This window comes from Zobellia sp. 1_MG-2023 (assembly GCF_030549125.1).
Lineage (GTDB): Bacteria > Bacteroidota > Bacteroidia > Flavobacteriales > Flavobacteriaceae > Zobellia > Zobellia russellii.
Genome location: NZ_JAUOSY010000010.1, coordinates 57672 through 115342, shown reverse-complemented (window position 1 = coordinate 115342; position 57671 = coordinate 57672). Strand labels below are relative to the sequence as shown.

General features: G+C 40.1%; 43 protein-coding genes, 1 tRNA gene and 1 other RNA gene (2 of these 45 cut by a window edge). 21 read left to right on the top strand and 24 right to left on the bottom strand.

What is annotated here, in order from left to right:
• Positions 1-422 carry the 3' portion of a cysteine desulfurase family protein gene (locus tag Q4597_RS17335; RefSeq protein ID WP_303407375.1) on the top strand. The gene continues 727 nt to the left of window position 1, outside the view, so 422 of the gene's 1149 nt are visible here — the last part of the coding sequence; its start codon lies off the left edge, out of view; its stop codon occupies positions 420-422.
• A gap of 27 nt (positions 423-449) precedes the next feature.
• On the opposite strand, the gene Q4597_RS17330 is transcribed toward Q4597_RS17335, so the two are convergent.
• Genes Q4597_RS17330 through Q4597_RS17320 form a run of 3 tightly spaced genes read right to left on the bottom strand, consistent with a single transcriptional unit; the run spans position 450 to position 5282 of the window.
• Positions 450-1103: a hypothetical protein gene (locus Q4597_RS17330; protein ID WP_215441694.1), complete on the bottom strand. Its 654-nt coding sequence runs from the start codon at positions 1101-1103 to the stop codon at positions 450-452.
• Between the two features lie 11 nt (positions 1104-1114).
• Entirely contained in the window at positions 1115-3583 is a 2469-nt protein-coding gene (locus Q4597_RS17325) for a TonB-dependent receptor plug domain-containing protein (protein ID WP_408065844.1), read from the bottom strand.
• Between the two features lie 7 nt (positions 3584-3590).
• The gene (locus Q4597_RS17320) at positions 3591-5282 is read right to left on the bottom strand and encodes a M23 family metallopeptidase (protein WP_303407374.1); all 1692 of its coding nucleotides are present in this window, start codon (positions 5280-5282) and stop codon (positions 3591-3593) included.
• A gap of 193 nt (positions 5283-5475) precedes the next feature.
• Between Q4597_RS17320 and Q4597_RS17315 the strand changes: the two genes are divergently transcribed.
• The 4 genes from Q4597_RS17315 (at position 5476) to rny (ending at position 7933) form a co-directional block, all read left to right on the top strand.
• Positions 5476-5766, top strand: coding sequence for a hypothetical protein (locus Q4597_RS17315; RefSeq protein ID WP_215441690.1), 291 nt, complete (start codon positions 5476-5478; stop codon positions 5764-5766).
• Positions 5767-5781: 15 nt separating this feature from the next.
• Positions 5782-6078, top strand: a complete 297-nt coding sequence (locus tag Q4597_RS17310) for a cell division protein ZapA (protein WP_215441688.1) — start codon at positions 5782-5784, stop codon at positions 6076-6078.
• Positions 6079-6133: 55 nt separating this feature from the next.
• Positions 6134-6244: non-coding RNA, 6S RNA (ssrS, locus tag Q4597_RS17305), on the top strand.
• 120 nt (positions 6245-6364) lie between these two features.
• Positions 6365-7933, top strand: a complete 1569-nt coding sequence (gene rny / locus Q4597_RS17300; RefSeq protein ID WP_303407373.1) for a ribonuclease Y — start codon at positions 6365-6367, stop codon at positions 7931-7933.
• Positions 7934-8000: 67 nt separating this feature from the next.
• On the opposite strand, the gene Q4597_RS17295 is transcribed toward rny, so the two are convergent.
• The 13 genes from Q4597_RS17295 to Q4597_RS17235 all read right to left on the bottom strand — a co-directional run bounded on the left by Q4597_RS17295 (position 8001) and on the right by Q4597_RS17235 (position 27314).
• Positions 8001-9428 (bottom strand): sulfatase-like hydrolase/transferase, encoded by a 1428-nt coding sequence (locus Q4597_RS17295; RefSeq protein WP_303407372.1) that lies wholly within the window; start codon positions 9426-9428, stop codon positions 8001-8003.
• A 329-nt stretch (positions 9429-9757) separates the two neighbouring features.
• Complete coding sequence (locus tag Q4597_RS17290) at positions 9758-11728, bottom strand: glycoside hydrolase family 127 protein (RefSeq protein ID WP_303407371.1); 1971 nt, start codon at positions 11726-11728, stop codon at positions 9758-9760.
• A 6-nt stretch (positions 11729-11734) separates the two neighbouring features.
• Complete coding sequence (locus tag Q4597_RS17285) at positions 11735-13309, bottom strand: MFS transporter (RefSeq protein WP_303407370.1); 1575 nt, start codon at positions 13307-13309, stop codon at positions 11735-11737.
• 41 nt (positions 13310-13350) lie between these two features.
• Entirely contained in the window at positions 13351-15432 is a 2082-nt protein-coding gene (locus tag Q4597_RS17280; protein WP_303407369.1) for a glycoside hydrolase family 127 protein, read from the bottom strand.
• Between the two features lie 236 nt (positions 15433-15668).
• Positions 15669-17444: an arylsulfatase gene (locus Q4597_RS17275; RefSeq protein ID WP_303407368.1), complete on the bottom strand. Its 1776-nt coding sequence runs from the start codon at positions 17442-17444 to the stop codon at positions 15669-15671.
• Between the two features lie 38 nt (positions 17445-17482).
• Entirely contained in the window at positions 17483-19558 is a 2076-nt protein-coding gene (locus tag Q4597_RS17270) for a DUF5696 domain-containing protein (RefSeq protein ID WP_303407367.1), read from the bottom strand.
• Between the two features lie 62 nt (positions 19559-19620).
• The gene (locus Q4597_RS17265; RefSeq protein ID WP_303407366.1) at positions 19621-20268 is read right to left on the bottom strand and encodes a bifunctional 4-hydroxy-2-oxoglutarate aldolase/2-dehydro-3-deoxy-phosphogluconate aldolase; all 648 of its coding nucleotides are present in this window, start codon (positions 20266-20268) and stop codon (positions 19621-19623) included.
• The gene (locus Q4597_RS17260) at positions 20258-21211 is read right to left on the bottom strand and encodes a 2-dehydro-3-deoxygalactonokinase (protein WP_303407365.1); all 954 of its coding nucleotides are present in this window, start codon (positions 21209-21211) and stop codon (positions 20258-20260) included. Before Q4597_RS17260 ends, Q4597_RS17265 begins: the two co-directional genes overlap by 11 nt.
• The gene (locus Q4597_RS17255; RefSeq protein ID WP_303407364.1) at positions 21211-22659 is read right to left on the bottom strand and encodes an aldehyde dehydrogenase family protein; all 1449 of its coding nucleotides are present in this window, start codon (positions 22657-22659) and stop codon (positions 21211-21213) included. Before Q4597_RS17255 ends, Q4597_RS17260 begins: the two co-directional genes overlap by 1 nt.
• Positions 22634-23800, bottom strand: coding sequence for a mandelate racemase/muconate lactonizing enzyme family protein (locus tag Q4597_RS17250; RefSeq protein WP_215441666.1), 1167 nt, complete (start codon positions 23798-23800; stop codon positions 22634-22636). The genes Q4597_RS17255 and Q4597_RS17250 overlap by 26 nt, the downstream gene beginning before the upstream one ends.
• 37 nt (positions 23801-23837) lie before the next feature.
• Positions 23838-24845, bottom strand: a complete 1008-nt coding sequence (locus tag Q4597_RS17245; protein ID WP_215914798.1) for an L-rhamnose/proton symporter RhaT — start codon at positions 24843-24845, stop codon at positions 23838-23840.
• 149 nt (positions 24846-24994) lie between these two features.
• On the bottom strand, positions 24995-26296 hold the full coding sequence (locus tag Q4597_RS17240; protein ID WP_215441662.1) for a GntP family permease: 1302 nt from the start codon (positions 26294-26296) through the stop codon (positions 24995-24997).
• A 133-nt stretch (positions 26297-26429) separates the two neighbouring features.
• Entirely contained in the window at positions 26430-27314 is an 885-nt protein-coding gene (locus tag Q4597_RS17235) for an AraC family transcriptional regulator (RefSeq protein ID WP_215441660.1), read from the bottom strand.
• A gap of 485 nt (positions 27315-27799) precedes the next feature.
• On the opposite strand from Q4597_RS17235, the gene Q4597_RS17230 reads away from it, so the two are divergent.
• The 7 genes from Q4597_RS17230 to Q4597_RS17200 all read left to right on the top strand — a co-directional run bounded on the left by Q4597_RS17230 (position 27800) and on the right by Q4597_RS17200 (position 36858).
• Entirely contained in the window at positions 27800-30490 is a 2691-nt protein-coding gene (locus tag Q4597_RS17230) for a c-type cytochrome (protein WP_303407363.1), read from the top strand.
• 30 nt (positions 30491-30520) lie between these two features.
• Positions 30521-31591 carry an aldose 1-epimerase family protein gene (locus Q4597_RS17225; RefSeq protein WP_303407362.1) on the top strand — a complete coding sequence of 357 codons (1071 nt, stop codon included), beginning with the start codon at positions 30521-30523 and terminating at the stop codon, positions 31589-31591.
• Positions 31592-31608: 17 nt separating this feature from the next.
• Positions 31609-32820, top strand: a complete 1212-nt coding sequence (locus tag Q4597_RS17220; protein ID WP_215914793.1) for a class I mannose-6-phosphate isomerase — start codon at positions 31609-31611, stop codon at positions 32818-32820.
• Positions 32821-32911: 91 nt separating this feature from the next.
• On the top strand, positions 32912-33940 hold the full coding sequence (locus Q4597_RS17215; RefSeq protein WP_303407361.1) for a sugar phosphate isomerase/epimerase: 1029 nt from the start codon (positions 32912-32914) through the stop codon (positions 33938-33940).
• Between the two features lie 24 nt (positions 33941-33964).
• Positions 33965-34771, top strand: a complete 807-nt coding sequence (locus tag Q4597_RS17210; RefSeq protein ID WP_303407360.1) for an alpha/beta fold hydrolase — start codon at positions 33965-33967, stop codon at positions 34769-34771.
• 84 nt (positions 34772-34855) lie between these two features.
• On the top strand, positions 34856-35668 hold the full coding sequence (locus tag Q4597_RS17205) for a sugar phosphate isomerase/epimerase (protein WP_303407359.1): 813 nt from the start codon (positions 34856-34858) through the stop codon (positions 35666-35668).
• Between the two features lie 38 nt (positions 35669-35706).
• On the top strand, positions 35707-36858 hold the full coding sequence (locus Q4597_RS17200) for a Gfo/Idh/MocA family protein (protein WP_303407358.1): 1152 nt from the start codon (positions 35707-35709) through the stop codon (positions 36856-36858).
• 87 nt (positions 36859-36945) lie between these two features.
• On the opposite strand, the gene Q4597_RS17195 is transcribed toward Q4597_RS17200, so the two are convergent.
• From Q4597_RS17195 to Q4597_RS17185, 3 genes are all read right to left on the bottom strand, one after another.
• Positions 36946-38031 carry a GDP-L-fucose synthase gene (locus tag Q4597_RS17195; protein WP_303407357.1) on the bottom strand — a complete coding sequence of 362 codons (1086 nt, stop codon included), beginning with the start codon at positions 38029-38031 and terminating at the stop codon, positions 36946-36948.
• Position 38032: 1 nt separating this feature from the next.
• A complete protein-coding gene (gmd, locus tag Q4597_RS17190) occupies positions 38033-39145 on the bottom strand; it encodes a GDP-mannose 4,6-dehydratase (protein ID WP_215441641.1) in 1113 nt (370 codons plus the stop codon).
• 203 nt (positions 39146-39348) lie between these two features.
• The gene (locus tag Q4597_RS17185; protein ID WP_303407356.1) at positions 39349-40722 is read right to left on the bottom strand and encodes a Gfo/Idh/MocA family protein; all 1374 of its coding nucleotides are present in this window, start codon (positions 40720-40722) and stop codon (positions 39349-39351) included.
• 126 nt (positions 40723-40848) lie between these two features.
• On the opposite strand from Q4597_RS17185, the gene Q4597_RS17180 reads away from it, so the two are divergent.
• The 5 genes from Q4597_RS17180 to Q4597_RS17160 all read left to right on the top strand — a co-directional run bounded on the left by Q4597_RS17180 (position 40849) and on the right by Q4597_RS17160 (position 47854).
• Positions 40849-42237, top strand: coding sequence for a sialate O-acetylesterase (locus Q4597_RS17180; protein WP_303407355.1), 1389 nt, complete (start codon positions 40849-40851; stop codon positions 42235-42237).
• A 71-nt stretch (positions 42238-42308) separates the two neighbouring features.
• Entirely contained in the window at positions 42309-44420 is a 2112-nt protein-coding gene (locus tag Q4597_RS17175; RefSeq protein ID WP_303407354.1) for a thioredoxin domain-containing protein, read from the top strand.
• A 94-nt stretch (positions 44421-44514) separates the two neighbouring features.
• Positions 44515-46233 carry a GMC family oxidoreductase gene (locus Q4597_RS17170; RefSeq protein WP_303407353.1) on the top strand — a complete coding sequence of 573 codons (1719 nt, stop codon included), beginning with the start codon at positions 44515-44517 and terminating at the stop codon, positions 46231-46233.
• A gap of 2 nt (positions 46234-46235) precedes the next feature.
• On the top strand, positions 46236-46955 hold the full coding sequence (locus Q4597_RS17165; RefSeq protein ID WP_303407392.1) for a gluconate 2-dehydrogenase subunit 3 family protein: 720 nt from the start codon (positions 46236-46238) through the stop codon (positions 46953-46955).
• A gap of 77 nt (positions 46956-47032) precedes the next feature.
• A complete protein-coding gene (locus Q4597_RS17160) occupies positions 47033-47854 on the top strand; it encodes a sugar phosphate isomerase/epimerase (RefSeq protein WP_303407352.1) in 822 nt (273 codons plus the stop codon).
• Positions 47855-47962: 108 nt separating this feature from the next.
• Here Q4597_RS17160 and Q4597_RS17155 read toward each other — a convergent pair whose 3' ends face one another.
• On the bottom strand, positions 47963-49696 hold the full coding sequence (locus Q4597_RS17155; protein ID WP_303407351.1) for an arylsulfatase: 1734 nt from the start codon (positions 49694-49696) through the stop codon (positions 47963-47965).
• 245 nt (positions 49697-49941) lie between these two features.
• On the opposite strand from Q4597_RS17155, the gene Q4597_RS17150 reads away from it, so the two are divergent.
• From Q4597_RS17150 to Q4597_RS17135, 4 genes are all read left to right on the top strand, one after another.
• Positions 49942-51798: a DUF5060 domain-containing protein gene (locus Q4597_RS17150; RefSeq protein ID WP_303407350.1), complete on the top strand. Its 1857-nt coding sequence runs from the start codon at positions 49942-49944 to the stop codon at positions 51796-51798.
• A gap of 87 nt (positions 51799-51885) precedes the next feature.
• Positions 51886-52608 carry a M15 family metallopeptidase gene (locus Q4597_RS17145; protein WP_303407349.1) on the top strand — a complete coding sequence of 241 codons (723 nt, stop codon included), beginning with the start codon at positions 51886-51888 and terminating at the stop codon, positions 52606-52608.
• 14 nt (positions 52609-52622) lie between these two features.
• Positions 52623-53537, top strand: coding sequence for an alpha/beta hydrolase (locus Q4597_RS17140; RefSeq protein WP_303407348.1), 915 nt, complete (start codon positions 52623-52625; stop codon positions 53535-53537).
• Between the two features lie 66 nt (positions 53538-53603).
• Positions 53604-53677, top strand: a tRNA-Pro gene (locus tag Q4597_RS17135).
• A 361-nt stretch (positions 53678-54038) separates the two neighbouring features.
• On the opposite strand, the gene dsrP is transcribed toward Q4597_RS17135, so the two are convergent.
• The 4 genes from dsrP to Q4597_RS17115 all read right to left on the bottom strand — a co-directional run.
• The gene (dsrP, locus tag Q4597_RS17130) at positions 54039-55265 is read right to left on the bottom strand and encodes a sulfate reduction electron transfer complex DsrMKJOP subunit DsrP (RefSeq protein WP_303407347.1); all 1227 of its coding nucleotides are present in this window, start codon (positions 55263-55265) and stop codon (positions 54039-54041) included.
• Positions 55266-55346: 81 nt separating this feature from the next.
• Positions 55347-56477, bottom strand: coding sequence for a 4Fe-4S dicluster domain-containing protein (locus Q4597_RS17125; protein WP_303407346.1), 1131 nt, complete (start codon positions 56475-56477; stop codon positions 55347-55349).
• A 10-nt stretch (positions 56478-56487) separates the two neighbouring features.
• Positions 56488-57117, bottom strand: coding sequence for a cytochrome c3 family protein (locus tag Q4597_RS17120; RefSeq protein WP_303407345.1), 630 nt, complete (start codon positions 57115-57117; stop codon positions 56488-56490).
• Positions 57107-57671, bottom strand: partial view of a cytochrome C gene (locus Q4597_RS17115; RefSeq protein ID WP_303407344.1) — the 3' portion only. Its footprint extends 158 nt past the window's final position; only the last 565 of its 723 coding nucleotides appear in the window; the start codon falls outside the window, past its right edge; the stop codon is at positions 57107-57109. Before Q4597_RS17115 ends, Q4597_RS17120 begins: the two co-directional genes overlap by 11 nt.

Here is a 57671-nt window from a genome sequence, read left to right as displayed (position 1 = left end):
ATATTGTTGGATTGGAAATGGCCTTTACGGAAGCCTATGATAATTTAGAAGAAGAGACAGCTTATGTTAGCGAGCTAAAGTCTTATTTTATTGATAGGATGAAAAAGGAAATTCCCGGAGCCAAGTTCAACGGGCATTCTGGCACTATGGATAAAAGCACGTTTACATTGGTGAACGTTTGTTTGCCCATTGATCCGCAAAAAGCGTTAATGCTCTTGTTTCATTTGGATATTAAAGGAATAGCTTGTTCCAAAGGAAGCGCATGCCAATCCGGTAGCGATTTGGGATCCCATGTTCTAACGGAAATTTTATCGGAGGAGGATCTTAAAAAACCTTCGGTGCGGTTTTCTTTTTCAAAGTATAACACCAAAGAGGAGTTGGAATACACCATTCAGGCATTAAAGGAGTTTGTAGAAAAATAAAACTCCCTTTAAGGGGAGTTTTCAGTTTTACTTTTGTTTCCTGTCTTTTCGTTTTTCGCGGTCGTAAGGAAACTTACGTGCCGCCAGTTTCATCATGCGGTCAATAAGGTCTGTTGTGTTCTTTCCCGACTTTTTATTGATTTTCTTTTCGTATTTCCAAAGAAGTTTTCCACTGGTACCATCACTTATTTTTACACCTATTCTCCCATAATTGGCATCGCCGGAAAAGTAATCCATAAAGCTGAACTCGGTAGGTATGCCTTTGGACAGAAGTACGTTTAAATCCATGTTTCCACTTATAATACCATCTACTCCCAGAATTTCACTCAACTGTTTGGTCGTGTAGACATCAATATTATTGTAGTCAATTTTATTCTGGGCCAATATGGCGTTGGTATTTTTTACATCTTGAAAATCTACCGAAAATTTCTTCTTCTTTTTCCTTTTTGAAAAATAGGTTTCAAGGGCGTTTTGCACCGCATAGCCTTCTTTTTGTTCAAGATCGTTCAATTCTTCTTTTGAAATATCGTCCTTAAGTTCAAGATTAGCCAAAAAAGGAATAATTGCCAACACTTCGTGCGAATCGCTCAGGGCATCAAATTTATCACTTTCGTAAATATTCTTCTGTGCGTTAGCTAAAACGGATGTTAGTAAGAGTGCGGCAAAAAAAATCTTCTTCATTAGTTAGTTTTCTATAAGCGCATGCGTAGCCTAAGGTTGAACACACGGCTTGTCATGAAATTGGGAACGGCAAATTGTTGCTTGCTATCAACATCCCTCACCCACGTATTTGTTATTGAATTTTGATTGTTGAACAGATTAAATATCTCAAATCCTGCACTTAGCTCTTTAAATCTGTGAAGCCAGTGGTTTTTGGGATAGGTTCTGTTTCCGCCAACAAAAATATGCGAAATTCCTAAATCCGCCCGTTTATAATCAGGTAATCTGTTATTGTAATTATATGGATCGGCATAATTTGGGGAACCGCCGGGTACTCCCGTATTATAAACTAGGTTCAGATACATTTTAAAATTGGGGAATTCAGGTATGTAATCTTGAAAAAGAACACCAAATTTTAACCTTTGGTCAGAAGGTCTGGCAATGTACCCACGGTTGTTGCTATTTTCTTCGGTCTTTAGATATCCAACACTTACCCAAGATTCAGTACCCGGCACGAATGCTCCGTTCAGCCTTAAATCAAGCCCCTGTGCATAGGCTTTGGCATTGTTATTGGCTACGTAGCGTATACGTACATCCTCTAAAGTGTAGGTGTTTACATGGTTCAATCTTTTATAGTAGACTTCGCTCATCAAGGTAAATGGGCGTTCCCAGAGGTTAAATGAGTATTCGTTTCCAAAAACAAAATGAATGGATTCTTGAGCCTTTACATTGGGGTTTGTCGTTCCGTTTTGGTCTCTTAATTCCCTATAGAACGGAGGTTGGTGGTAGAGGCCGCCGGAAAGACGAAAAACCATATCGCTTTTCCAATTGGGTTTAAAGGAAAGTTGTCCGCGAGGGCTTATAACCGCCTGTGATACCGATTTGTTTTTCTTGTCGTTAATGGCCCAATAATGGGCACGTAGCCCAAGATTGTAATAAAAATCATGTACTCCCAAGTTCATGCGGTTGCTGAATTGTATGTAACCTGAAAATCTATCGGTCTTTACAAAATTTCTTGCGTTTACTCCGTCATAGGCAGCAAGAGGAGAATCAAAAGGTTCTTCGGGCTGATTATTGCTGAATTCAGTTAAGGGTGGCCGAACAAAAAAACCAACGGAATCAATAAATTCCGACTCGCGTAATTGGTCGCGAATGTCTTCGTGTGTATATTTTGCGCCCCATTCCAATACTTTGTTTTCTTTGGTGTGGCTTCCCTTGTGGGAGAGATTGAAAATTAGGGCATCCAATTCATTTCTGGCGCGGTTAAATTGGGTACCTATTCCGCGTAAGTTAGTCGCGTTACCTAATGAGTTTCCGGAAAGGTCATTGTCTATATTCCCAAGGGTGTATTGGGCAATTACATCTGAATATTCTTCTTCAGTAGTGTGGTAAAGGGATGCAATGAGCTTCAAGACCGTATTGTCATTCAGGTAATAATTACCTTTTAGCGCTCCTAAGACGGTATTGTAGCGATTGTTTTCTTCACCTTGATAATAGACTATCAAAGTTTTTGGTTCGGTTATTGTCCCAAAATTAGTTTGCCTGTTTAGAGGTTCGTTCTGGTAATCGTTTATGGAAATAGTTCCCAAAAAGTCCAAATGAAACTTTTTGGAGAACTTGTAGCTTGCATAGGTTTGGGCATCTGCAAAGGTTGGGTTGAAATTGGTGTTGGTTTCTTGGCTATTGACCAATAAGCTATTGTTTCTATAACGAATACCGCTAATAGTGCTTAGCTTTTTGGTTTTGGAAACAGTTTCTATAGATGCACTTGCTCCTAAAAAACTAAGGTCTAACTGTACACCGGTTTCCGAAGGCTTTTTATAGGTGATGTCCAAAACAGAGGAAAGTTTATCTCCATATTTGGCCTGGAACCCTCCCGAAGAAAAACGCACATTCTGTACCATATCACTATTTACAAAGCTCATTCCTTCTTGTTGTGCGGATCGAACCAAAAAAGGACGATAGACTTCAATCTCGTTCACATATACCAAGTTTTCATCATAATTGCCGCCTCTAACATTATATTGTGTACTGAGCTCATTGCTAGAGGAAACACCTGGCAGCAATTTTAAAATATTCTCTACACCTGCATTGGCACCGGGTATATTCCTAACAATTTCAGGGCTGACGGTAGTAATGCCTTCCACTATTTTTTTTCCTGTGGGGCTAACGGTAACTCCAGCAATTTGAATGGCATCTGTACTTAAAACCGGATTGAACTCAAAAATTTCGTTTGTGTTCAGAACCAAGTTTTCTAGCACGGCGTTTTTATGGCCTAAATGAGAAAAGGTAACGGTTATAACCCTATCTGCGGGAACCTGAAGGGTGTAAAATCCATTTGTATCGGAAGAGGTGCCAATTGTACCAGAGGTAATGTTTACTTCTTTTAAAGGCTCGTTGGCACTGTTCATAACAAGGCCGGTAAGTGTAGCGGTCTGTGCACTCGTATAAAGTGTAAAACCGAATATCAAAAAAAGAATAACAAGTTTAGAGCACTTCAAAAAGGTGTTATTTTCTGTAAAAAGTACTGGTCATGGTGTTAGTATTACCAACATTGTCCGTTACCGTAACTTCAAGTTTGCATTCTTTCTTGTCTAAGATAACATCATCAAAATTATAGGTAAGCGTAGCCGTTTTAGGCTCATACTCCATTAGGATCCATTCTCCGTTAATGGTAGCGGAATAGGTGTCTATACCACTAAGGTCATCGGTAATACGAACACTAAGATAGTGGTAATTGTTCAGCCATTGTTTTTCCTTAAAATTCTTGGGCCTAATTTTTGGGGCTACGGTATCTTTTGCCAAAGTGTAGGTGCCCAAGTTCCTAGTGCGCGTTGTAAAAGTATTCCCTCGTTTATAGGTAGAAGCGTGAGACGGTCTCAATTTACTGTCAAGTCTTGCAATGAACATTTGCTTTCGCTCTGCTTCAGGATATTTAGAAACATCAAAAGTAATGGTAAAGTTACGGTGTGCAGGAACACTGGCGTTGTGTATCTTAACCGTGTCATCGTCTTTCTTTAAATCAATGTAGAAATTGTCGTAAAATGTGTTTGCCGGGAAATATACTTTGGCCGCACCTAAATCATAGTTATTAGGCTTTTTAGCAATGACATAATTTTCTGTCTTCTCTTCTTTTTTATCAACTTTTACAGGTTCTTTTTTGCCTTCAACAGGTATTATAGCCTTTGTTAAGTTGCCTTCAAAATCTTTTATCAACAGCTCTACTTTGTAGCTTAGTCCTTCACGAACATCAATTTTACCATCATTTTCTAATGTGTTGTAAATGCTAAGTTTGTTTCCGGGGGCCTTGTACAATAGTTGAATACGTTGGCGGTATTTACTGTAGTGATAATAATCAATAAGAGTATTGATGTATCTGGTTTCGCCAAAAGAGAAGGACTCCAGGTCGTAATCTGTGTAGACTTTTCCGTTTACCACTTGCTGAACGGAATATACGCCGTTGTGGTTGGCCGCAAGGTCTTGACGGTCGTAACCTACAAATCCAAGCCCTATGGTGCCAACGGCATAAATAGGGTCTGCCAGGAAAGTACCGTCTTTTTGCCTTTTGAAATTAAGGGGTGTTGTGTTTTTATTTTGATTGATTTGAGCATCATCGGATAATGGGAAGCCATATAACCTCTGTAAAATTGGATTGGTAGCATCCCGAACATCAAAGCCGTAAAGCAAAGGGTTGGTGGGCTTTTCGGAAATACTGCTTCTAATTTCAAAATGAAGGTGGGGGCCGGATGATCCTCCGGTATTTCCGCCGTAGGCGATAACTTCTCCCTTTTCAACCTTTATCTCGGAGTACCCGGGAAAATCTTCCACTTCGTATGATTTTTTCTTGTACTGCAGCTTCTTTATGAATTCTTGGATTTTGGGAGAAAATTTTTGAAGGTGTCCGTAAACGGATGTATAACCGTTGGGATGTGCTATGTAGAGCACTTTTCCATAACCCCAATGAGAGACTTTAATGCGGGTTACGCTTCCGTCGGCAATGGCGTAAATGGGTAAACCTTCACGTTGCTCGGTTTTAATATCTATACCCGAATGAAAATGGTTGGAGCGTAATTCACCAAATGTTCCCGCTAGAATCAAAGGGATATCAACAGGTGATCTAAAGGCATCTTGTGGGTATTTTTCTTGGGAGATGCCAACAGCGCTGATAAATGCAAAAAGGCCTATAAAAAGTTTTCTCATAATTCTTTGGACAGAGATACGAAATTAGCCAAACGGTTTCAATTCTTGAAAATATAGAGCATCAAAAATGATATATCTTATGTAACCAACGTTATTTAAAGGGTTAAAGTATTACTTGAAGAATAATTCAAAAAAGTATTGCTAAGTAGGGGCAGGTATGTTAACTTTGTGTAAAATGCATTGCGTTTGATTTATGAGTGAATTAGTCAAAGTCGTAGACTCTTTAGAAAATAAAATAAGCAAGCTTTTGCATAAGTTGGAGGTGCTTCACCAATCCAACACTAAATTGCAAGAGGAGCTTAACGCTCTAAAAGAAGACAAAGACAAGGTGTTGGATTCCGTTTCTATGTGGGAAGAGAAATACAACTCGTTGAAGCTTGCAAACTCAATGCTTGGCAGTAATACGAATAAAACAGAAGCTAAGCTTAAAATAAATACATTGATCAGGGAGTTGGACTATTGCATAGCGCAACTTTCGGAATAATGTTCAAACAATAACATGTCAGAAAAGCTAAAAATTAAGCTTTCCATAGCAGATAGGGTGTATCCTTTGACCATTGATCCAAGCCAAGAAGAAGGCTTGCGAAAGGCGGCGAAGAACATTGAGCAGTTGGCAAAAAAGTTTGAACAGAGTTACGCGGTACGGGACAAGCAAGATGTTTTGGCTATGTGTGCCTTACAATTTGCCTCTAAAATAGAGCAACGCGGTATTGATCAGTCCGAGGGAACCCTTAACGCAACCGAGCGTCTAAAAGCGCTAGATGAACTGGTGACCTCAAAGCTTGGATTAAAATAAATACGTTCTTTAAAATACATAAGTTACTGCCCACATTGGTAATACCTTTTGACAAACTCAACATTAATTTTGTTTAAAAAGGGTGAGTTTAGATTGTAAAAGCAGGCCCTACTCGTATAGGGATCCTTGATCAGTCTTGTAGCCCTAAACCTGTTTATTGGAGTTTGTACAAAACTTCTCTGATGTGGGCTTTTTTTATGGATTTGTTTGAGTAACTGCGGCGGTACAACTTTTTTATGTACGGTTCTGGTCTCTCAAGCACGTTCAAACCTAAATTTATAGTTATATGGATAGTGCAACACTTATAATAGCCGCGATTGTCGGCCTTGCGATTGGATTTGCCATCGCAAAATTTTTGGAAAAGGGTAAAGCCTCTAAAACCCTTTCCAATGCCAAAAACGAGGCAAAGACCATAATTAATGCCGCTAAGACGGAAGGTGAAAACATTAAGAAAGACAAAATTTTTCAGGCTAAAGAAAGGTTTTTAGAGTTAAAGGCCGAGCATGAAAAAGTAATCATTAGCAAGGATAAGAAAATTGGTGAGGCTGAAAAGCGTACCCGTGATAAGGAGTCTCAGGTAAGTAACGAATTGGCGAAAAGCAAAAAACTTAACAGTCAGCTAGATGCTAAGTTAAAGGAGGTAGCCCATAAAGAAGAATTCCTTGAAAAGAAGCAGAGCGAACTTGAAAAGCTTCATAAGAACCAAGTGCAGCAATTGGAAGTTATTTCCGGACTTTCCGCAGATGATGCAAAAGGGCAGTTGATGGAGTCCTTAAAGGAAACGGCAAAAACAGATGCCATGGCCTACATTCAAACCACTGTAGAAGAGGCAAAACTTACGGCCCAACAGGAGGCGAAGAAAATTGTTATCAACACCATACAACGTATAGGAACGGAAGAGGCAGTAGAGAACTGTGTATCTGTTTTTAACTTGGAATCCGATGATGTTAAAGGTAGGATTATTGGTAGGGAAGGTAGAAACATACGTGCTTTGGAATCTGCTACGGGAGTAGAAATAATTGTTGATGATACTCCGGAAGCAATTATTCTTTCTTGCTTTGATTCGGTGCGTCGTGAGGTAGCTAGGTTGTCTTTGCACAAGTTGGTAACGGATGGTAGAATTCACCCTGCACGTATTGAGGAAATCGTTAAGAAAACGGAGAAGCAGATAGAGCAAGAAATTGTTGAGGTAGGTAAACGTACCGTAATAGATTTGGGTATTCATGGATTGCACCCGGAATTGGTTCGTGCAGTTGGTAGAATGAAGTACCGTTCTTCTTATGGACAGAACCTGTTGCAGCACTCCAGAGAGGTTGCCAAGTTATGTGGCGTGATGGCCGCCGAACTAGGACTAAATCCAAAATTGGCAAAACGTGCCGGACTTTTACATGATATAGGTAAAGTTCCTAATACCGAGGCGGAGGTAGAAACCCCACATGCTATTTTGGGTATGCAATGGGCGGAGAAATATGGTGAAAAACCAGATGTTTGTAACGCTATTGGGGCTCACCATGATGAAATTGAGATGAAGACGCTTATATCGCCAATAGTTCAGGTTTGTGATGCTATTAGCGGCGCAAGACCAGGAGCACGTAGACAAGTATTGGATTCGTACATACAGCGTTTAAAAGACCTAGAAGAGATTGCTTTTGGTTTTGGAGGTGTTCAAAAAGCGTACGCCATTCAAGCGGGTAGAGAACTTAGGGTTATTGTTGAAAGTGAAAAAGTGAACGATGAAAAGGCGGCACAGCTGTCTTTTGAGATTTCACAGAAAATTCAAACGGATATGACGTATCCAGGACAAGTGAAAGTAACTGTAATCAGGGAAACACGTTCCGTGAACGTAGCAAAATAACCACTGATGAGTATATAAAAAAAGAGCCGCATTATGCGGCTCTTTTTGTTTTTCTAAATGATAAGTCTTATTTCTCGTATGGAGACTCTACCAGCTTATCTACTTCAAACGTTTCATCGTATTGAGGCATACGGCCACTTTCCCATAGTTCTAGGTCTTTTTTGGAATACACCCACAATGGTTTTACAAACGTATCTGTCCATGCTTTAGTCTTGGCTATCATTTCCTTTAAGCGTTCAGGATATCTACCGGATAGGTTCTTTTCTTCGCCTATGTCTTCGGTAATATTATGGAGTCTCCATGGTTCGTTGCCCATTCTCGTAATCTTCCAATCTCCTTGGCGCGCACCTACATCGTTATAACCTTCACGATAGCGTAACGAGTAAATCATCTCATCTTTGTATGGCTCCGTTTTGTTTATGACATGGTCTATAATGTTTTTCCCGTCTAATTTTTTATCCTGTGGAATTTTTGCATTGGCCAAGTGAGCAAAAGTAGGGTAGAAGTCCAATGCAGAAACAGGATGGTCAAATGTTTGGTTTTCTGCCAGTTTTTTTGGCCAATGGAAAAACATGGGTACACGATATCCGCCTTCCCAAGTATCTCCTTTTGTTCCTTTAAGCGGGTAGTTGTTGGCACCATAATCAAAATTACCTCCGTTATCACTTAAAAATACGATAAGGGTATTGTCCAGTTGATTCGTTTCTTTTAGGGTTTTGACAATGGAACCAATGCCTCTGTCCACTGCATAGACCATTGCGGCGTAGGTTTGTCTGTCCTTATCCTCTATATGGGCAAACTTTGCCATATCCTCGGTCTTGGCCTGTAACGGAACATGTGGGGCGTTGTAGGCAAGATAAATGAAAAATGGCTGTTTTTTCTTTGCTGCTGTTTTGATACTGTTATTTGCTTCCCTAGAAAAACCGTCGGTAATATACTCGGTTTCGTTTGCTGGTTTTCCGTTGTGTTCCATGGGGAAAACATAATCACGAATATTCTTGTTACCGGCTTTTACCTGTTCTGTATAGGTTTTCATGTATGTTTTGGGAAAGTAGTCATGCCCTCCACCTAAAAAGCCATAGAAATTATCAAAACCTCTTTTGTTAGGGTGAAATTTTGGAGCGGAACCTAAATGCCATTTACCTATGGCACTGGTATAATAACCTGCCTGTTGAAGCACTTTGGACATATAGGTTTCCTCTAACGGAACCCCCATATTGTCTTCGTCTTTGTCACTACTATTATGGAACAGGTTATATGGTGTACCGGTAAGATGTGGGTAACGACCTGTTAGTAATGCGGAACGGCTAGGACCACAAAACGGGTGTGCCACATAGGCCGATGAAAAAATTACTCCTGCCTTGGCCAATTTGTCCATTTCTGGTGTTACAATATCGGTAGAACCGTTAAAGCCAACATCGGCATAGCCAAGGTCATCACAGAGAACAACAAGGATGTTGGGGCGAGTTTCTTGGGCTAATCCGATGGTCGTCATAGACAGGATTGTAGCGAATAGAAATAGTTTGAAATGATTTAAGTGAGTTATCATAGCTATAAATTTAATCTATGTTTTTGTAAAATGATATTTTTTAATCTATTGAGTGTCGACTTGCCTTTTTCTGAATTGCTAAAGAGATATGATATAGGCCATGGAGTTCTGGGAGAAAAGTTCATTCTTTTAACAGAATTTTTATAGGGTTCCATGAATTACAAATAAAGCACTAAAACAAATGTTTCTATTTACACGGGTTAACTGCCATTAGCATTATTTTATCTATTTGGTCTGGTCTAGTCTGTTTTTATGTGTTTTTTTGAATTGTCTAATTAATCTTCCCATACCACAGGCATGAATACGGTCATTTCGGCCTGCCCGCGATTACTCCACGCAAAATAGGGTACAAGTTGGGTTTTGTAAGGTGTCCATTCGGGCTTTTGAACGGTTCTATAGATACCTTCGCCTTTATCTTTTCGGATTAAGACTTCTCCTTCAAGAGTGGTAATTCCACCTAAAAAATCGGGTTGATAAGTAGGTTCCAGCTTTTTATTTCCGTTAAAGTAAATATCCAGAATGTCTGTATTCTCAGGTAAATCTGGCGATTCAATGCAGTATACTATTGGACCACGTTTTATGGCTATTTGGTTGCGTACTTCTTCAATTCTTGGATGACCTTCTACAAATTCAACTTCCATTGGCATATCAAGAACAAGTACGTCCCCGTTTTTCCAATTGCGTTCAATTTGGGCGAAGCTTCCGGGAGTTAATGAGTTTGTTAGTTTTTCTCCGTTGAGTGTGAGTGTTGTGTTTTTGGCCCATTTTGGAATTCGTAGACCAATGGTAAAAGCATCTGCTTTACATTCTTCGACATTCAATTTTACCGTTCCTTGCCAAGGATATGCCGTTTCTTGCGAAATTTTAATGGGAGAACCATCCTGTAGCTGCGATACTAAATTATTGGCACCATAAAGATTTACGGTTACCCCGTTTTCAGAAAGACTATAGGCCCATTCCGAAACCGTGGCAATGGTACGTACCAGGTTTGGCGGGCAGCAGAAACAGCTTAGATAGGGTTCTCGGTTAGGGGTTTCCGTTACGTTTTCATGCGCATGGTAATCTCTAGTGTTGTTTAGCATCCGTAAGGGATTTGCATAAAAATATTCCTTTCCTGTTACGCTAATTCCGGATAGGGCACTATTGTAAAGGACCAGCTCAACAATATCTGCATATTTTGCTTCGCCTTTTAAATTTAGCATGCGGTAACTGAACATGGCGTTACATAAATTGGCACAGGTTTCATTATAGGCGGTCATATTGGGCATCATGTATGCATCTATGAAACCCTCTTCTATCATATCACGATTTACCGAAGCGCCATAATGAGCTTGACCCACGGCACCCGTTACATACATTTTTTTGGTCGTAACGTTTTCCCAAAGGCGATCTAAGGCATCAATAAGGGCTTTTTCTCCTGTCTCGGCATAAACATCTGCAGCTCCTGCATAGTAATATAGGGCAAGCACAGCGTGGCCCACGGCTTCATTAGATTCCCGTAAAGGTGTACGTTCCTGTACCATATCGCCAATAGGATAGCCCTCAGTAGTTGGGTGATGTTTTACTTCATATTTCCCACGGTTATCAATAAATTTTTCGGCAAGAGCCAAATACTTTTTATCACCTACTGTACGATACAGTTCTACCAAGCCCATTATCTGCGTCTGGTTGAAGCCAAAACGACCATAATGTTTGGTGTCCGGCATAAAAATGGTGTACAGTAAATCTGCATGTTTTATAGCGATATCCAAAAAATTACGTTGACCGGTAACCCTGTAGTGAATGCAGGCGCTAATGAGCAAATGACCGGTATTGTACATTTCATGGTACTTGCGGTTTTCGTAGCGGTCTACGCCTTCTCTCAATTGAATTTGGGTCTGTAGGTACCCATCTGTTTCTTGTGCCTTGGAAATGATTTCTATGTATTCATCCAACTCCTTTAAAAGTTCATTATTTTGGGTTTGGGCGTATACATAGGTCTTGGCCTCCATGAATTTGTAGAAATCCCCGTCATGCCAAAACATGCCTTGGTGGTCCCCTTGTTTTTCGCCAGCGGCTATTTTAAAATTGTTGAGCGCATGGCCTACATCTCCACATAATACATCGCCCATATAAGGTACCATGGCATTGGCACAAAGCTTAAATTTATCGGCCCAAAAACCATCTGTCCATTGGCAATCTCCAATATTCAGACTTTTTAGTTGGGTATACGGGCTATTTATATTTGAGGGTGTGGCTTGTTTCATTTCTGTTTATTTTTTTCGTCTGGTGGCCAGTGCCAATTGTACTTCTTCTATAGTCATGTTTTTGGTCTCCTTTAAATAGATATAAAGAATGACCAAGCCAATGCTTACCACAATGGCATAGAATAATAGGGTAGAGCTTATGCCCATGGTAGCTAATTGCCATGGGAAAAATTTCTGCACCAAATAACTTACAAAACTGGTGATTAAGGTGAAAAATGGGATGGCTATACCTCTCAAAGAAATAGGGAAAATTTCAGAAAATAACACCCACATCACCGGACCTACGGAAAAATGGAAGGCTCCTATAAAACTTAGAATACCCAATAAAATAAGAAGGGCATTTATATCTGCCGCTTTTTGCAACAATAGGCCCGAGTAGTCTCTGGCATCTGTTTCTCCCAATGTTTCTATGAGTGCCGCTTTAAAGCTTATATCACTATCATAAGGTATGTCTATTAAAGGGTTTAACCTATCTGCATTAGGTATAGAAGACATATCTGAAATAGCACTTTCCGTAATGGTGTAGTTGGCGGTTTTGAATCCGTAGAAACAAACCCCAAGACTTAACACGATCCAAAGCATGCCCCAAATAATCATTGGTCTACGGCCTATTCTATCTACCAAGAGTAGCCCTAAAACTGTAAATACGATACTGGTAAGTCCAATATAGATGGCTTGGGCAAAAGCTGCATCCGTTCCTATTCCCAATTGTTCAAATACGGTAGGGGCATAAAAAAGAATGGCATTTATTCCGGTGGCTTGCTGGGCAATGGCAATGGTCATTGCAATAATCATGGTAACCCGCATTGGTTTGCCAAAAATTTCTTTAATCTGAGTGCCTACGGAGCGGTCTTGGTTACTACTCTCAAGACTGGAGTGCATTTGTGTTATTTTGGCTTGAATTTCATTTTCCGGGGTTACTTTTTGTAGTGTTCTTATGGCTTCCGGGTCACGTCCTTTGTACAATAACCAAGCTGGACTTTTAGGAACAAAAAACAAAAGTATGAACCATAACAGGGCAAAAATAACCTCTGTGCCCAGCATCCAACGCCATGTATTTGTATCCAATCCCCATTCTTGTACCCATGGAGCTTCCGAGTTTGCCCAACCCAAGATGAGGTAATTGATAAAGTAAGCAGCGGAAAGACCTACAACAATATTTATTTGCGTCATAGATACCAATTTTCCACGCCATTTTGGAGGGGCTATTTCACCAATGTACATAGATGCCAAAGAAATAGAACTAAAAGCCAAACCGCCCATAAAACGGGCTACTAATAGTGATGCGTATGTGGGTGCCAATGCAGAAGCTACTGCCGAACCAAGGTAGAGGGCAGCGGCAATCATTAAAGTGGTTCTCCGGCCATATTTGTTACAGGCATAACCCACAAAAACGAGTGCCAAGAGCACTCCCATTGCGGGGGCTCCCACTACCGATCCCAATTCTAAATCGGTAAGCGAGAATTCCTGTGTAATAAATTTTATAGTTCCGGATATTAAAGCGGCGTCCAACCCAAAGACAAAACCGCCCATAGCTACTATAGTTGCGTACGTAAAAGCATTCTTTTTATAAGAACCCATAAGAAAAGTTTAAGTTAAGATGTTATGAGCCATTATAGATGCTAATTCCAGATTACAGGAAGGAAAACCGTCATCTCTCCTTGACCTCTATTGCTCCAAGCATAGTAAGGTATAAAATTGGTTTTAAAAGATTGAAATTTAGGAGAGCTTACTTCTTGGTACATTTCACCAGGTTTGTCTTTTCTAATTAAAATTTCACCTTCCAAAGTGGTAACACCTCCCAAGAAATCCGGTCTGGAAGTAGGATTCAGTTTTTTATCGGACGAAAGATAAACATTGGTGATATCTGTTTTTTCGGGTAAATCTGCTGATTCTATACAGTACACAACCGGGCCTCTTTTTAGAGCTACTTGGTTTCGAACTTCTTCAATGCGAGGGTGACCTTCTATGAACTTGGTCTCCATGGGCATATCAATGGTAATTTCGTCACCAGCAGTCCATTTTCTTTCAATTTTGGCGAATGTACCCGGAGCGGCATCGGCTACTTTTGTTCCATTTACCTTAATTTGGGTTCCTTTTGCCCAGCTAGGTATACGAAGGAGGACATCAAAAGCATCGGCTTTACATTCATCAACTGTAATCTTTACGGCACCGTCCCAAGGGTAATCTGTCTTTTGCGTAAGTTTTATTGTTGAACCGTCCAATAGGGTCGTGTTCAATTCGTTTCCTCCGTATAAGTTAACCGCAATTCCGTTTTGGGATTTGCTATAGGCCCATCCCGGAGATTTTGCAATGGTACGTACTAAGTTTGGAGGACAACAAAAACATTTAAGATAAGGTTGTCTTTCGGGAAACTCAACGTTCATTTTTTCATAGTCTAGCGCACCTTCAATTTTCCGCAGAGGATTGGAGTAGTAATAATTCTTTCCGTCCAAACTAATGCCTGATAGTCCGCTATTATGCAACACAAGTTCCATAATATCGCCGTGCTTAGCATCACCGGTAAGGGTAAGCATACGGTAATTGAACATAGAGTTACAAATGTTGGCACAAGTTTCGTTATAGGCAGTCATGTTAGGCATCATATACTCATCAATAAAACCTTCTTCAATTTTATCTAGACGGGAAGAACGCCCATAATGCGTTTGGCCAATGGCTCCCGTGATGTACATTTTTTTGTTGGTAACATTGTCCCACAACCGCTCCAATGCATCTATTAATGCTTTTTCCCCTGTTTCGGCATATACATCGGCAGCACCGGCATAGAAATAAAGCGCGAGTACGGCATGACCTACGGCCTCGGTTTCCTTACGGAGGGGAACACGTTCTTGTACCATATCGCCAATGGGATACCCTTTTGTGGTCTCATCATCTTCAATTTTATAAGTACCTCGCATATTTATGAATTGCTCGGCCAGCTCTAAGTAGCGTTTGTCTTTGGTAGTACGGTACAATTCTACCAAGCCCATTATCTGTGTCTGGTTAAAGCCAAAGCGTTTTAAGTGGTCCGGTTTTGGAGAAAATAATTTATACAGATAATCGGCATGCTTTACCGCAATATCCAGAAAGTTGGTCTTACCCGTTAAGCGGTAATGAATACAGGCACTAGTAAGCAAATGCCCGCTATTGTATAGTTCGTGATATCTTCTGTTGGTGAAGGGGTCTATGTCATCCCTAATAATTGCTGGGGTAGAGAGGTAACCATCTGCTTGTTGTGCTTGCGCAATGACATCTATAATTTCATCTAATTCTTCAACAATTTTTTCGTCTTTATTTACACCGTAGATGTACATTTTGGCTTCCATCCATTTGTAAAAATCGCCATCGTGCCACCAGAAACCCTTATGTTCGCCTTCTTTGAGTCCCGCTGCTATTTTAAAGTTATTATAACCGTGACCAATATCGCCTTTAAGGATTTCACCCATGTGAGGAATCATGGTTTCTTCGGCCACTTTCCATTTATCGGCCCAAAAACCTTCGGTCCACCTACAGTCGCCTATATCAATACTTTTTAATTGAACGTGCGGACTGTTGGTATTATTTATAATACCTTTTCCTGTATCAAGGTTGGCAGCATAGTCTCTAGTTGCTATGGTTTCTGTGTCAAGGTTTTTGTCCGGCCCGTTTTGCTTGCAAGAAAGCAGGGACAAAAAGACGCAAATGGAGAGGGTTATTTTTTTCATATTCAGATGGTTTAAATGGAACGCTGCTCGTTATTTTTATAGTGATCCGTAACTATATGGACAAAACTGTAGCGCAGCGTAGCATACAAATAAAAGCTAATAGGCTAGAAGTAGATTTGTAGATTTTATCCGCTTGCAGCACTATTTTAACCTTATTTGTTAATAAACTGATTAAAATATGGTACTTGAGTATAATATAATATTGTGTATGAAGCAGCAGCGAAGTTCTTTAAAGGCTAGTCAACCCGCTCAACATCCACGAATAATGGGCCTTTAGCAAGTCTGGCGGTTTTGATAAAGGCATGAAAGTTTCCTGTTCCCTCAGGAAGTGTAACATTTGAGAAAGAGACCTTTGCTTGGTTCTTGCTCACAGGAAGCTCTATATGAACGTCTTTGTATTTTAAGTGTGCAATTCCATCTTTATCAAGTTTTGGAAGGTCTAAGCTTACGTTGTATGTGCCGGCTTCTGTTTTTACGCGCCAGTGGCCAAGGTCATTTTTTGAGATTACCCTAGGGCCGCCCCAATCAAACTGGGATAAGTTGGTTGAGCGCTGCATTGAGCTGCCAAGATAAATACGTTGAATGCCTTTGGAGTCTCTTTCTTCAGTAACCTCGTCAAACCAATTTTCATAACGGGCTAGAAGTTTTTCTACAATATCTGGGTGGTTATTGGCTAGATTGATACGCTCACTTGGGTCATTTTCTACATCGTATAATTCTAGGTTTGCCAGAACTTCTTTTAATTCTTCGTCTTTAGGTTGATACAGGATGTGGTGTGGGTCATCATGTGGACTTACCAGTTTATATTTTTGGGTACGAACGGCAAAATGCATGTACTTGAACACGGTTGGCCCGTAATGCATTTGGGTGATGAATTCCCTGTCCCCAAAGTTGGTTTTCTCACCTTTCCATAGCGGAAGTAATGATGTGCCGTCTAATTTAATACCTTGTGGAGCGTCAATATTACAAACGTCCAGGATTGTGGGCAATACATCTATTACCGCACCCATTGTGCTGTTCTGTTGTGCCTTTTTGATGTTTTTTGGCCACCTAACAAAGAAAGGTACACGTGTGCCACATTCGTATACACTTGTTTTGGTTCCTCGTAAATTTGAAACCCATCTTCCTGGGTAAACGTCGTTTTTGGTGCGTCTGTTCCTTGGCCCGTTATCCGAGAGGAAAATAACTATTGTATTATCTTCAATGCCCAACTGTTTTAATTGTTTTAGGACCCTGCCTACGTTGGCGTCAATATTATCTATCATGCCGTAAGTTTTGGCATTGTCTTCATGAAGCCCCAATTTTCTATAAGGTTCCGCTTTTTCATCCGGTACTTCTAGCGGAAAATGAGGGAGATTGGTAGCTAGATACGTAAAAAATGGCTTATCACTTTTCGCGCTCATAAAATCCAGAGCGGCATCGGTAAAAATATCATCGCAATACCCTTTATACTTTTTAGGCTGATTGTTATGCTCAAGAATGGGGTCAAAATAGGTGTTGCCGGCAGGCCCTGCAGCTTGACCTATTCCGCCGCCTTTATGAACCAAAGCTTCTTGAAATCCTTGGTCAGTAGGACGCATGGGAGCATTGTCTCCCAAATGCCATTTTCCGAAAATACCCGTGCGATAACCATTTTCAACTAAAATCTCGGCTAGTGTTTCCTCGGAGGTATTCATAAAGTGATCCACTTGCGTAACTCCTGTAACCCCAGTCCGGTAAGGATAGCGGCCCGTTAAAATTGCAGCTCTAGTGGCGGAACAATTTGGATAGGAGAAGAAATGGGTCATTTCAAGACCTTGTTCACCTATTTTCTCAATGTTTGGTGTTTTTAAATAAGGGTTACCATGAGCGCCAAGATCGCCATAACCTTGGTCATCGGTAAGCATAATGAGAACGTTTGGACGATTTTGAGCCCGTAAAAAAGTGTTGCTAAAAAGTAGTGTAACCAACAAAAACGGGAATAAAACGGTGTTCAATTTGGTCTGTTTTAATGTTATTGTACCATTTTTCATATCTGTTACCATTTTATTTCCGTTCTTAAAAACACTTTTTAGTCCATATGCAGGCTCACCTGAAAATGACCGGTCTTAACACTGCCATCTTTCATCTTTATTCTATAGCCGTATCCAGGAACGGAAGTACCATCTTCTATCTTTTGGGCTACGGGGCCTAAGTTGGCAACTACTTCGGTACCACTGGAAAAGCGACTTCTCTGTACTTTATAATCGGCACTTAGGTATTCGTGGCTTTTTAATTCTGAATAGAACGTTTCCTTATGAACAGGGCTTACCAAATCTCTGGCCATTTCTATCATTGGGCGCATGCCTTCAAATTCGTAAGGTGCAAAGAATATGGTGGTGCCTCGGCCAAATAGCATACTTCTTAAGGCTTTGATTCTAAAATCGCCATTAGCGGTAACCTCATTGTCCGGGTCTTGAATTTTTCCAAAATTGGCTATAGCTTCATGATATACCAAATTGAAAAGCGGAGCAGGGTGGGAGATGACCGAAAGTGGGCGGTTTTCAAGATAGGTCATTCCTTCAAACATATCAAAGTAAGGAATCCACTGTTCTTGACCATGCTCGGTTCCGTTTACTAGATTAAAGCTGTCAATGTATTTGGCCAGCTCAATACGGCCTTCCTTACCGTTTTCGCGATAAGCGGCAAAAGTAATATCCGTAATATCGGCCTCTAGGCCTAAATATGAGATTTCGTTTTCAATATTTTCTTGCGCCAGTCCTTTTTGAAATTTTGGGTCTACACGTGCCCAACGACTTCCGGTATTCATCAATTTTCCTTCGGCATCACGTTGCATAAGGTCCGTTGTAAAGTTAGGGTCGTTCTCCAGCATTGGTGAGTAGGCGTGGTATGATGAGTACAAGTATCCATAAGATTTGGCTAAATCTACTGCGGCCTTTAATTTTTTGGGTCCGCCCAGAGCTTCGCTTATTGGGTGGTTGTGCGGAACAAAGTTAGAAAAGGTTCCCCAAGCATGCACAAAAGCTTCATTTACTTTTAAATCATCATGAATAGTCTGGATCGTATTTTTTAACTCATCAAAAGTAAAGGCCATACCTGGCATGTTTACATAATGTGGGTAACCTCCGTAAATTCCAAAATATATTGCTCCCGGTAGCTTATCTACATTGGGATTTCTTTTTAATTTATCTTTTAAGGAAACAAAGTGCCCACGGGCCTTGGCCTCCTTCTGATATTCTTTGGCCATATCTACGTAATCGCCACCGGGAATAAAATGGTAGCTCATGCGCATCTTACCTTTTTCCTCGTTCAATTTCCAGATAGGGTCAAGAAAAACAATACGTTGGTATGTAGACATTTCTCCTTTAAAAAGGTATTGTCCGTTATTATTGATATTGTATTGCATGAGGGGTCTGGCAGATTCATCTACAATACCCATTACGGCAGATTTTTCATTATACGTACCCCACCAAGGCATGGTAAGTCCGGTGCCGTTGTTGAACAACTCTAAAAAACCTTGTGATTTATTGTTGTAAGTGGCATCGTCCCATTTGCAAAACCGCCCTCCGTTCATGGGAAAAATATATGAGGGACAGATAACTCCCTGCTTTTGTGGGATTACAGCTGCGCCCTTATCCTCGTCTGTTTTTAAGCTAAAAGCCCGTGCAGGGTAACGCAAGTCCAATAGTTTAAAATTACCGGAATTATGCTCTAGAACCTCTACATCTAGTTGGGCTGTTTTTGCATCCAACCTTATTTCTGTGGCGATAGATACCCCGGTTGCCGTGGAGCCATCTTCAAGAATAGGGTCTATGAATTTAAGCGATACGGTATTATCGGAAGCTTTTGAAACTTCAATTTTCTTGCTCTTGGAAATGTTGATCGTATGTTTTTTTCCTTTAGAGTCAGTTAAGGTTAACAGACCCGCAGCATTTTCCCACGGGTCCGATTTCCAAATGTGGCCCGAAGTCTTTTCGGTAACCGAAAAACAGCCGGTCTTTGAGTCTACCGTAACGTTCAACTTTTCATTTTCCAAAACAATGGGGTCTGAACCCTGTGTATTCATTGCAAAAGCGCTAAATACAGGTAAACAGGTAATTGCTAAAAGTAGAATAGTTTGTTGTATTCTTTTTTTATTGTTTTTCATTTTTAGAAGAATTGATTTAGTCGAATATGTGCATGGGTAGCTTGTTACCACTTGCTTAAAAATTATTGTTTTACAAATTCTTTGATTTCATTTTTCATCTTAGCGAAATGCTCTTCAAGACCTTCGTAATTTCCTTCGCGAAGCATTTTTTTGTCAAAAAGAGAACTTGCCATACCGGCGCCAACGGCTCCTGCTTGAAAAAACGATTTAATGTTATCTAAGGAAACGCCTCCAGTGGGCAACAATTTTATCTCGTTTAATGGGGCCAAAACATCTTTAATGTATTGAATGCCCAGTTGCGTTGCCGGAAAAACTTTTACCGCAGATGCACCTAATGACCATGCTTTGTAAATTTCACTTGGGGTATATGCACCTGGGAAAATTGGAATTTTATTGGCTACACAATGCTTTATTACCTCTTCATCAATGATAGGAGTTACAATAAATTGAGAACCTGCCTCCAAAGCTTTGGTCAAATCTTGCATGGTACATACCGTACCGGCACCTACATTAAGTTCTGGATATTCTTTTGCCAAAGTTGCAATGGTCCGGGCAACTTCAGGAGAGTTCATGGTAATTTCAATAGTGTAGAAACCACTTTTTATATAAGAGGGAATAAGTTTAAGTACTTCTTCTGTGTTAAGACCTCTAAGGATACCTACTATAGGGTTTTGATTGTATTTATCCCATGAAAATATTTTATTCTGCATACGTCTGTAATATTTGTTGTTGTCCTGTTAATAATGCTTGTTCCAATGTTTGCTCTTCAAAGCAAACAATCCGTTCTGCTGGTAAAAACGATTCCAATGCCAGCTTATACAATATATTGTAGATACCGCTTGCTGCTAGAAAAATCGTTCCTTTTTTATTCTTTAAACCGGCTAGTTCGCCGCCGATCATTAGGCCGGATAAAAAATAAAAATTTTGCTCATCAGAAACTTGGTTGATCAGGGTATTTGCCCTAATCGAGAACAAAGATTGCATTTGCTGATCTGCCAATCCTTTTTCCACTCCTTTTAAGAACATATCTTTAAAAGATTCATTCCAAGGGGCTGAACTTAAAGAAGCAGATAAAATAGTGTGCTTGCTAATGGTGTCAAAAAGTTCACCTGTCATAAACGTGGTAAAATCTTTAAAAACATTTGCTTCAAAAGCTATATGCTTGCAATGCGTGCCCGGCAATAACAGAACACCTTTGTCATACTTAGAGAGCTCTGCAGACAGTCCAATTGCCTGAACTTCTTCGCCCCGCATAACATCTGCGTTGGTTTTAGCTCCAGAAACTAATAATAGGTCCGGCATATCATCAAAAGGAATGTATTTGCTAATCAAGTCCTTACCATTAAAAGCTAAGGGCATATTGGCGTATTCCAATTCATGCATGCCAATAGAGGACGAGAGCATTCCGGAAGCTACTATGACATAATCATTACTGATTGTACCATCTAAATTTTTAATCTGTTCTTTTAGGTATGCTTCAAAGAACTGATTTTGAGATAAATGGGACTGTTCCTTGAATTCACTAAAACATTTTTTTATGCCCATATCCGTCGTGTGTTCCGACAGGATTTTGAGCGTTGTGGTTTCAATTAAACGCAGCCGAAAATTGGTTGTTCCCCAATCGCAGCTAATAAACTTTTCGGGTAATTTCATTAGTGTTGTAAAGCTTTGGTTACTCTTTTTTTGGCAAGATAATCATCTAGCGCAAAAGTAGAGCAATCCACTCCAATACCACTGTTTTTGACACCACCATGCGGTAGGTATATGTCATATTTTACCCCGTTAAGCTGTACTTCTCCAAATTCTAGGGCGTTGGCAAAGAATTGAAGGGTTTCATTGTCCTTGGAAAACACATAAGAAGCTAGACCTGCATCTGTATTATTGGCCAGTACAATAACTTCTTCTTTTGTTTTAAATGGAACAATTAGAGCTACAGGACCAAAAACTTCATGTTGAAGGATTTCTACATCATTAGAATCAAAGGTGATTGCCGTTGGTTCAAAATAATAACCGGGACCCTCAAGCGCATTGCCGCCATATACCAATTTACCACCTTGGGCAATGGCTGTTTCTACAATTCCCTTTACATTTATAACGGATTGTTTATTGGCCAAAGGACCCATGTCCGGTTTGTTTTCTCGCCCAAAACCAAGTTTAGTAGTTTTAAACTTTGCAACCATACCAGCGGTAAACTCCTCTATAAGAGATTCATGAACAAAAAAGCGGTTGGGAGCTACACAGATTTGGCCGGAGTTGCCAACTTTAAGAGCGGTTCCAATATTAACGGCCAATTCTAGATCAGCATCTTTACACACAATAAAAGGAGCGTTTCCGCCACATTCCATGCTGTATCTTTTTATAGAAGTTTTTGCACTTTGTGCGATAAGCTTCTGAGCAGTTTCCGTAGAACCGATCATGGTAATCAATCTAGGTATTTTACTTTCGCAAAGCGGAATACCAACATCCTGCAAATCACCACAAATAACGTTTATAACACCTTTTGGAAAATTAATTTCCGCGCATAGCTCTCCAATAATATAAGCTGATAAAGGAGAAAATTCCGAGGGCTTTAGAATTATACTTGAACCAGCAGCTAGTGCAGGACCTAGTTTAAAACCTAAATTCAAAAGTGGGAAGTTATAGGCAAGAAAGGCAACTGCAACTCCCAAAGGTTGTGATACAAAATGATGTTCGTGCGTACCTTCTTTATCTTCAATAGGAAGGTCATTACGCTTCAGTATTTCTTGGGAATAGTACTGTAACGAATTGGTAATACTGGTAAGGTCTTCTTCCGAACCTTCCCAAGTTTTTCCCATTTCATGCATAATGCTTTCGCGTAGCAAGTCGCTATTTTCAATTATTTTGTTCCTAAGCTTATCGATCCAATTTAAGCGTTCTTGTATGGGGAGTTTTGACCAACTCTCAAAACCTGATTGTGCAGATTCCAATGCTCTTTTGGTGTCTTCCAGACTGGCCCATGCAATAGTAGCAGTAGGCTTTTCATCCGCAGGACAGATTACCTTAAAAGTCTTATGGTTTGAGGCTTCAACAAGTTCACCATCAATATATAATTTCTTATGACCGAATTTTAACTGCTCCATCTTTATGTATTTCTTTATCTAAATAGTATTCTAATTTGTCCATGTCAACATCTACGCCCAAACCTGGTGCTCTGGGTACTTCTAAATGTCCGTTTTCTAGTTTTACGTTATGAAGGGTAACCTCGTCGCGGAGTGCATTTTCCGTTCTATCCAATTCCATAGTAGGAAGGTCATTGTACATTCTACCTGGATTCTTGTCTAGGTTGGCTACTAAATGAATAGCGGCGCTTATAGCGATCCATGTTCCCCAAGTATGCGGAACCACATCTTTATTATAGGCTTGTGCTAACGTTGTTATTCGCTTGGCTTCGGTTAACCCACCTGTAGCGCAAATATCCGGTTGGGCTATATCTACACAGTCATTTTCAAAAAGTCGTTTAAAACCAAATTTCAAATATTCACATTCACCCCCTGAAATAGGTATAGTTGTGTTTTCTCTTAATCTGCGGTAACCGTCATAATCTTCCGGAGATACCGGTTCTTCAAACCAAGAGATGTCATACTTTTCGGCCTTTCTAGCCAATTCAATGGCTTCTTTATAGGAATATGCGTGGTTGGAATCTATCATTAGCCGCATACTTGGCCCTATGGCCTTGCGTATGGCCGCAATGTATTTTAGGTCTTGTTGAATACCCAGTCCAACCTTCATCTTGGTAGCTTTAAACCCTTGGGCTTTGTAAAATAGAGCCTCTTCTACTAAAAGTTCTTCAAGGTTTTCGCAACGTGTAAAGTAAAGTCCGGTGGCATAAGGCTCAATAATAGGGTTTTTAATACCTCCCAATAAAACCGATACAGGTTGGTTGAGCAACTTTCCCTTTATATCCCATAATGCAACGTCAATAGCACTAATGGCAGCTTGGAAAGCACCACTTCTTGCATAATCCATAGAGCGCCTATACATTTCTTGCCATAGGACTTCATGTTCCAATGCGCCTTTTCCTAGTAGAAAGGGTGTAAAAAAGTCTATTCCGGATTTAATGACCTCCGCAGGCCCGTATCCTTCTCCCCATCCGTAAGTACCATCATCCAAAGTTATTTTTACGATACATATTTTTCTAGTATCATACTGCCATTGCGAAAAATAGAAGGGGGTATCTAGTTTGTATGTAATTACAAAAGGCTCAATCTTTTGGATTTTCATAATAAAATTGCTTATAGTTTTAAAAAAAATGGTTGGCTTAATAATTGGCGTATCCTAAAATACAAATGGCAATGATAAGAACGGCAAGTCCCGTTAGTAAAATTTTAAAAGGCTTGTTCGCATTCTTCCATTCCCCTTCTCTAAAGCCCCAAATATTACTAATAATCAAAGCGAGCCCTAAAAGTATAGGCCATCCCACAACGGGGCCTAGATTTCCCATTAGCGCTGCTCCTTGACCATAAACACCCAAGGCTGCAAACCAGAAAATACCGGCTGCAATAGCCCATTTTAAGGCTTTCCCTTTATTGGGGACTTTATAAGCACCCCATGATTTATTTTTGATAAAAAGATATATGGCGTACCCTCCGTTCATAACGAACGCTCCCAGCAAAACAACCACCCAAGAAGCCAAACTTGCATTTTGTGTTCCTACACCGTAATCGTTTACGGCTATAGCTGCAACTGGTGCTGCATTGGAAAAGCCAACGTTTAAAAAAGCGGATAATACACCAGATGCAACGGCAATCAGTACCCCAATTTTTATGGATTTAGTACTTGTGGTTGAGTTATTGTGCAATTTATCTCTTTGTACACCGGCCACTGCAGTAATAGCAACTCCTACCAGTAACAAGGCTACCCCTAACATTATGATAGGAAAGGAAGGTTGGTCAAAGGCCCCATCAATCTGAAAAAGAGGAATAATGGAACCTACCGATGCCGCAAGACCCATAACAATGCCATAGGTAATGGAAATACCGGTTTTTTCCACACTAACCCCAAATAGAATACCCCCAATGCCCCACAGAAAACCGTAAAATGCAGCTACGAACAGTGTTTGACTGTCTGCTTGGGAAATGATTTCAAATAGGTTGGGCATAACGATCAAAGCCCAGATAATAGGGAATGCAATCATGGCCGTAAATGCGTGAACTAACCACCAGGCCTCCCATTTTAATGGTGCAATATGCTTCATGCCAAGACCAAAAGTTCCTTGAAAAAAGCTTGCAAATAATATTAAAATGATAGCCAGTAGATAGGTATCCATATGAGTTGCTTTTATTTTATAGATGAATATATGAGAAGGGGCGATTGTGTTCTAAACCTTCATGAGACACAAAGAAAATTCAATATAAAGGTGATGGATTCCCGGATTTTACCCTAGTATAACATTATTTTATCCTAGTGGTGATTGCATTAAAGTTGCGTAAAGTAATATAATGCCAATACTAAAAGTCCGCCACTTAATGCGACTACACCGGATAGTAGACTAAATGATTTTAGCAATCGAGAAACAGACACTTCGTGTACTTCTTTAAATAGCCAAAAGAAACTGCTGTTTACGTGAATAATACCAAGAGAACCGGCTCCAATAGCCGCGGCGGTAAAGGTAGGGTGCAATGTGCCGTTGGAAACCAGTGGTGCAACAATAGATGCCGTAGTGATAAGCGAAACTGTAATTGATCCCGTAACAGTCGTAAAAAGGAAACTTAATAGAAAAGGTATAACTATGCCCATTGCAGCAATATCTCCCGCATTGGAAAACATAGAACCTACTATTTCTGTGTCTTTGATTACCTGTCCAAAAGCACCACCAGTACCGGTGATAAGAATAACAATAGCTGATTTTTCTCCCGAAGTTGTAAAAAATGAATTTAAACGGGTAGAAAAATTCTCTTTAGGAAGCAAAGGTAATGCAAAAAGTAGGCCTATGAGAAGTGCCCATACAGGGTTTTTTATAAATGCAATGAATCCGTTTTCCGAAGGGAAAATAGTGCCTATGGACATAAGGAACAATGGCACTAATAAGGCTGCAAAAGGCAACACTTTTTTGAACCCCGTTAGTTCTTTGGTTTGCGATGCTTCGCCCGTATTCGTGTCCGGTAATTTCAGGGCAAGATTTTTCTTGTTCAATTTTATCCATAATAACCCACCGGCTATCGCAGCTAGAGCTACCACAATATTAATGGGAATCATATCCCCAATATTAATTTCAAGAATGGCGGCTACCGCAAGAGGTCCTGGGGTAGGTGGAATCAAGGCATGGGCTACGGTAAGACTAATGGCCAATGAAAGTCCTAAGGTAAGTACTGAATGGCCTGATTTTTTTGAGAGGACGAATATGGTAGGGAGCAAGGTCAGATAGGCCACATCCATAAAAACCGGAATTCCTATCAAAAAGCCAATTACGGCCATACTTAACGGAAGGTACTTGGTACCGAATAAATTAATAATGGTATTGGCTATGACATCTGCACCACCGGTTTGCGCTAGAATTTCACCCAGTAACGTGCCAAACAGAATAATGAGTCCTATCCATTTTAGAGTATTTCCAAAACCGCTTAATAAGCTCTCTGTTACTAATTCTACAGAGCTCCCTGTTGTTAGCCCTAGAATCAACCCTGAAATAAGTAAGGCGGGAATAGGGTGTACTTTAAATACAGTTACCGCAACAATGAGCAGAACAATGCAAAGGAGTAAAAATATTAGGCTGGTCACAAGGTCATTTTTAAGTTAGGTAGGCAGGCTATCCAAACAAAAATAGCAGAAATATACCATCGTGAAAATGCGTACATTAACCATTATAGGCACTATTGTAACCCCACTTGTGCTTTTTGAGACATATAAGAGTTTATACAACTTCTTTTTTCTCGTTATACTTTTGCATATACTCGGTTGGGGTAATGTTCATTAAAGCTTTAAACTGTCTATTGAAATTGGTGAGCGTATTAAAACCTGACTGATAACAAACGGTTGAGATTTGCATTTCTCCCTCAATCAATAACTTACAAGCATTTCTAAGACGTATTTCGTTCAAGTATTGCGTAAACGATTTTCTAGTTTTCTTTTTGAAGTATCTACAGAATGCATTTGGCGTCATGTGTGCTATAGAGGCAATTTGTTCCAATTCTATTTTCTTTTCAAAATTTTCGGTCAAGAAATTTATGATTTTACGCATTCTGTCCTTTTCATTGCTGTTGTAAGTGTTGGCTATTACTTCTGAGCAGAGCAAATCATAATTTTCACTTATAGATAGTGTATCAAGAACTTTTAGAAGCCCCACAATGCTGGAAAGACCTTGGTCCCCGACCAAGCCTAGGATAAGGTTGTGAACCATATAGGTAGCGGATTCGGAAAATTTTATACCTCTTTCCGCTTGTTGAAAAAGATTTTTTAACCGCTTGGATTCGGTAAGGTCTAAAAAGTCGCTTCCCAAAAAGTTAGGTTCAAATTTTATTACGATCAGGTTAACCGCTTCGGTTTCCTGTTGGTCGTTATAATACTCCTTATGGTTGCGGAACAGGTGGGGAATATTGCTGCCAATGAGATACAGTTCTCCCGGAGAGAAGCTTCCAATAGAATTACCTACATAACGTGTGCCGCTACTTTTTATAAAGTATATAAGTTCTAGTTCCTTATGAAAATGCCAGTTCTGTTCTATACATGGTAAGCGGTCTTGCCGAGCTAAAAAGGAATTTTCGGGTCGTTTTTCGGTTTGTTTGTACGTCAGCTTCATAGTCTATTTCTTTCGTCAGGGATACCCATAATAAAACGAATTTTGAGGCGTAATTTTCAAGAATTCGTTTTTTAGGCGAGCATAAATTTTCATAAATATACAAAATTACCTCAAATATTATAAAATATTAATTTTAACGGTAGAATAGTGCAATGTAAAGATTTAGGGAAAATGCTATTTCCTAGAAAGAATAACTTAAAATCTTTTTGGAGCAACCCATAGAAGTGTTAATACTACTAACTCTAAATTCTAGAGTAATGTGTTTACCTGATTGGTTATCAGTTTTCTAACTTTAATTTAAAGTTTTTCAGTACTGTTGGGCAGTACACTACAGGATAGTAAAGAAAAAATGCTTCATTAGTTTTAGGGACTTAGAAACATAAAAATAACCGTAAAGTTATAGCCATGTTTTTAAAACACCAACTCAACTCAATAGAATTATCGGTTCTTTAATGAACCTATATTCTATTTAAACAAAACTTAAAATGATTATAAATTTTTTAAGGATTAATAAGCTTAATCTTCTCCTTTGTAGTGTTTTGATTTTAGCTACTTCCTGTACGTCCGATAAAAAAAACGAAGGTGAAACGGTTCAGTCCGATAACCCGAAAATAGCAAAGCTAAAATTACAGCCAGGTTTTGATGCAGAACATTTATATAGTCCTGGAGATAATAATATGGGGTCTTGGGTGGCCATGACTTTTGATAATAAGGGAAGATTAATTACTTCAGATCAATACGGTGCTTTGTACAGAATGGAAGTTGCACCAATAGGAGCGGACAATCTTACACCAAAAATAGAAAAGCTTAAAATTCAAACGGAAGCGAAAGTAGCAGATTCCATAATACAAATGGGTTATGCCCAAGGGTTATTATACGCTTTCAATAGCCTTTATGTAATGGTAAACCATAGGGGCAGTGATGATTTTGAAAAGACTAGTGGCCTTTATCGTTTACAGGATACGGATAATGATGATCAATACGACAAAATAACACTTTTAAAGGCTTTGGACGGGGCTGGAGAGCATGGCCCTCACAGTATAGTTCTTTCTCCAGATGGGGAGTCGCTATACGTTATAGCCGGTAACCATACAGACTTACCGGAGATGGAAGGATATCGTCTTCCTAACAACTGGCAGGATGACAATTTGTTTCCTCAAATTAAAGACCCTCGTGGGCATGCCAATGATCGTGGGGCTCCCGGCGGTTGGGTGGCAAATCTTGACCCTGAGGGAAAACGATGGGAGCTTGTGGCTTCAGGTTTCAGAAATCCGTTTGATTTGGCGTTCAATGAATTGGGAGATATGTTCGTTTATGACTCGGATATGGAATGGGATTTGGGAATGCCATGGTATCGCCCCACCCGAATTTGCCATGTTACAAGCGGAGCGGAATTTGGATGGCGAACAGGAAATGGTAAATGGTCTGCTGCGTATCCGGACAACATACCTCCTGTACTTAATATAGGTCAAGGGTCACCTACTAATGTAATGCATGGAAATGGAGCTAAGTTTCCTGAAAAATATCAACATAGCGTATTTGCGTTTGATTGGAGTTTCGGGATTATTTATGCCATTGAAATGAAAGCTAATGGTGCATCTTATATTGGTGAAAAAGAGGAATTTTTATCTGGAATTCCACTTCCGTTAACGGATGGGGTTATTGGCCCGGACGGAGCCATGTACTTTATGACCGGAGGACGTAGGTTAGAATCAGACCTGTATCGTGTTTATTATAAAAATTCAGATAAACTAACGGGGACCGTTGCGAATTTGGAGCCTAATAAGGAAAACGAAATCCGTAAAAAATTGGAGACTTATCACGGTGCTCCTAAGGATGGGGCTTTAGATTTTGCTTGGCCTTATTTAAATAGTAAAGACCGTTTTATTCAATATGCTGCCCGTATTGCTGTAGAACATCAACCTGTAAGCACTTGGCAGGAAAAAGTTTATGCGGAAACTAATGCGGTTAGAAAGATTCATGCTGCCGTTGCTTTGGCTAGACAGGGAGATAAAAGTCAGCGTGATCAACTATTGAATTCTTTGGTACATATTGATTATGCAAGTCTCTCTGAGCAAAACCAAGTAGATTTGGTTCGTGCCATAGAGCTTACTTTAGCGCGTTTTGGGAAACCTAATGCAGATATTAAAAGAAAAATCAGCGGATATCTTTCAGCTCACTATCCAGCGGATAAGGACGTGTTAAATCAATTGTTGAGCAAAACATTGGTATTTGTGGATGATGCCTCGGTGATTTCAAAAACACTTGCCTTATTGGAATCCGAAGAAGGGGAAAATGCTTCGGTAATGGCAAATACGGCCACGGATGCGGCAGATTTGATTTTACGAAATCCGCAGTATGGAATGGACATCGCCGAAACCCTAAAAAATATGCCTTTGGCACAGCATACATATTATGGTCTGGTATTACAGGATGCCACAGTAGGTTGGACGCCGGAGTTAAGAGAAAAATATTTCAAATGGTTTTATAAAGCTTTTTCATTTAAAGCGGGCCGTAGCTATATTGGTTTTATAGATAAGGCAAGGAAGAAAGCGTTGACCCACGTGGCTGCGAATAAAAAGGAATTCTACAATCAAATGTCAGGAGATTCATTGCTGAGTAAATCCGGAAACGAGTTGGTTTCCAGTGCGGTGCAGCCTAAAGGGCCTGGCAAGAGATGGGAAGAAAAGGATATAGCACCCTTATTGGCCGATGGTTTGCAGAACAGAAATTTTGAAACCGGTAGGAACATGTTTTTGGCAACCAATTGTGTTACGTGTCATAGTATGCGTGGCGAAGGAGAGAATATAGGCCCGGAATTATCCCAAATCGGTACTCGGTTTTCTGCGGAAGATATTCTTAAAGCTATTATTGATCCAAGTGATGTAATTTCAGATCAGTACAACACCACGGTTTTTATGCTTAAGGATGGAAACTCTATTGTGGGTAGATTAATTGGTGAGGAAGGGGAAAATTATACGATTTCTCAGAATCCGTATGCGCCTGATGTTCTTAGGACTATTCCCAAAGAGGAGGTATTGGGTACTAAAATGTCATCGGTTTCATTGATGCCGCCAGGTACGATCAATCGTTTGAGTGATGATGAGGTGAAAGACTTATTGGCGTACCTCATTGCTGGTGGTGATGCCAAAAACGAAATTTTCACTAAGGAATAAGAGATTTGGTAAGTCAGAATTATATTCGCAATGCTCACGGAAAAAATTATATATAAAGGTAAAGACAAGATTGGGAATACCGCTCAGGTTGGTGGTATTGAGACTTCTGTCCTTGATAATGGTTTAGGGAGAGGAACACGCATTGCATGGATCAATACAGGAACAGGGCTAAGATACAAGGTCGTTCTTGATCGTGGGATGGATATTGCAGATGCCTTTTATAAAGAACATAGTTTGGCTTGGTTGAGCAAAACTGGAGTAGTTCCTCCTGAACGATTTTCAGACAAGGGAATGGGCTGGATACGGAATTTTGGCGGCGGACTTTTAACCACTTGCGGACTATCGCATGTGGGCGGACCAGAGGAGGATGAACATGGCGCAAGAGGGCTTCATGGCCTTATAAGTAATACGCCTGCAGAAATTATATCTATTGTTCAGCCGGACCCAATTGCGGGGAAAATGGAAATGAGTATCACCGGTATTGTTCGGGAAGCTCAGGTTTTTGGACCCATCTTGGAATTGAAAAGAACTATTTCAGGGAAATTGGGTGAAGCTAAAATTCACGTTCATGATGAGGTGCTTAATCGCGGGAATCAAATGGCGCCACATATGCTCTTGTATCACGTAAATTTTGGTTGGCCATTGGTGGATGAAGGCACAGATTTACTTTGGAAAGGCAACTGGGAATCCCCAACACCGGACTCTGGGCGTAAAATATTTAAGGACGAAGTGAACTTTAGAAAATGCCCAGAGCCTTTAGAGGCACATTCCGGAACAGGAGAGGATGTTGCTTTTATTGATGCAGAAGCGGATACTGAAGGAAATTGCCACTGCGGAATTTATAATAAAAAACTCAATTTGGCCGTATCACTTCGCTTTCCTAAAAAACAATTACCCTGGTTGATCAATTGGCAACATTGGGGCAAAAATGAATATGTTACGGCCTTAGAGCCGGCAACAAATCCGCCGGTAGGACAAAATAAGGCACGGGAAGATGGTACACTTATTTTGTTGGAACCCAATGAAAGTAGAAGCTACTCACTGGAATTGGAAGTGTTATCACCGGAAAAAATAGAAACATTTATAACATCTTTTTTATAAAATTAATATTGAATACTATGGCAAATTCATCGGCTAGAAAGGCTTTGGAGCAGGGACAGGGAATTTTACGTTTGGCACCAACTTGGGTACCGCGTTCTTTTTGTGTTCCGGGTAGAAGGATAAAATTGCATCCAGATGATTATTACGTTTTGGGAGGAGAGCGTGGAGGTATAGATGAACGTTGGTTTTCTTCAACGACACCTGCGGAAAATGGACCGTTAACCGGAGAGAACGAAGGTTTAAGTCCGGTTGTTTTTGAAGAAGATGGCAAAGAAGTACAGATTCTTTTAAAAGATGTTATTGATGAATTAAAAGGTGAGATTATTGGAGACCGTCTGTGGAACGAGTACCAAAGTTGGCCTATGTATTCCAAGTTTTTTGATAATATGGGGCCGTTGCCACATCACATTCACCATAATGATGAGCATGCGGCCAAAATTGGTCAAAAGGGAAAACCGGAAGCATATTATTTTCCACCTCAGGTAAATAACCATGGAGGCGATTTTCCGTACACTTTTTTCGGGATAACTCCCGGTACGACGAAAGAGGAGATAAAAGAATGTCTAAAGAATTTTACCAAAGGAGATAACAAGATAACAAACTTTTCATCGGCCTTTAGATTGGAACCAGGAACGGGTTGGGATGTGCCACCGGGAATGCTTCACGCTCCAGGTAGTATGTGTACCTACGAACCGCAAAAAGCATCCGATGTGTTTGCTATGTACCAATCTTTGGTAAATGAAGCTATTATTCCAGAAGAACTGTTGTGGAACGGAACTCCAGAGGATAGAAAAGGCGATTTTGACCAGCTTATGGAAGTAATAGATTGGGAATTGAATACGGACCCCAATATGTTGGAAACGCGTTTTATGAGGCCTATTCCTGTGAAGCCTTTGGAGGAAATGGAGGCAGAGGGTTATGTTGATAAATGGATCTGTTACCGTTCCGATGCTTTTAGCGCCAAAGAATTGACGGTTCTGCCAGGGCAAACAGTCACCATTAAGGATAGTGCCTGCTATGGAATGATTATGATGCAAGGCCATGGTAAGATGGGTGTTTGGGATATAGAGACCCCATCACTTATTAGATACGGACAATTAACACATGATGAATATTTTGTAACTGAAAAAGCAGCAAAAGAAGGTGTTACCATCGTAAACCATAGTAAAACCGATCCTATTGTAATGTTAAAACATTTTGGACCAAAAAATCCTGACCTTAAATTATAAATAAACCGTATTTTAGAGCAAGTGTATTTTTTACGTTTAAAATTGCGCTAAATTAAAGAAGTAAATACGTATAATTTAAAAGAACAGAAGTATGAAAGACAACACTTTTCCAAAACTCCACAATGCCTCATGGCCCGGTATTGTTGGTAAAGGACCAGATTCGGAACCGCCTATTTCGTTTGATCAAATGCTTGATATGACTGCAAATGCAGAAGTTAACGGTATTAAGTTTGATGGAATAGATATTGGGTTATTTGATCCTCATGTTGATATTCATAGTTCTGATGATGACATTAAAAGACTTGCGGATAAGGTTGCTGGTCGCAATCTGAATATTGGCACATTGGTCGCACCTATTTGGGGCGGACCTACCTTGGGTTCGGATGAGGACCGTAAGACATTTGTAGCTATGGTGCAACGTGCGTGTCATTTTGGAAAAATTTTCAGGGAGCACGGTGTAAGACAATATGGTGTTATTAGAATAGATTCTGCCTCTAGTCCGGAAGACTGGGCCAAGGATCCAGTAAACAATACCAAATTGATTGCTAAAACCTTTCGTGAGGCATGTGATGTAGCTGCGGATTATGATGAGAAATTAGCTGCAGAAGGTGAGATTTGCTGGGCGGGAATGCATAGCTGGAAGGCTATGGTAGAAACTTTAGAAGCTGTAGATAGACCCAATATTGGTTTTCAAGCAGATATGTCTCATACCTTATTATATCTATTGGGCTATAACGCGCCAGAAGATAGGATTCTACCTGAAAATTTTGATTGGTCGGACAGAAAAACATTGGAAGCGGGTCTTAAAACCGTTACGGATGCTTTAAGACCATGGACCATAGATTTTCATGTGGCCCAAAATGATGGAACGGTACATGGTACCGGTTCACATGATAAAACAGGGCGTCATTGTTTGGCTACGGATCCAAACGGTAAATTAGATGTTGCTAAGGATGCCGGCTTCTGGTTAAGAGACGGAAATGGCGAATTGACAAAAGCGGTTAAACATATTTGTTGGGATGGTTGCATGTTTGATAATGATGTGATGCTAAAACAGCAGACTTGGAACGATATTTTGGCAACCCTTATTAAGGTTCGCGAATTACATGGATGGAGCTAACTAACAACAAAAAAGATAAAAACTATGTCATTTGTTACAGTTAACGGAGTTCAGTTAAATTACGAAATAAGAGGAGAGGGCAAGCCCTTACTTTTAATAATGGGTATTACGGCTGCATCTGCAGTTTGGGAAAAGCATGTTTCTCATTGGGAAAAGGAATACCAATGTATACTTTTTGATAATCGCGGGGTGGGATTGTCCGATAAACCGGAAGGTCCTTATACCACGGCTCAAATGGCCGATGACAGTGCGGCGCTTCTAGATGCATTGAACATAACTAGTGCAGCTGTTGTAGGGGTTTCCATGGGAGGAGCTATAGCCTTGCAGATGTCTATTAGGCACCCTGAAAAGGTTTCGGCTATGGTAGCTATGTGTCCTTGGGCCAGTTGCGATAGAAAGGGTGAAGCTATATTTAGGCACATTACACATATAAAGGCGCATCTAAGGCCGGAGCAGTTTGCTAATTTTATGCAGTTGCTCATTTTTGACAAGCCCACTTTTGATGATGATGCCGAATTTGAAGGATTGCTAAGTGGCCAAAAAGGTGCTGGTTTAGAAGCTATTCAACAACCCTTACATGGATTGGAAGCTCAGGCAGAAGCCTGTATTAGTCACAACGTGGTGGCACAATTATCCCAAATTAAATCGCCTACGCTTATAATAGGAGGTAAGCAGGATATGTTCGTGCCAGAATGGATGGTGCGTGAGGTATCTGAGGGAATTCCAAATAGTGAGCTCCATCTTTACGATAATGCAGGTCACGCTTTCCATTGGGAGAAATTGGACGATTTTAATCCAAGAGTGTTGAACTGGTTAAAAGCCAACTATTAAGTCAGGTTATGTTTAGAACGTTTACGGGTAATACCTATCGTTTTATAAATGACCCATCCAATCCTAACAAAAAATAATATAGCAATGTCAAAAATAAAAATTGGTTGCGAAACCTATACTTGGGCAATGTCCGGTGAAAAATATAAAAATAAATTAAACCATATAATTGAGGTAACCTCTAAAGCGGGGTTTAAAGGTATTGAGCCTGATACGGGTTTCATGAACGGGTTTACAGATCCTAAAGTTTTCAAGGAGACCTTAGATAAAAACAATATTGAATTGACTGTTCTATGTCATGTAGAAGACTGGAGGAATCCAAAGGAAACTGATGAGGAAAAGAGAAATGCCGATCAATGGATCGAGTTCATGAAACATTTTCCGGAAGCTATATTGTTACTGGTGCAAATGCCGGGGCAAGATCGTGAACACCTGCAAGAACGGCAACAGAATCTATTGACCTGTGTAAATGAAATTGCCACTAGAGCGGCAGGGGAAGGTGTGGTGTGTTCGTATCATCCAAATTCTCCAATGGGCTCTATATATAGAACAGAGGAGGATTATAAAATTCTATTGAACGGTCTGGATAGTAACGTGATCAAATACACACCGGATGTGGGGCATATGGCCAAAGGAGGTATGGATCCCTTACCTATTATAAAACAGTATCGCGAATTGGTAAACTGTGTTCATTACAAGGATATGTATGATAATGGAAAATGGGCAGCAATGGGCGATGGTATAATTGACTTTAAGGGAATAACATCGTATTTAAAGGAAACCGATTTTGAGGGGTGGATTATTGTAGAGGATGAATGTGATGCTGCAATAACCGATCCAGACGGGGTTACTTTAAAAGATGGTATTTACATAGAAGAGGTTTTAAGGCCTTTGATATAAATGAATATGAACATTTTTTAAACTTAAAATTACAGCAAATGGCACACAAAAAAGAACTCCGTATAGGATTGATAGGAACTGGTTTAATGGCAAGGACGCACACAAATGGCTACAAACGTAGTGGTGATTTTTTTCCAGAACTTGAATACCGCCCAGTTTTAAAAACGGTGTGTGCCAGAACTGAGGAAAAGGTAAAAGCTTTTGCTGAGCAATGGGGATTTGAATCTTATGAAACCGATTGGAAAGCGGTTATTGCCAGAGAGGATATTGACGCTGTCGATATCTGTACTCCCAATGATATGCATGCCGATATTGCTATTGCTGCAGCCGAGGCCGGTAAAATGGTCCTTTGTGAAAAACCTTTGGCCCGTACCATTGCTGAAGCCCAGCCAATGGTAGATGCTATTAAAAAGGCAGGCGTAGCTAACACGGTTTTTTATAATTACCGTCGTGTTCCGGCAGTAACCTTGATCAAACAAATTGTAGATTCCGGTAAGTTGGGCAAGATATTCCATTACAGGGCTAACTTTTTGCAAGATTGGACCATTAATCCGGAACTGCCCCAAGGCGGCGAGGCTTTATGGCGTTTAGATGCCGAAGCAGCAGGTTCCGGGGTAACGGGAGATTTATTGGCGCATTGTATAGATAGTGCTATGTGGTTAAATGGACCAATAAAGGATGTATCAGCCGTAACGGAGACATTCATTAAGGAACGTGTACACCAAGGAACCGGGGAAGTTCAAAAAGTGACTATAGATGATGCATGTATTTTTCATTGTCATTTTGAGAACGGAGCTTTAGGTTTGTTTGAGGCAACTCGTTATGCACGTGGTCACAAGGCTTTGAATACTCTAGAGATAAATGGGGAACACGCTTCGCTACGATGGGATCTACATGATATGAACTATCTTGAAATGTATGAGCATGCAGATGATGCCATAGTAAGAGGATGGAAAAGAATCTTGATTACGGACAGTGATCAGCCTTATATGGATAAATGGTGGATTCCTGGTACGTCTATCGGGTACGAGCACTCATTTGTACACCAAGTAGCCGATTTCTTAAAGAGCTTGGAAACAGGGGAGCCTTGTGAACCTAGTTTTGAGAATGCTCTAATGACACAAAAAGTTTGTGAAGCTGTAATCAACTCGGCCAATTCTAAAAGTTGGAAAGATACTGGTTTAGTTTAGAAAAGTAATTTTATATACTTTATCAAAAAATAAAATCCCGCTAACCAATTGGTTAGCGGGATTTTTATATCAATAGATTTTGAGCAGTTATGCTGAACGATACCAGCTGTACATTTTCTCAATACCTTCTTTAAGGTCAATGTTATGTTTCCAACCTAAACCATGCAGTTTGGAGACATCGGTTAATTTCTTCATGGTGCCGTCTGGCTTATCGGCATTAAAATTTAAAGAACCTTTAAACCCTACCATTTCCTTGATTGATTCTGCCAACTCACGAATTGAAAGATCTTTACCTGTACCTATGTTGATATGGGTATTGCGAATCTCTTTTTCACCAGTAGCATAGGTATCTTCAAAATTTCTGCTTTTCATGATAAATATACACGCATCGGCCATATCTTCGGACCAAAGAAATTCGCGCATAGGCTTGCCGCTCCCCCAAATTTCCACACTAATCTCGTCACCGGTCTTTTTAATACCGTATTTCTCAAGAATAGTATAGATATCGGATTCGCTAGCATTACCGTCCACACCTTCGATTGGACGTTCGTTCAAATCTTTTCTAACGTTGTCCCAATCTTGCGTCTCTAAAGCATTGCCCAAGTGCATTTTTCGAATTAGTGCGGGTAGCACGTGCGATTTCTCTAAATCGAAATTATCATTGGGGCCGTAGAGGTTTGTAGGCATAACGGAAATAAAGTTTGTTCCGTACTGTAAATTGTAGCTCTCGCACAATTTGATACCTGCAATCTTAGCAATGGCGTATGGTTCGTTGGTGTACTCCAAAGTATCCGTAAGAAGGTAATCTTCTTTCATGGGTTGAGGACACTCCTTAGGATAAATACAGGTGCTTCCCAGGAATAACAGTTTTTTTACGTTGTTTAAATAACTGTGGTGAACCACGTTATTCTGAATCATAAGATTAGCGTAAATGAAATCTGCCCTGTAGGTGTTATTGGCAACAATACCGCCCACTTTAGCCGCAGCAAGAAAAACATATTCTGGTTTTTCTTCGGCAAAAAATGTGGCAACGGCGTTAGCATCCGTCAAATCAAGTTCAGCATGTGTTTTCAAAACAAAATTTGAAAAACCATCTGCTTTCAGCTTTTTGAGAATGGCACTACCAACAAGACCTCTATGTCCTGCAATATAAATTTTTGCGTCTTTGTTCATGCTATTCAAAATAGTTCATGATACGATAGCCACCATCTTTAAGATAGGTGTCTTTCTTCATCAATTTTAAATCGCTTTGCATCATATCTTCAACCAAGTCCTTCAAATCGTACTTAGGAGTCCATCCTAGTTTGTTGTTTGCTTTGCTTGGGTCTCCAATAAGCAAATCAACTTCCGTAGGTCTAAAGTATCTTGGATCTACAGCAACGATTTCTTTTCCTATTTCTACTTGGTAATCTGGGTTACTGCAAGAAACTACTGTTCCTATTTCATCAACACCTTCACCTGAGAAAGCAACTTCTATTCCTGCCTGAGCAAAACTCATTTTTACAAAATCACGAACAGTCGTAGTTTTGCCAGTAGCAATTACCCAATCCTCAGCTTCATCAGCTTGAAGGATCATCCACATCATTCTAACGTAATCTTTGGCATGGCCCCAATCTCTTTTGGCATCAAGGTTACCCAAATAAACTTTGTCTTGAAGACCTAATGCAATTCTGGAAGCGGCTCTTGTAATCTTACGAGTAACAAAAGTTTCTCCACGAATAGGAGATTCATGGTTAAAAAGAATACCGTTACATGCGTACATTCCGTATGCCTCACGGTAGTTTACAGTAATCCAATATGCATACATTTTTGCAACAGCATATGGGCTACGAGGGTAGAACGGAGTGGTTTCCGATTGTGGTACTTCTTGTACCTTTCCGTATAGCTCAGAAGTTGAAGCTTGGTATATTCTTGTTTTTTTCTCCAGACCCAAAAGACGTACGGCATCTAGGATACGTAATGTACCTATACCATCTGCATTTGCAGTATATTCTGGAGTTTCGAAAGAAACGGCAACGTGGCTCATTGCGGCCAAGTTGTATATTTCATCTGGTTGAATCTCTTGAATAAGACGTATAAGGTTTGTACTATCGGTCATATCGCCATAGTGCAAATGAAGGTTTCTTCCCTCAACATGTGGGTCTTGGTATAAATGGTCAATTCTGTCAGTATTAAAAAGAGAAGATCTTCTTTTTAGTCCGTGAACTTGATATCCTTTTTTTAGTAAAAATTCAGCCAAGTATGCTCCATCTTGACCTGTAATTCCTGTAATCAAACATTTTTTCATAATGCTGAGTTCTAATGGTTTTTATTTATAGTGGCAAAGATGTAGAATTATATCTTTAGACAAGTAAGATTTGTCTCAAAATTATCTAAAAATAAGGATATTAAGGTTGCAAGGTGTATACTTTGAGAAACCCATATTTTGATATCGGTTTTATAATAAAAATTGTAACCGACATAGGTTTTCTCTAGGAATCAGGAAAATGTTTACCCCTTGAACATCTCCGGAAGCGGATGTTCCCAACCTTCTCTATAACCACGCTGAAGAAGTTTTGTTGCTTCAGGGTCATTTACCACGGATAACTCTTTTTGGTCATAAACCAATGGCCTGTTTAGTTCCATGGCCATATTGGCCAAGATGCAGCTAGCAGTAGAAATATGGGCTTCTTGAATATTGGCTACAGGCAGTGTATTATGCTCTATGGCTTGTAAGAAATCTAGCATATGGGCCCTTGTGGCCGGTGCTGCATGTAGTTCAATATCCTTTTCTGTTAAGTCCTCCGGGTACTTTTCTCTTTCGTAGATAACATCGCCATGTATTTTCTTACCATCACCATGAGGTACAAAATCATACTTTTTTACATCTCCGGAGAGTGTTCCGTTCTCTCCATAAAGTTTAAAAGACCAAGGATATTCAGGGTCGGCAGGTGTTCCCCAAGACCTATGGTTCCAAATGCAATCAAGCTCATCAAATTCAAAAACGGCAGTTTGTGTATCTGCAATATTGGACTTCCCTTCTTTTTGAACATAAATGCCCCCTGTAGCACTTATTTTCTTTGGCCAACCTAAATCTAGCATCCACCGTACGGTATCTAACATATGTACACACATATCACCCGTTATACCATTACCATATTCCATGAAAGTACGCCACCAGCGTCTGTGAGGTAAACCGTCAAATGGTCTCAAGGGGGCTGGGCCTGTCCACATATCATAATCAAAAAAATCAGGTACCGGCACAACAGGCGGATTACCATTGGCTCGCATATGGTAGTAACAACAAATTTCTACATGAGAGATTTTACCCAGTAATCCAGCATCTACAATATTCTTTTTAGCTTCTACCAAATGGGGTGTACTCTTTCTTTGCGTACCCACTTGCACAACTTTTCCGTATTTGTTTGCTGCGGCAACAAGGGCTTCCCCCTCCATTACATCTACACTTATGGGTTTCTGAAGATAGAGGTGAGCTCCGGATTTTAAGACATCTATACCCTGCAGAGCATGCCAATGGTCTGGACTTCCCACAAGAACAATATCTAAATCCTTTTCGGCTAGCATCTTTCTATAATCGGTGTACAGACGGGGATTCTTTTTTGATTTTTGGCGAAGCGCAACCAATTTACCCGCTTCCTCCAGCATATGCCGGTCTACATCGCACAGGGAAATTACTTCAACGTTCGTAACCTGCATAAGCCGGAAAAGATCACTCTTTCCATACCAACCTGTACCTATTAGCCCCACTCTAAAGGTTTTTTCCTTATGAGCAAAATCTAGTCCGTATGCTCCAATGGTAGATAGGGCCATTAGACTAGAAGTATTTTTAATGAATTTTCTCCGGCTTATAGAATTGTTTCTCATGTACATAGCTTTTAGGTTCGGTTCGCTTTCTAAAGATATTTAAATGATTACAATTAACACTATAGTATTGGGGTACTTTAAGAAAATAGTATATTTAAATCTTGATCCAACTAATATCCGATTTTTATGAAATTTAGATTTTTTATTGTTGCTTTTTTATTGATGTTGTCATGCCAATCGATTTGGGCGAAAATTGAATTGCCCAACCTGTTTTCCGATAATATGGTGATACAACGGAATGAAAAAGTTTTGTTCTGGGGATGGGGAAATACGGGTGAGGAAGTGACTGTTTTTACAAGTTGGGATAATAAAGAATATAAGGTAAAGACCACCATAAATGCCAAATGGAAATTAGAAATAGATACTCCAGAGGCAGGTGGCCCGTATAACATTACGTTTAAAGGTGATGAAAATCAAATAGGGTTAAAAAATGTCATGATCGGTGAGGTTTGGTTGGCTTCGGGACAGTCCAATATGGAATGGAGTGCAACAACAAACAAGGGTATAGATAATGCCGAAGAAGAAATAAAAAATGCTAATTATCCTAACATTCGATTTTTTACGGTAGCCAGGCGTACATCAGATTTTCCACAAGAAAATATTCCAGGGTCTTGGGAAGTATGTACCCCAGATACTATGAAGGATTTTAGTGCGGTAGCTTATTTTTTTGCAAGAAGGTTACAGGGCGAATTAGATGTGCCTATTGGTTTAATAGATAATGCATGGGGCGGTTCGCCAGCAGAGGTCTGGACTCCAAAATCGGTTTTTGACGCCCATGAAGATTTAAAACTTTCTGCTGAGGGTCTTGAAGAAACGCCGTGGAGCCCTGTATCGCCCTCGCAATTATACAATGGAATGGTTCATGCCATTACTCCGTTTAAAATCGCGGGAACAATTTGGTATCAAGGAGAATCCAATAGAGGTAGGGCAAATGTTTACGGTAAACTTTTTTCGGAAATGATAAGTTCTTGGCGAAATGCATGGAGCTCTGAATTTCCATTTTACTATGTGCAGATAGCACCATTTAATTATAAGGAACCCGAACAAGGTGTTATGATAAGAGATGTGCAGAGACGTGTTTTGAAAACCATACCAAATTCTGGAATGGTAGTGGTTAGTGATATTGCTACAATTGATGATATTCATCCTACGAACAAACAGGACGTAGGTCTTCGTCTGGCAAATTTGGCGCTCAAAGAAACCTATGATAGTTATGATGGAGAGGTGTATGGCCCCCTTTTTAAGGAGGTAAACCTGCAATGGAAAAAGATTGAAGTGATTTTTGATCATGCAGATGGACTCATGTTTACCGATAAAAAGGAAAGCTATTTTGAAATTGCGGGGGCAGATGGAATATTTCATCCCGCGAAAGCGAAAATTAAAGGGAATAAGGTTATTTTGGCCTCCAAAGAGGTGAAAGCACCTTTAAAAGTAAGGTTTGCATGGAACAATATTGCAGAACCTAATCTCTTTAATGCGGCCGGTTTACCAGCCTCGGCTTTTATAAGTGAGTAACTTTGACCTCCCGCTTTTTTTGAATTATAACTCCTATTGTGATTTAGTTCTCACGGAATAAGAATAATATTATGACCTTACGATATTCTAGTATTTGGACCGGTTTTATGGCTCTGGCCATGTTTTTTGTTGTTTCCTGTAAAGAGGAAAAAGAGAAGCAAGAAGTAACGGAACATAAATACACCAATGCCCTTGCAAAGGAAACGAGTCCGTACTTGTTACAGCATGCCCATAACCCGGTAAATTGGAGGGCATGGAGCCAAGAGGCTTTAGATGATGCAAAAAAGGAGAATAAACTGGTCCTGGTGAGTATTGGTTATTCTTCTTGCCATTGGTGCCATGTCATGGAAGAAGAAACTTTTGAAAATGAAGAAGTCGCGAAAATCATGAACGACAATTTTATAAATATTAAAGTGGATCGAGAAGAACGCCCAGATGTTGACCAGGTATATATGACCGCATTGCAATTAATTTCTGGGAATGGAGGTTGGCCTTTAAACGTGATTACTTTACCAAATGGTAAACCTCTTTATGGCGGAACATACCATACCAAGGACCAATGGGAAAAAGTATTAACGAAAATCAGTGAGCTTTATAAAAATGACCCCAAGAAAGCAGAAGAGTATTCGGATATGGTAGCTGCCGGTATTGCAGAGGCCAACCTCATTGAACCAGCAAAAGGGTTTGATGCCATTACCAAAGAAGCTTTAAAAACCAGCGTTGCAAATTGGAAAGAGAATTGGGATGCCCAAGAAGGAGGTGAAAAGGGTGTCCAGAAGTTTATGATTCCTTCTAATCTAAATTTTTTATTGGATTATGCAGATTTGGCAAGTGACGATAAGGCGAAAACTCATGTTAGAAATACCTTGGATAAAATGGCTCTGGGGGGAATATATGATCAGATCGGCGGTGGTTTTTACAGATACAGTACAGATGCTTTTTGGAAAGTACCTCACTTTGAAAAAATGTTGTACGATAATGCCCAAGTTTTAAGTTTGTATTCAAAAGCATATTCTGTTTTTAAAGACGATAGTTATAAAAATATTGTTTGGGAGACCGTAGATTTTTTGGATAGGGAAATGAAAGATGAAAATGGCGGATACCATGCTGCTTTGGATGCGGACAGCGAAGGGGAAGAAGGAAAATTCTATGTGTGGAAGGAAGAAGAGTTGAAGTCGGTTTTAGGAGATGGATTTGAACTTTTTTCAGCATATTATACAATTAAAAAAGAGGCTATTTGGGAACATGAAAACTATGTCTTACATAGAAAAACAGATGATGCTGTGTTCGTGAAAGAGCATAATATAGACCAGAGCAAACTGAATTTTATAAAGTCTGAATGGAACAAAAAGTTGTTGGAGGCAAGGAATAAAAGAGTACGCCCTAGAAGTGATGATAAGATTATAACGTCTTGGAATGCATTACTTATAAACGGTTTTGTAGATGCTTATAAAGCTTTTGGTCAGGAGCAATTTTTAGAAAAGGCAAAAAGTGTTTTCACTTTTATAAAATCCAATTCTTTTCAAAACGGAAAGCTGGTTCATACGTTTAAAAAAGGAAGTCAGCGCAAAGAAGGTTTTATAGAAGACTATGCTTTTATGATAGATGCTTCGCTACAAATGTATGGGGTAACCTTGGATACACAATATCTTGACTTTGCCAAAGAGCTGAATCGCATTGCAGAAACCGAATTTGCTGATGAAAATTCAGGAATGTACCATTATAATGAGGGTAACGACCTTATCGCCAAAATAATTAAAACGGATGACGGAGTGCTGCCTTCCCCTAATGCTGTAATGGCATATAATCTTTTTAGGTTAGGACATATAGAATATAATGTGGATTTCACCAACAAGTCCAAACAGATGTTATCCGCAATGGTACCCGCTATTATAGAAAGCGCCCCTAGCTATTCCAAATGGAGCGCACTATTGCTTAACAATACCTACCCTTATTTTGAGATAGCCGTAGTGGGCAAGGATGCACCTGTTCTGGTAAAGGCCTTAAATGAAATTCCAATGGCAAATGCTTTGGTGGTCGGAAGTAAATCTGAGAGTAGTTCCCCACTGTTTAAAGACCGCTATGTTGCAGATGGCACCTTTATTTATGTATGTCAAAATACCACCTGTAAATTGCCGGTAAAAACTGTAAATGAAGCACTTGGTCAAATGAGGAATTTTTAAATCATCAGAATTTACAAGCCGATTGTTAAAAAGTGGTGGGTAAACACTTTTTATTTATAAATTGTGGCAACAAACTAACAAAAATTAACAATTTATGCAGATTAAGGAAAACCCGGAAGAATACGATGTTATCATCGTAGGCTCAGGGGCAGGTGGTGGTATGGCCACGAAACAACTAGCAGATGCCGGACTAAAGGTGGCTGTGGTAGAAGCTGGCCCTTTCTTCGACCCCGCAGACCCAAAAACAATGACTCAATTGAAAAACCCCTATGACTCACCACGTCGTGGAGCGGGTACCACCCGTGCCTTTGGGGAATGGGATATGTCCTATGGCGATTGGCATGTAGATGGAGAACCTTATACACATGCGGAAGGTACCACCTTTAAATGGTGGCGTTCAAGGATGCTCGGTGGCCGTACCAACCACTGGGGAAGGATTTCACTACGTTTTGGACCATTGGATTTTAAAGGCAAGACGCGAGATGGTTATGGAGAGGATTGGCCTATTGGGTACGAAGATGTAAAACCATATTATGATAAAGTAGATAAATTAATTGGGGTGTTCGGTACCAATGAAGGTCGTGAGAACGATCCCGATGGTTTTTTTCTTCCTCCTCCTAAACCAAGGCTACATGAACTTTTCTACATAAAAGGAGCTAAGAAATCGGGTATTCCGGTAATTCCAGGAAGACTTTCAATGCTTACCAAGCGTATTAACAATGAACGTGGGGTATGTTTTTATTGTGGTCAATGTAATAGATCATGCTCCGTTTATGCAGATTTCTCGGCAGGTAGCTGTTTAATCTTTCCAGCGCAAAAAAATGGGGGCCAAGTAAAACTCTATGTAAATGCCATGGTTCGTGAAGTAACCACAAATGAAGAAGGAAGAGCTACTGGTGTATCATATATCAACAAAGAGGATAGAAAGGAATATAAGTTAAGGGGTAAGGTAGTGGTGCTTGCGGCTTCGGCCTGTAGTTCTGCACGAATTCTATTAAACAGTAAAAGTAAACAACATCCTAATGGACTAGGAAACAGCAGTGACCTTGTTGGTAAATACTTGCATGATTCCACAGGCAGTAGTGGTATGGCATTCGTGCCGGACCTAATGGACAGGGACGTATCCTATAACGAAGATGGTGTAGGTGGTATGCACGTATACAGTCCATGGTGGGGAGATAATAAGAAGTTAGAATTCCCAAGAGGGTACCATATTGAAGTTTGGGGCGGAATGGGACAACCTAATTATGGTTTTGGTTTTGATCAGGATAGCTTCAATAAACTGGTGGGAAAACCTACCGGCGGATATGGAGATAAACTTAGGGAAGACGTTAAACGATATTATGGCGCAATTGTAGGATTTGGCGGTAGAGGAGAAGGGCTAGCGGTAAAAGAGAATTATTGTGAGATAGACCCTACCACAGTAGATGATTATGGTATTCCCGTTTTAAAGTTCAATTATAAATGGTCCGATATTGAAGTGCGTCAGGCCAAGCATATGCAGGATACTTTTGAAGAGATTTCACACAATATGGGCGGAATCTATTTGAACAAACCAGGTAAAGATAAAGATTACGGCCTTCATGCTCCGGGAGAAATTATACACGAGGTAGGTACTACCCGTATGGGTAACGACCCTAAAACATCGGTAACCAATAAGTTCAACCAATTACATGACGTAGACAATGTTTTTATAGTTGATGCCGGACCGTTCGTTTCGCAGGCTGATAAAAATTGTACTTGGACTATTTTGGCCCTATCGTGGAGGGCATCGGATTATATTATTGAACAACTGAAACAACAAAATCTCTAATGATGGACAGAAGAAAGAGTATACAGACCATGATTTTGGGAGCAGGGGCTTCTGCAATAGCCTTTCACGGATGTAAGACCGAAGGTGCGGAGCCAGCAATACCGGAAACTGCCGTTACTACGGATACCAATTATTATGGAAGAACACCCAAAGAACTGGAGCGCGTAGAGAAGTTGAATGCAGAACAATTGTTCAATGAGCATGAAATGGAAACCATTGCTGTTTTGAGTACGGTAATCCTTCCTCCAAAAGAACCACATGGAGGGCCTATTGAAGCCGATGTTCCGGAGTTTATTGAGTTTATTGGTAAGGATATGCCTCAAATGCAGAATACGCTTTTGGGCGGGTTAATGTGGTTGGATCATAAATCCAATACGGATAACGGAGTAGAGTTTAAAAGCGCAAGTTTGGAGCAACAAAAGCAAATTTTGGATACCATTTGTAACCACGATTTGGAGGTGCCGTTAGACGACCAACCATTGGAAATCCAGTTTTTTGCGTTAATGAGAAACTTGGTGGTTACCGGATATTATACTTCAAAAGTAGGTATTGCCGACTTGGGTTATAAAGGTAACTCCCCCAATGTATGGGATGGCGTGCCGGATGAGGTGCTTAAAAAACACGGAGTAGAATATGACCCGGAATGGATTGCAAAATGTGTGGACCAAAGCAAAAGGAACGATATTGCGGAATGGGACGAACAAGGAAATTTATTGACCTAACTAGGGGTTGGTAGAATTGAATTTTAACGGAAAGCTGAAACTTTAGAAAGTTTCAGCTTTCAACTAATATGTAGAAAATGAAAAAACTAAATGTTTTTATTGCAACTGCTCTTTTTACGGTATCGCTATCGGCGCAAGAAGTGGGGCTACAGTTGTACAGTTTACGTAATCAGTTTAAAACAGATGTGCCCGGAACTTTGGAAACCATTCAAGGGTGGGGCATTACCAAAATTGAAGGTGGTGAAACGTATGGTCTGTCTTTAGATGAATTCAAGAAGTTGTTGAAAACGAATAGTCTTGATGTAGTAAGCGTAGGAGCCAAATTTGGAGATTTGGAAAAGAATGTAGAACAAGTAGTGGAGAACGCTAAAGCATATGGAGCTAAGTATGTAATGTGTGCCTGGGTTCCACATGAAGACAATAAATGGGATTTAGAAGAGACCCAATATGCTTCGGAGGTGTTCAATAAAGCGGGTAAAATACTAAAAGAGAACGGTATTACTTTGGCCTATCACCCACATGGGTATGAATTTAGACCTTATGAAGATGGAACTTTGTTTGACTATATGATTCAAAACGCTACGGATTATACTTTTGAACTGGATGTGTTTTGGGCGCAACACGGTGGTGCGGACCCTTTAGCATTGATGAAAAAATATAAATCCAAGTTTACACTTCTTCACCTTAAGGATATGGAAAAAGGTGTAAAGGGTAATAATACGGGACAGGAAGACCATGAAACTAATGTGGTTTTGGGTCAAGGCCAAATAGATATTACGGGAATCGTTGCTGAAGCCAAAGAATTGGGTATTGAGTATATGTTCATTGAGGATGAATCGTCTAGTGTAGTTGAACAGGTACCTCAAAGTTTGGAATATTTAAAAAGCTTGGATAAGTAAACAAGGCCAAGAATATGCTATAAACTAAAAACCCTGCCTTTTAAGCAGGGTTTTTTATTTCTTGGTAAAACAATACCCTTTTATAGATTCGGAAAGAGTTTAATGCAATCAATTTATTCGCTTAAACAATAAAAGCCTGACATCGGCAACTTTGTCTCCGGTAACTTCTAGAGCTTTTAAAGTTAACGTTCCTTTTCCTTTTTTTAGAATCATAGTGCCTAATTTCATAGGCTTGAAATCTTTTGTATAAGATTCCATTCTTGGTATCCGGTCGTTTTCTGCGCCGCTTAAGTGAGGGTCGTGAGCTACGGATATTTTAGTGGCAATTTTACTGTTACCCATACCAAGTTCTATAATGGAGCCAATATGTTTTTCTGGAGAGGTGTAAAATAATTGAACTTCAAACTGTCCATCGGCAAGAACTTCAATATCCCAAGTAATCGAGTCTTTTTTGCTTTTCCAATTGGTAAGAAATGTGTCGTTAGGGTACTTATTACTTCGTTTAATATTTCCGTGGGCAATAGCATCACGTGCGGGTAGTTGGGTAAATTGAAAATCAGGATGGCCTAGAGTAAAAGGCCTATCGTCAGTTTCTGAAGTAGACGGATTTACTTCTGTTAGCCAATTTTCCTTGGCTTTGATTAATGAATCAACAAGCTTCGGCAATCGTTTTGAAATATCATTGGTTTGTCCTCGGTCTTTTCTTATATCGTATAGACGGTTTTCGTTGTCTAGCCGATAATCTTGAGTCCGTACACTGGTATGGCCGTTCCAATGGTTAAAGATAGGTCTGTCTTCCCAACTGGGGGTATCTTTGAACAATAAAGGAGATAGGTCCTTACCGTCAATGGGTTTGGTCTTATCAGTAGAGATATTTAGCATGCTGGTTATAGTAGGTAAGATGTCTATGGCACTGGCAAGTTGCGGTACTTTTTTTCCGGGATGGATAGCATCTGTCCATTGTATATATAATGGACTCCGTACCCCACCTTCGTCCGTTGAACCTTTTTTACCCCTCATGCCACCGTTCCACCTAAAACTATTTGGGCCGTTGTCCGTAAGGTAGATTACAATAGTGTCGTCATCAAGATATAATTTGCGCAATTTTGCAGTAATCCGGCCCACGTTGTAATCTATATTTTCCACCATGGCCAATGCCGCCTTTGTAAAATCTATGTCTTCATTGGTTTTATCATCGGAATATAAACTGAGTTCTTTCTTGGTAAAACGATTCCAGTACTCATCCGGTACTTGCATTGGGCTGTGGGGCGTGTTGTACGGTAGATATAGAAAGAAAGGGTCTTGCTTGTTCGTTTCAATAAAATTAAGGCCATGGTCGGTGAGGTCATCTACAAGAAAACCTGTTCCCTTTACAATTTCGCCATTATGCTCCAGCATAGGGCTAAAATAATTTCCCCAATGACCGGAGGCAAATCCGTAGAAATCATCAAAACCTTGTGAGTTGGGGTGGTAAGGCGGTTGCATGCCGTTGTGCCATTTGCCATAGGCAGCGGTTTTATAACCTGATTTTTTCAAGATTTCCGCCAACGTAGTTTCTCCAAAATCCATCCGCTCACCTCCCGAAGAAGTTGAGTAGACACCCGTTCTAGGAAAATACCTTCCGGTAAGTATTTCCGCACGGGTAGGGGAGCAAACCGGTTGTACATAAAAATTTTCAAAAGAAGCCCCATATTTGCCAATGGCATCTATATTCGGGGTTTCTAGATTGGTATTTCCACTACTACTTAAATCGCCCCAACCTTGGTCATCCGCTACAATCAAAATAATATTGGGAGGTTTGGTAGAACGGTCAGTTTTGGTGTTTTTTTCAGTTTTGTTCAAATCACCCTTACACGTTACAAACGATAAACTAAATATGCACAAGACGGATGTTTTAAGTAATTGAGGTAGTACCATGCGTATAGTTTAAAAGAAGAATATGGTTAGGAGCTTATTTTTTTCGATACAAGAAAACCTAACAGCATATGAATATAGTGATAAAACCAAATAGAAATTTGAAGATGAAATAGATTTTTCCATGAAAAAAAATACTTATATTATGATGATTTAAATTCAACGTACTACTTATGTGTTCCCACTTTTTAAAGCATTTTCCCCTAGGGTTCTACGCCCTTATGTTACTGTTCTGTTCCTGTTCGGATATGGAATCTTCCAAAAATTATGTTTTGGAGGGTTCTTTGCGTAAATGGCAACCTGTGACACTGACTTTTAATGGCCCTGAAGTATCGGAAACAGACTCTATAAATCCCTTTTTAGATTACTCGCTACTTGCAAAATTTTCAAATAAGGATACCACGTATATGGTACATGGTTACTTTGCAGGAGATGGTGAAGCGGCGGATACAAGTGCGGATTCCGGAAATAAATGGCGAGTTAAATTCTCTCCCAATACCGTTGGAAATTGGAAGTTTCAGGCGTATTTGATGGAGGGTGAAAACATTGCCGTAAAGCAGTTCTCCTTACCAAAGAAAAATAAAAGTATTTGGGATGTAAAGGGAAGTTTTGAGATACAGCCCGTAGATTCTACAGCAAAAGGATTTTATAGTACAGGAAAGTTGACTTACGATGGTACACACTTTCTTAAGCGCAGTGAGGACCAAAAACCTTTTTTGAAAAATGGAGTAGGTAGCCCGGAAAACTTCTTGGCCTATTCGGAATTTGATGGAACATTTGACAATGGCGGTCCTGCCACACCAACATTAAATGATGGCCTTCATGAATATGCATCACATATTGATGATTGGAAGACTTCCGATCCGGTATGGGGTTTCTACAATGGTAAAGGAATAATTGGGGCTCTTAATTATTTATCGGAAAAAGAAATGAACAGTCTTTATTTTTTGGTGATGAATGAAAATGGAGATGGAAATGATGTCTGGCCTTGGATTGCACCCAAGGAACAAACGCGCTATGATGTTAGTAAGTTGGACCAGTGGGAAGTTGTTTTCACACATATGGACCAACTAGGAATGGCCATGAACGTTTTTACCCAAGAAACGGAGAACGATACCATATTGAACAAAGGGGAGCTGGGGTTAGAGCGAAAACTCTTCTATAAAGAACTCTTAGCCCGTTTTGGTCATCATTTGGGCGTTGTTTGGAATTTGGGAGAAGAGACCAACCGGAGTCCGGAACAACTAAAAAGTTATGCGGATTATATTCGTAAAATAGACCCTTATAATCATCCTATAGCTGTTCATAATCACGTTCGGGTTACTGGAGAGCGTAGAGAGGGTAGGCCTTTGGATCCTATTAAGGAAACGTTTACCCCTATGTTGGGGCATCGCAATTTTGAAATCCCTTCTTTACAGATGTATGACACTACAGAAGTGCATAAAGAAGTTAAGAAGTGGATAGATTTATCAGCCAAGAAAAAGAAACCTTGGGTAGTATATCTTGATGAAATTGGCCATTGGGATATTGGTGTAACAACGGACACTGCAGCAAATAATAACCATGATATGGTTATGCACAGTAGTCTGTGGGGAAGTTTAATGTCCGGGGCGGCAGGAACTTCTTGGTACTTTGGGGGAAAGGATACACCCAATAATGATATTTCGGCCGAGGATTTTAGGGCTCGTGATGCTTGGTGGGATATTACCAATAATGCCAAAAAGTTCTTTGAGGACCACTTGCCGTTCCATACCATGCAAAATCATGATGAGCTGGTAAGTAATAACAAGGCGTACTGCTTTGCTAAAAAGGATGAGATTTATCTAGTGTACCTTCCGAAAAATGAAACTACGGACCTTGCCATTGGTGATGGGGCCTTTACCATTGCTTTTTATGACCCAAAAGCAGGAGGTATGCTCTATGATAAACAGAACGAAGGTTGGAAAATTACTAAACCCAACAGTGTAGAATTATCCGCCTACAATGGACAAAAAGAAAAAGATTGGGTAATTGTAATTGCTAGAAAGTAATATCTTGCATATATAATCTGAAACTCGGTTTACATCAATCTATATCTAAGACCTATGCTACATAGTTTAGGTCGATAATTTATTTTTATGAGGAATTTTTATACTGTGCTTACCCTAATACTTTTTTTTATTTCATGTGGGGAAAACCCAAAAACTAAAAAGAACATAGAACAAAATACAGAAGTAAGTATAGACCAGATTGATACGGTGGTCAAGGAAAAACCAGCTCCGCAAAAGGTTTTCAGGACATTTAAGGATTTGACGGATACCACCTTTGTTCGCTTGGCCGATTTTAGTGATGGGTTTGCCTATGACTTACGTTATGCAACCAAGAATAATTTTCTTAAGGAAAAGGTCTATGATTGCGCAGAGTGCTATACCCGGGTAATAACGGTTAAGGCGCTATTGAAGGCAAATGAAGATTTCAAAAAGAATGGGTTTCGCATCAAGTTCTTTGATTGTTACAGGCCAAACTCAGTTCAATATAAAATGTGGAAAATAGTACCCAATCCGCAATATGTAGCCAATCCAAAAAAAGGCTCCATACATAACAAAGGTGGAGCCGTAGATATTACCTTGGAAACCTTGGAAGGTGAAGAACTGGATATGGGAACCGACTTTGATTTCTTTGGAAAGCGAGCATATCATGATAATTTTAATCTACCAAAAGAGATACTGGATAACCGAAAACTGCTAAAAGAAACTATGGAGAAGCATGGGTTTTGGTCCACTAGAACGGAATGGTGGCATTATAATTTAGACGGGGCGCATAAATATCCTATCGCAAATTTTAAATGGGATTGTAATTAATGATAAAAATCAAAATGAAAAGACTAATATTCTTTACCGTTTTAATAATGAGTGCAAACGCCTTTTCCCAAGACACTATAATACCGTTGTGGCCTAAAGATAAGATACCCAATTATATAGCTTCGGATGAAAAAGAGGAGCATGTTAGGGAGGATATTTTGCGTATAAGCAAGGTGCAAGACCCTACGATTGAAGTGTATCTGCCTTCAAAAAAAAATGCCAATGGTCAGGCTGTGGTTATATTTCCAGGAGGAGGATATCGTATTTTAGCATATGACTGGGAGGGAATAGATATTGCAAAATTTTTGAACAGTAAAGGAATTGCAGGTATCGTTGTCAAATATCGTTTACCATCATCTGTATCGCAGACCCATAAAGAAAATGTTCCTTTGATAGATGCCCAGCGAGCAATACGACTGGTGCGGAGCAAAGCAGAGGAGTTCAATATAAATCCAAATAAAATTGGTGCTATGGGATTTTCGGCCGGCGGACATCTAGCTTCTACTCTAGGAACTCATTTTGATGAAAAAGTATACACTGCAATTGATGAAGCCGATAAATTAAGTGCGAGACCGGATTTTTTAACCTTGTGCTATCCGGTTATTACTTTTAATCAATCATCTACACATAAAGGCTCTCAGAATAATTTGTTGGGCAATAATCCAAAACCTGAAACGGTTGATCGTTTTAGTAATGAAAAACATGTAACCCCCAATACCCCACCTACCTTTCTACTGCATGCTACGGATGATAAAGCCTTGCCAGTAGAAAACAGCCTAGCGTTTTACAAAGCATTAGTTGATCACAATGTGCCGGCCGCTTTACATATATTTCCTAGCGGCGGACATGGTTTTGCCTTGGGGTTGGCAGATGTGCATTTAAGAACTTGGCCAGAGCTTTTGTTCGGTTGGATGGAGCATCTAGAGTAGTTATTGCATTTTTTTTAAAAGATAGGAGAATATCTGCTTAACTTTTATATTTTTGCAATCCAATTTCGGGATGTAGCGCAGTCCGGTAGCGTACACGCCTGGGGGGCGTGTGGTCGCAGGTTCAAATCCTGTCATCCCGACACTATAGCATATCAATGCATAATGCAAGCTTGTTAATCGTACGATTAACAAGCTTTTGTTTTTATAGGGTATGTTATACACCTTAAATATTACAATCATTCACTCTTTCTTAGAAGCATAGAATTTACTCAAATACTACATCTAGAAAGTAGAAGTAAAGCAAAAGTGTTTTGGCTACCAACTCTAACGTAATATTTCAGAGGGGATGGGAAGCAGCACTAATGCATACGCCGATTGCAAAATCGATATGGTAGATTACTGAAAATATATTAGAGATTGCCAACCAAAGAGCTAAAGCCCCGTATAATTTCTTAAAAGTTTCGTAGCCCTATGGGGATATTTCAAGAAGAGTTGTAAAGCCTAAGAATTTTTGTCCTTAAACCGTAATTCTCCCAGTTCAATACCAATAGCAGTTTTGGCAAGAATGGTAAATATAAAGGCGCCCATTGCCCAAATCCCGATTGTTACGCCTATTTCTACGCCGGTGGGCAGGTATTCTACTATTTTACCGTAAGGCCCGGGAATGAAGCCAGGAACGATCAAACCAAAGCCCTTTTCTATCCATATCGCTACAAATAGCATAAAGCAGCAGAAGTATAATACCTTTAGGTTATTTCTAAATTTGTTGAACGTGAGTATCACCGTGGCAAGAATATTTAAAGGTATAGCGGTCCAAATCCATGGTAGTAGCGCATTTTTGCCATGTAGGCCAAAGAAGAGGTAATAGGCACTTTCACTATGGTGTGTAGGGGCATAAAATTCTTTAAACAGTTCAGAGACCAGCATAATCAAGTTGATCTGAGCGGCAACGGTTACAATCATAGCTATTTTCTTGATTGTTTTGTTTTCTATCTTAAATGCGGTAAAAGAACGTATAACGGCTAAAACTAAAATAATAAGTGCAGGTCCAGCTGCAAATGCCGATGCCAAGAAACGAGGCCCTAACAAGGCATTGTTCCAAAAAGGACGCGCTTGCAGACCTTGATATAAAAAGGCGGTTATCAAGTGAATGCCCACGGCCCAAAATACGGAAAGAATTGCACCTGGTACATATACACTTTTCTTTGCTTCTTTGTTCTGATAGTGCTTAAAGAGGATGTAAAACGGAATACTGATATTAATGAAAAGATATCCGTTTAATACAATAACGTCCCAAGTCAACATGGAGTTCGGGAAGTTAAAAACTCCGATACCGGGAATCATATGCCACAACACGGATGGTCCGCCCATATCGGCAACTACAAAGGCTAAACACATTACTAAGGCCGCTACGGCCAGTCCTTCGCCGATTAATACGGCCTGTTTAAAATCGATATCTTTTAAGACGTAGGTGGGCATTACCAACATTACGGCAGCCGCGGCAACACCTACTAAAAAAGTAAAGTTAGAAATGTACAGTCCCCAGCTAACGCGATCGGACATTCCCGTAGCGCTAAGCCCTTCCTCTAATTGAATGGAATAACAATACATGCCGATTAGCATCACAAGGGTAAGAAACCCCATCCAAAGATGATACTTTTTAGACCCCTTGGTTATGGTATCTAAACTATCGACCACCAAACTTCTAAATACTTTAAATGCTCCCATTGTATATTATTTTAAATCTGCCGGTTTAGAATTTCTGGTATTCTAAGCCTTAAGACTTATATGCTTTCCTTTATGACGTTCTTAGTCCATGAAGTACCAGAACTTGGGTTCTGTGCCCAAATCTTCTTTTAGTCTAAATACTTTCTTGTTTTCTAGTACCCATCTTATGATGCTATTAGGGTCTAATAGATTGCCGAAAATTCTAGCTCCGGTAGGACATGCTTCCACACAGGCCGGGTTTTTTCCTTTACGCGTACGTTGCACACAGAAAGTACATTTCTCCATGACACCTTTCTTGCGCATTCTGTTCCCTAAGTAATGTTGATTTTTGTTTACTTCGTTTTCTGGAACTTCGGGTTTACTCCAGTTAAAGCGTCTTCCATCGTAAGGGCAGGCGGCCATGCAATAACGGCAACCAACGCACCAATCGTAATCTATGACTACAAGTCCGTCTTCCTCTTTCCATGTTGCCTGCACGGGGCAAACTTCCACACAGGGAGGGTTATCGCAATGAAAACATTGAGTTCCCATATAGAAATGACCTTCTGCGGGCACCTCGTGGTAATAGTTGTCATCAGCTTTGTCGAATTTGAAACCTTCCCCATCTTTCATCTCGTGTATGCGGATATATTGCATTTCTGAATTTCGGTCTTGGTTGTTCTCCTCTACACAGGCGCTGACACAATTCATATAGCCTTGGCACTTGGAGATGTTGAAGGCATAGCCGAAGAGCACATCTTCTGCCGCATTTTCTGCGGTCATATTTATGTTTTTATTCGTTCGCAGTTCGTACGAGCGCATAAGTCTATTTATAGTAGCTTGTTTTTCCTCATCGGTCATGAGTTTATAGTTTCCCTTAAACTGTTCCTCCCAATCGATCTGGGCCTTTTCCTTGGTATCACTTCCAGCGGTTACACTACATGAGGTGGTTACCGCACCAGCACCGATTAGAAGGCTGGCAGTTAGTTTTTTAAAGGCACTTCTCCGGTCCATCTTTACATCAAAAACCTGCTCAAAGCCATCGCGGTGGCGTTCTTCACCAATAGATGCATTAATGGCGGCCTCGTAAAACTCATCGGCGCTTAGTTCCTCTTCTTTGTTTTGGCCGCTATTACAGCTTCCTTCGGATTTACCGCAACCACAAGAACCCGAAGACTCTTTTCTGTTATTTAGACCTAGGTCTAGAGAGTACCATTTTTTATTATCGCTCATACCTTTATTTTTAATGACCTAAACCTTCGTTACGTTCTATAGCCGTTTTTGTATTGAATCGCACGGGCCATCTAGTTTCAAAACTGGGACTGTGCGGATTATGACAATTCACACAGGTGTTAGATGCTCGTGGAGGAGCCCATCCTGCTACTTTCTTACCATGGGCGCCACCTTTCCAATCTTCAAATTGACTCGAATGGCATTGTGCACATAGTTTGTAGCTTAAATTGAAATCTATATTTTTTCCTGTCAATGTATTTAGCTGGTTCATGTCCTCCCCGTTATGACAGGTGGCACAGTTCATGGCATCGCTATTGGCGTGATTGAGTTTAATGTTCCAGTGGGCTTTTTGCGCATCTTTACCGATCATCTGTGAGACCGGTTTACTATGGCACTCTGTACAGGCAAATGATTTTATTTGTCCTTTCCGTTCTGGAATAAGGAAGGTATGTTCGCCTTCCGTGATTTCTATTAACTCTGTATCCGTCAATAATCCTTCAGAAGTCAGGGGGCCATGATATGGTTTGCTTTCGCCTTCTATCTTATCGGATATCGAATGATATTCCCCTTCCTCTTTACAAGAGAATAAGGACATCCCTAGAAGTACAACTACGAAATATATTAGCGTTCTATTTTTCATTTAGTTTATCGAATTGTCTTAGAAATGTATTCGCATCAACGGTTGGTTGCTCACTATGTTTTGGCAAATGGCATTGTCTACAATTAATACGGTCGGGATGCGAAACCCTAATTTCCTTAGGGGCACTTGGTCCTCCGTGACAAGAAATACAACTTTCTCTCATTTGTAATTGATGCGGTATCATTGGTGGACCTCCTAGTAATGCATTATTTGCACCGAGTCCCACTTTTGGTGGTTCCGGTTTTGTAAATCCATTTTCTTTAAAGTTGCTAGTGGTGTTTTGGGTAACGTGACATTGACGACAGTTTACCATTTCCGGATGCGGGGTAACAGGGGCATAGGCATTGAATTTTTCTACAAAACCACCGTTCTGGTGACATTGTATACACGTGTTGCCTCCAAAGCTGCGCTCTTTTGCTACAGGGTGGGGAATACTTGGCGGTGCTCCCGGATAGGCCCTGTTATCATAATAGGTATCTAGTGTACGTTGGTGGTTTTCATCTACGGGCATATTCAGATATTCCAAACCTGCACCTGCATCATCAAATCGTCTG

Coding starts and splice junctions, on each gene's coding strand:
- Q4597_RS17330 (WP_215441694.1), bottom strand. CDS start 1,103: ATGAAGAAGATTTTTTTTGCCGCACTCTTACTAACATCCGTTTTAGCT.
- Q4597_RS17320 (WP_303407374.1), bottom strand. CDS start 5,282: ATGAGAAAACTTTTTATAGGCCTTTTTGCATTTATCAGCGCTGTTGGC.
- Q4597_RS17315 (WP_215441690.1), top strand. CDS start 5,476: ATGAGTGAATTAGTCAAAGTCGTAGACTCTTTAGAAAATAAAATAAGC.
- Q4597_RS17310 (WP_215441688.1), top strand. CDS start 5,782: ATGTCAGAAAAGCTAAAAATTAAGCTTTCCATAGCAGATAGGGTGTAT.
- rny (WP_303407373.1), top strand. CDS start 6,365: ATGGATAGTGCAACACTTATAATAGCCGCGATTGTCGGCCTTGCGATT.
- Q4597_RS17295 (WP_303407372.1), bottom strand. CDS start 9,428: ATGACGACCATCGGATTAGCCCAAGAAACTCGCCCCAACATCCTTGTT.
- Q4597_RS17290 (WP_303407371.1), bottom strand. CDS start 11,728: ATGAAACAAGCCACACCCTCAAATATAAATAGCCCGTATACCCAACTA.
- Q4597_RS17285 (WP_303407370.1), bottom strand. CDS start 13,309: ATGGGTTCTTATAAAAAGAATGCTTTTACGTACGCAACTATAGTAGCT.
- Q4597_RS17280 (WP_303407369.1), bottom strand. CDS start 15,432: ATGAAAAAAATAACCCTCTCCATTTGCGTCTTTTTGTCCCTGCTTTCT.
- Q4597_RS17275 (WP_303407368.1), bottom strand. CDS start 17,444: ATGAAAAATGGTACAATAACATTAAAACAGACCAAATTGAACACCGTT.
- Q4597_RS17270 (WP_303407367.1), bottom strand. CDS start 19,558: ATGAAAAACAATAAAAAAAGAATACAACAAACTATTCTACTTTTAGCA.
- Q4597_RS17265 (WP_303407366.1), bottom strand. CDS start 20,268: ATGCAGAATAAAATATTTTCATGGGATAAATACAATCAAAACCCTATA.
- Q4597_RS17260 (WP_303407365.1), bottom strand. CDS start 21,211: ATGAAATTACCCGAAAAGTTTATTAGCTGCGATTGGGGAACAACCAAT.
- Q4597_RS17255 (WP_303407364.1), bottom strand. CDS start 22,659: ATGGAGCAGTTAAAATTCGGTCATAAGAAATTATATATTGATGGTGAA.
- Q4597_RS17250 (WP_215441666.1), bottom strand. CDS start 23,800: ATGAAAATCCAAAAGATTGAGCCTTTTGTAATTACATACAAACTAGAT.
- Q4597_RS17245 (WP_215914798.1), bottom strand. CDS start 24,845: ATGGATACCTATCTACTGGCTATCATTTTAATATTATTTGCAAGCTTT.
- Q4597_RS17235 (WP_215441660.1), bottom strand. CDS start 27,314: ATGAAGCTGACGTACAAACAAACCGAAAAACGACCCGAAAATTCCTTT.
- Q4597_RS17230 (WP_303407363.1), top strand. CDS start 27,800: ATGATTATAAATTTTTTAAGGATTAATAAGCTTAATCTTCTCCTTTGT.
- Q4597_RS17225 (WP_303407362.1), top strand. CDS start 30,521: ATGCTCACGGAAAAAATTATATATAAAGGTAAAGACAAGATTGGGAAT.
- Q4597_RS17220 (WP_215914793.1), top strand. CDS start 31,609: ATGGCAAATTCATCGGCTAGAAAGGCTTTGGAGCAGGGACAGGGAATT.
- Q4597_RS17215 (WP_303407361.1), top strand. CDS start 32,912: ATGAAAGACAACACTTTTCCAAAACTCCACAATGCCTCATGGCCCGGT.
- Q4597_RS17210 (WP_303407360.1), top strand. CDS start 33,965: ATGTCATTTGTTACAGTTAACGGAGTTCAGTTAAATTACGAAATAAGA.
- Q4597_RS17205 (WP_303407359.1), top strand. CDS start 34,856: ATGTCAAAAATAAAAATTGGTTGCGAAACCTATACTTGGGCAATGTCC.
- Q4597_RS17200 (WP_303407358.1), top strand. CDS start 35,707: ATGGCACACAAAAAAGAACTCCGTATAGGATTGATAGGAACTGGTTTA.
- Q4597_RS17195 (WP_303407357.1), bottom strand. CDS start 38,031: ATGAACAAAGACGCAAAAATTTATATTGCAGGACATAGAGGTCTTGTT.
- gmd (WP_215441641.1), bottom strand. CDS start 39,145: ATGAAAAAATGTTTGATTACAGGAATTACAGGTCAAGATGGAGCATAC.
- Q4597_RS17185 (WP_303407356.1), bottom strand. CDS start 40,722: ATGAGAAACAATTCTATAAGCCGGAGAAAATTCATTAAAAATACTTCT.
- Q4597_RS17180 (WP_303407355.1), top strand. CDS start 40,849: ATGAAATTTAGATTTTTTATTGTTGCTTTTTTATTGATGTTGTCATGC.
- Q4597_RS17175 (WP_303407354.1), top strand. CDS start 42,309: ATGACCTTACGATATTCTAGTATTTGGACCGGTTTTATGGCTCTGGCC.
- Q4597_RS17170 (WP_303407353.1), top strand. CDS start 44,515: ATGCAGATTAAGGAAAACCCGGAAGAATACGATGTTATCATCGTAGGC.
- Q4597_RS17165 (WP_303407392.1), top strand. CDS start 46,236: ATGGACAGAAGAAAGAGTATACAGACCATGATTTTGGGAGCAGGGGCT.
- Q4597_RS17160 (WP_303407352.1), top strand. CDS start 47,033: ATGAAAAAACTAAATGTTTTTATTGCAACTGCTCTTTTTACGGTATCG.
- Q4597_RS17150 (WP_303407350.1), top strand. CDS start 49,942: ATGTGTTCCCACTTTTTAAAGCATTTTCCCCTAGGGTTCTACGCCCTT.
- Q4597_RS17145 (WP_303407349.1), top strand. CDS start 51,886: ATGAGGAATTTTTATACTGTGCTTACCCTAATACTTTTTTTTATTTCA.
- Q4597_RS17140 (WP_303407348.1), top strand. CDS start 52,623: ATGAAAAGACTAATATTCTTTACCGTTTTAATAATGAGTGCAAACGCC.
- dsrP (WP_303407347.1), bottom strand. CDS start 55,265: ATGGGAGCATTTAAAGTATTTAGAAGTTTGGTGGTCGATAGTTTAGAT.
- Q4597_RS17125 (WP_303407346.1), bottom strand. CDS start 56,477: ATGAGCGATAATAAAAAATGGTACTCTCTAGACCTAGGTCTAAATAAC.
- Q4597_RS17120 (WP_303407345.1), bottom strand. CDS start 57,117: ATGAAAAATAGAACGCTAATATATTTCGTAGTTGTACTTCTAGGGATG.